The sequence below is a fragment of the Stenotrophomonas terrae genome (assembly GCF_039674165.1).
GTDB lineage: Bacteria > Pseudomonadota > Gammaproteobacteria > Xanthomonadales > Xanthomonadaceae > Stenotrophomonas > Stenotrophomonas terrae_A.
Genome location: NZ_JBDJMY010000001.1, coordinates 56817 through 114487, shown reverse-complemented (window position 1 = coordinate 114487; position 57671 = coordinate 56817). Strand labels below are relative to the sequence as shown.

45 protein-coding genes and 1 pseudogene (2 of these 46 cut by a window edge) are annotated in these 57671 nt (G+C 63.3%); 21 read left to right on the top strand and 25 right to left on the bottom strand.

Annotation, left to right across the window (positions count from 1 at the left end; genetic code table 11):
- A protein-coding gene (locus ABE493_RS00515) for a TonB-dependent receptor (protein WP_346496234.1) crosses the window boundary here: on the bottom strand, positions 1-1928 show its 5' portion. Its footprint begins 1207 nt before the window's first position; 1928 of the gene's 3135 nt are visible here — the first part of the coding sequence; its start codon is at positions 1926-1928; the stop codon falls past the left edge of the window.
- A 446-nt stretch (positions 1929-2374) separates the two neighbouring features.
- On the opposite strand from ABE493_RS00515, the gene ABE493_RS00510 reads away from it, so the two are divergent.
- Positions 2375-3448 (top strand): LacI family DNA-binding transcriptional regulator, encoded by a 1074-nt coding sequence (locus tag ABE493_RS00510; protein ID WP_346496232.1) that lies wholly within the window; start codon positions 2375-2377, stop codon positions 3446-3448.
- A 36-nt stretch (positions 3449-3484) separates the two neighbouring features.
- Here the strand turns inward: ABE493_RS00510 and ABE493_RS00505 are convergent, their stop codons facing one another.
- Both ABE493_RS00505 and ABE493_RS00500 read right to left on the bottom strand, forming a co-directional pair.
- The gene (locus tag ABE493_RS00505; protein WP_346496230.1) at positions 3485-4165 is read right to left on the bottom strand and encodes a ChrR family anti-sigma-E factor; all 681 of its coding nucleotides are present in this window, start codon (positions 4163-4165) and stop codon (positions 3485-3487) included.
- A complete protein-coding gene (locus ABE493_RS00500) occupies positions 4162-4785 on the bottom strand; it encodes a sigma-70 family RNA polymerase sigma factor (protein ID WP_346496228.1) in 624 nt (207 codons plus the stop codon). Before ABE493_RS00500 ends, ABE493_RS00505 begins: the two co-directional genes overlap by 4 nt.
- 131 nt (positions 4786-4916) lie before the next feature.
- Here ABE493_RS00500 and ABE493_RS00495 point away from each other — a divergent pair, with 131 nt between their 5' ends.
- From ABE493_RS00495 to ABE493_RS00450, 10 genes are all read left to right on the top strand, one after another.
- The gene (locus ABE493_RS00495) at positions 4917-5684 is read left to right on the top strand and encodes a hypothetical protein (RefSeq protein ID WP_346496226.1); all 768 of its coding nucleotides are present in this window, start codon (positions 4917-4919) and stop codon (positions 5682-5684) included.
- Positions 5685-5766: 82 nt separating this feature from the next.
- Positions 5767-6717, top strand: a complete 951-nt coding sequence (locus ABE493_RS00490) for an acyl-CoA desaturase (protein ID WP_346496224.1) — start codon at positions 5767-5769, stop codon at positions 6715-6717.
- Position 6718: 1 nt separating this feature from the next.
- Positions 6719-7996, top strand: coding sequence for an NAD(P)/FAD-dependent oxidoreductase (locus tag ABE493_RS00485; protein WP_346496222.1), 1278 nt, complete (start codon positions 6719-6721; stop codon positions 7994-7996).
- The gene (locus ABE493_RS00480; protein ID WP_346496220.1) at positions 7993-8760 is read left to right on the top strand and encodes a DUF1365 domain-containing protein; all 768 of its coding nucleotides are present in this window, start codon (positions 7993-7995) and stop codon (positions 8758-8760) included. The genes ABE493_RS00485 and ABE493_RS00480 overlap by 4 nt, the downstream gene beginning before the upstream one ends.
- Positions 8757-10013 (top strand): cyclopropane-fatty-acyl-phospholipid synthase family protein, encoded by a 1257-nt coding sequence (locus ABE493_RS00475; RefSeq protein WP_346496218.1) that lies wholly within the window; start codon positions 8757-8759, stop codon positions 10011-10013. Before ABE493_RS00480 ends, ABE493_RS00475 begins: the two co-directional genes overlap by 4 nt.
- Before the next feature lies 1 nt (position 10014).
- Positions 10015-10560, top strand: a complete 546-nt coding sequence (locus tag ABE493_RS00470) for a DUF2878 domain-containing protein (RefSeq protein WP_346496216.1) — start codon at positions 10015-10017, stop codon at positions 10558-10560.
- Positions 10557-11342, top strand: a complete 786-nt coding sequence (locus ABE493_RS00465; protein WP_346496214.1) for a DUF1295 domain-containing protein — start codon at positions 10557-10559, stop codon at positions 11340-11342. Before ABE493_RS00470 ends, ABE493_RS00465 begins: the two co-directional genes overlap by 4 nt.
- On the top strand, positions 11339-12412 hold the full coding sequence (locus ABE493_RS00460; protein WP_346496212.1) for an SAM-dependent methyltransferase: 1074 nt from the start codon (positions 11339-11341) through the stop codon (positions 12410-12412). The genes ABE493_RS00465 and ABE493_RS00460 overlap by 4 nt, the downstream gene beginning before the upstream one ends.
- Positions 12413-12420: 8 nt before the next feature.
- Complete coding sequence (locus ABE493_RS00455; protein ID WP_346496210.1) at positions 12421-12963, top strand: lipocalin family protein; 543 nt, start codon at positions 12421-12423, stop codon at positions 12961-12963.
- A gap of 522 nt (positions 12964-13485) precedes the next feature.
- Positions 13486-15060 carry an SDR family oxidoreductase gene (locus ABE493_RS00450; RefSeq protein ID WP_346496208.1) on the top strand — a complete coding sequence of 525 codons (1575 nt, stop codon included), beginning with the start codon at positions 13486-13488 and terminating at the stop codon, positions 15058-15060.
- A gap of 472 nt (positions 15061-15532) precedes the next feature.
- On the opposite strand, the gene ABE493_RS00445 is transcribed toward ABE493_RS00450, so the two are convergent.
- The 5 genes from ABE493_RS00445 to ABE493_RS00425 form a co-directional block, all read right to left on the bottom strand.
- The gene (locus tag ABE493_RS00445; protein ID WP_346496206.1) at positions 15533-16876 is read right to left on the bottom strand and encodes a DUF1254 domain-containing protein; all 1344 of its coding nucleotides are present in this window, start codon (positions 16874-16876) and stop codon (positions 15533-15535) included.
- A gap of 312 nt (positions 16877-17188) precedes the next feature.
- Positions 17189-19396 carry a DUF6923 family protein gene (locus ABE493_RS00440; RefSeq protein ID WP_346496204.1) on the bottom strand — a complete coding sequence of 736 codons (2208 nt, stop codon included), beginning with the start codon at positions 19394-19396 and terminating at the stop codon, positions 17189-17191.
- Between the two features lie 28 nt (positions 19397-19424).
- Entirely contained in the window at positions 19425-23117 is a 3693-nt protein-coding gene (locus ABE493_RS00435) for a hypothetical protein (RefSeq protein ID WP_346496202.1), read from the bottom strand.
- The gene (locus ABE493_RS00430; RefSeq protein ID WP_346496200.1) at positions 23114-27916 is read right to left on the bottom strand and encodes an OmpA family protein; all 4803 of its coding nucleotides are present in this window, start codon (positions 27914-27916) and stop codon (positions 23114-23116) included. The genes ABE493_RS00435 and ABE493_RS00430 overlap by 4 nt, the downstream gene beginning before the upstream one ends.
- A gap of 431 nt (positions 27917-28347) precedes the next feature.
- The gene (locus ABE493_RS00425; protein WP_346496198.1) at positions 28348-30666 is read right to left on the bottom strand and encodes an arylsulfatase; all 2319 of its coding nucleotides are present in this window, start codon (positions 30664-30666) and stop codon (positions 28348-28350) included.
- A gap of 297 nt (positions 30667-30963) precedes the next feature.
- Here ABE493_RS00425 and ABE493_RS00420 point away from each other — a divergent pair, with 297 nt between their 5' ends.
- Positions 30964-31929, top strand: coding sequence for a SphA family protein (locus ABE493_RS00420; protein WP_346496196.1), 966 nt, complete (start codon positions 30964-30966; stop codon positions 31927-31929).
- Positions 31930-31979: 50 nt separating this feature from the next.
- Here ABE493_RS00420 and ABE493_RS00415 read toward each other — a convergent pair whose 3' ends face one another.
- From ABE493_RS00415 to ABE493_RS00360, 13 genes and pseudogenes are all read right to left on the bottom strand, one after another.
- Complete coding sequence (locus tag ABE493_RS00415) at positions 31980-32369, bottom strand: hypothetical protein (protein ID WP_346496194.1); 390 nt, start codon at positions 32367-32369, stop codon at positions 31980-31982.
- Between the two features lie 21 nt (positions 32370-32390).
- On the bottom strand, positions 32391-33188 hold the full coding sequence (locus ABE493_RS00410; RefSeq protein ID WP_346496192.1) for a hypothetical protein: 798 nt from the start codon (positions 33186-33188) through the stop codon (positions 32391-32393).
- Between the two features lie 88 nt (positions 33189-33276).
- Positions 33277-34263, bottom strand: a complete 987-nt coding sequence (locus ABE493_RS00405; RefSeq protein WP_346496190.1) for an HAD family hydrolase — start codon at positions 34261-34263, stop codon at positions 33277-33279.
- Between the two features lie 16 nt (positions 34264-34279).
- On the bottom strand, positions 34280-34699 hold the full coding sequence (locus ABE493_RS00400) for a hypothetical protein (RefSeq protein ID WP_346496188.1): 420 nt from the start codon (positions 34697-34699) through the stop codon (positions 34280-34282).
- 31 nt (positions 34700-34730) lie between these two features.
- Positions 34731-34877: pseudogene (locus ABE493_RS19400) on the bottom strand (BamA/TamA family outer membrane protein); the annotation flags it as partial.
- A gap of 635 nt (positions 34878-35512) precedes the next feature.
- The gene (locus ABE493_RS00395; protein ID WP_346496186.1) at positions 35513-38065 is read right to left on the bottom strand and encodes a hypothetical protein; all 2553 of its coding nucleotides are present in this window, start codon (positions 38063-38065) and stop codon (positions 35513-35515) included.
- Between the two features lie 114 nt (positions 38066-38179).
- Complete coding sequence (locus tag ABE493_RS00390) at positions 38180-38725, bottom strand: DUF4136 domain-containing protein (protein WP_346496184.1); 546 nt, start codon at positions 38723-38725, stop codon at positions 38180-38182.
- 58 nt (positions 38726-38783) lie between these two features.
- Positions 38784-39329 carry a hypothetical protein gene (locus tag ABE493_RS00385; RefSeq protein ID WP_346496182.1) on the bottom strand — a complete coding sequence of 182 codons (546 nt, stop codon included), beginning with the start codon at positions 39327-39329 and terminating at the stop codon, positions 38784-38786.
- Positions 39330-39331: 2 nt separating this feature from the next.
- The gene (locus tag ABE493_RS00380; protein WP_346496180.1) at positions 39332-40135 is read right to left on the bottom strand and encodes a DUF2092 domain-containing protein; all 804 of its coding nucleotides are present in this window, start codon (positions 40133-40135) and stop codon (positions 39332-39334) included.
- 87 nt (positions 40136-40222) lie between these two features.
- Positions 40223-40588 (bottom strand): DUF1622 domain-containing protein, encoded by a 366-nt coding sequence (locus ABE493_RS00375; protein ID WP_346496178.1) that lies wholly within the window; start codon positions 40586-40588, stop codon positions 40223-40225.
- 50 nt (positions 40589-40638) lie between these two features.
- Entirely contained in the window at positions 40639-41565 is a 927-nt protein-coding gene (locus ABE493_RS00370; protein ID WP_346496176.1) for a formylglycine-generating enzyme family protein, read from the bottom strand.
- Positions 41566-41714: 149 nt separating this feature from the next.
- Positions 41715-42395: a YidH family protein gene (locus tag ABE493_RS00365; protein WP_346496174.1), complete on the bottom strand. Its 681-nt coding sequence runs from the start codon at positions 42393-42395 to the stop codon at positions 41715-41717.
- Positions 42356-42778 carry a hypothetical protein gene (locus ABE493_RS00360; RefSeq protein ID WP_346496172.1) on the bottom strand — a complete coding sequence of 141 codons (423 nt, stop codon included), beginning with the start codon at positions 42776-42778 and terminating at the stop codon, positions 42356-42358. The genes ABE493_RS00365 and ABE493_RS00360 overlap by 40 nt, the downstream gene beginning before the upstream one ends.
- 163 nt (positions 42779-42941) lie before the next feature.
- Here ABE493_RS00360 and ABE493_RS00355 point away from each other — a divergent pair, with 163 nt between their 5' ends.
- Positions 42942-44108 carry a hypothetical protein gene (locus ABE493_RS00355; protein ID WP_346496170.1) on the top strand — a complete coding sequence of 389 codons (1167 nt, stop codon included), beginning with the start codon at positions 42942-42944 and terminating at the stop codon, positions 44106-44108.
- Between the two features lie 18 nt (positions 44109-44126).
- On the opposite strand, the gene ABE493_RS00350 is transcribed toward ABE493_RS00355, so the two are convergent.
- The 3 genes from ABE493_RS00350 to ABE493_RS00340 form a co-directional block, all read right to left on the bottom strand.
- Complete coding sequence (locus ABE493_RS00350; RefSeq protein ID WP_346496169.1) at positions 44127-44555, bottom strand: response regulator; 429 nt, start codon at positions 44553-44555, stop codon at positions 44127-44129.
- Between the two features lie 104 nt (positions 44556-44659).
- Positions 44660-45337, bottom strand: coding sequence for a response regulator transcription factor (locus ABE493_RS00345; protein WP_346496168.1), 678 nt, complete (start codon positions 45335-45337; stop codon positions 44660-44662).
- Positions 45338-45440: 103 nt separating this feature from the next.
- Positions 45441-46445 carry a helix-turn-helix domain-containing protein gene (locus tag ABE493_RS00340; RefSeq protein WP_346496167.1) on the bottom strand — a complete coding sequence of 335 codons (1005 nt, stop codon included), beginning with the start codon at positions 46443-46445 and terminating at the stop codon, positions 45441-45443.
- A gap of 173 nt (positions 46446-46618) precedes the next feature.
- Between ABE493_RS00340 and ABE493_RS00335 the strand changes: the two genes are divergently transcribed.
- The 8 genes from ABE493_RS00335 to ABE493_RS00300 all read left to right on the top strand — a co-directional run bounded on the left by ABE493_RS00335 (position 46619) and on the right by ABE493_RS00300 (position 56999).
- Entirely contained in the window at positions 46619-48235 is a 1617-nt protein-coding gene (locus tag ABE493_RS00335; protein WP_346496166.1) for a sensor histidine kinase, read from the top strand.
- A gap of 98 nt (positions 48236-48333) precedes the next feature.
- Positions 48334-50655: a patatin-like phospholipase family protein gene (locus ABE493_RS00330; protein WP_346496165.1), complete on the top strand. Its 2322-nt coding sequence runs from the start codon at positions 48334-48336 to the stop codon at positions 50653-50655.
- Positions 50656-50783: 128 nt separating this feature from the next.
- On the top strand, positions 50784-52304 hold the full coding sequence (locus ABE493_RS00325; protein WP_346496163.1) for an arylsulfatase: 1521 nt from the start codon (positions 50784-50786) through the stop codon (positions 52302-52304).
- 127 nt (positions 52305-52431) lie between these two features.
- Entirely contained in the window at positions 52432-53940 is a 1509-nt protein-coding gene (locus tag ABE493_RS00320) for an arylsulfatase (protein ID WP_346496162.1), read from the top strand.
- A gap of 209 nt (positions 53941-54149) precedes the next feature.
- Entirely contained in the window at positions 54150-54326 is a 177-nt protein-coding gene (locus ABE493_RS00315; RefSeq protein ID WP_346496160.1) for a hypothetical protein, read from the top strand.
- Positions 54327-54476: 150 nt separating this feature from the next.
- Positions 54477-55514, top strand: a complete 1038-nt coding sequence (locus ABE493_RS00310; RefSeq protein WP_346496158.1) for an AraC family transcriptional regulator — start codon at positions 54477-54479, stop codon at positions 55512-55514.
- 70 nt (positions 55515-55584) lie between these two features.
- The gene (locus ABE493_RS00305) at positions 55585-56481 is read left to right on the top strand and encodes a type 1 glutamine amidotransferase domain-containing protein (RefSeq protein ID WP_346496156.1); all 897 of its coding nucleotides are present in this window, start codon (positions 55585-55587) and stop codon (positions 56479-56481) included.
- 131 nt (positions 56482-56612) lie between these two features.
- Positions 56613-56999, top strand: coding sequence for a nuclear transport factor 2 family protein (locus tag ABE493_RS00300; RefSeq protein WP_346496154.1), 387 nt, complete (start codon positions 56613-56615; stop codon positions 56997-56999).
- A gap of 167 nt (positions 57000-57166) precedes the next feature.
- On the opposite strand, the gene ABE493_RS00295 is transcribed toward ABE493_RS00300, so the two are convergent.
- On the bottom strand, positions 57167-57671 hold the 3' portion of the coding sequence (locus tag ABE493_RS00295; RefSeq protein ID WP_346496152.1) for a LysR substrate-binding domain-containing protein. The gene runs 395 nt beyond the window's last position; the window shows 505 of its 900 coding nt (coding positions 396-900); its start codon lies beyond the right edge, outside the window; its stop codon occupies positions 57167-57169.

The window sequence follows — 57671 nt, the reverse complement described above, 5'->3', positions numbered from 1 at the left end:
CGCACGCCCAGCCGGGTATTGGTGCGCATGCTACCCAGCTGACCATCCAGTTCAACCTGGAAGTACGCGGATCTGGTCTTTTCTTCCACGCGGTTATCGGCGGCACGCTGCGGGCTTACCCCAAGGCCTACGCCATATTGACTGGCAGCCCATTGCGCGAGAGTGCCGGCATTGCCGCGCCACGCCGACCAGCTGTTGGCGTTGTAGTCGTCGAACAAGCCGACGATGCTGACCGGCTGCAGCAGGTCCATCAGCCCGCCGGCGGTGTCGCCGTCGACATTGGCCACGCCCCAGTCACCCAGGGTGGAATAGGCCTCGGCGGCCTGGATGCGATGAGTCGATGACTTGTTGCTGTCCACGCCAAACTGGAAGCGACCCTGATCGAAACTCCACTCACCGTCCACCCGCGCCTGCTTGATCTCGCTGATCTGGGTCTGCGCGTTGACACGCAGCACCTGTGAGCCGATCTCGCCTGCTGCAAACCCCGGGTTTACCACGCCGTTGGTGCCGGCGACGGCATCGGCCGTGCTGGGGTACCAGGTCTGCGTACCCACCGGCAGGCCGTTGTTGAAATTCAGTTCCTGCACCCACGAACCACCGCAATGTGGACCGCTGGTGCAGTTGTTGGTGCCCGCGATGCTCATGAAGATGGAACCACCGCCGGTGAGCGGATCGTTGGGCCGGCTTTCGTTCTTCGAGTTGTGCGCATCGAAGCTGAGCTTGAACCGGTCGCTGACATCCCATACGCCATTGAAGCCCAACGAGCCCAACTTGTACTTCTGCATGCTGCGCTGCTGCTCAAGGCCGAAGTCCTTGGTGCCGGCGATCTCACGGATGTAGATCGGCGTGGCGACCGCGCCGCTGGTGTCGAACTCGACATTGGTGTAGTTGCTGTTCTGCAGCCACATGCCCTGCTCGCCACGATTCTCGGTGATTTCGTTGGTCGAATAGGTGTAATCCAGGGTCAGGGTCAGGCTATCCATCGGTGCGAACTGCAGCACCGCCTGGCCGTTGACGCGCTCGCGCTCGAACTCGGAGAACGCATAGCGCAGATCATTCGGGCGCCCGTACAACTGGCCGATCGCCGGCGCGTTCACCACGGTTGGATTGCCCGGCATCGTGCCGGTCCACGGCTGCACGTTCCAATAGTTGTCGGTGGCCTGCACCGAGCCACCCTTGCGCTTCTGCTGGCTCGCGCTGAGGCTGACGCCGAACGTCTTTTCCGGGTTGCTGTAGCTGAAGATGCCGGACAGTTCCGGAGTCAGGTCGTTGTCGAACGGCTGGCTCTGGTCCGAGACCACCTTGGCGCCGGCGTTGGCGACGAACCCTTCATGGTCGAACGGACGCGCGGTCAGGATGTTGATGGTGGCGCCGATGCCACCGCTGGGTACCTGCGCCTGGCTGGTCTTGTAGACCTCGATGCCGTTGATGGCCTCGGCCGCCAACTGGGCGAAGTTGAACGCGCGGGTGCCGCCATCGACGCCGCCGATGGCCACCTGGCCCGATGCACCGAACGCATCGGCACCCGGCATCTGGCGGCCGTTGAGCGTGACCATGTTGAACTGCGGGCCAAAGCCGCGTGCGGTTACCTGCGCACCCTCACCATCGCGGCGCTCAATCGAGATGCCAGTGATGCGCTGCAGTGATTCGGCCAGGTTGGTATCGGGAAACTTGCCGATATCCTCGGCACTGATCGCATCGACGACACCCGCCGAGTCGCGCTTGATGTCCATCGCCTGGCTGAGGCTGTTGCGGATGCCGGTTACCTGCACGGCGTCCAACTGCGTGGCTTTCTGCTGGGCCTGTTCCTGCGCTGCAACCGGTGCCGGCGTCGGCGCCTCCTGTCCGAACGCAGGATTGATGACCAGCACACCCCCGACGAAGGTGAACATGGCTCTGGATTTGAACTTCGTCAACTTCCGGCTCATGAACCGATCCTCGGGTCTGGAGTACTACGAAAAGTGCAAGCGCTCATGAATGTCCTCTCTCTGACATACGATCGAATGGATGTACCACCCCCTCCCAGGGGCACGCACGGGCGAGGCCCGTCTTCCAAACCGAACATCGCAATGCCCCCCAAGCGCACTGCGTCTGAAACGTGTTCCAAGCTTGCTGGTATGACCGCGAGTTGCAGAAGGCGAGCCGACAACCGGCCTCACCCGGTACAGTGGTAGCGCTACCATCGCGTCGGAGCGCAGACTAATCACCTGTGTTCTCACTTGTCACCGTGCAGCGCAGCAAAGCGAGTCCACTGGCTTATTCCCAAGCGATGAACAACGATAGGCAGGGGCATGGAATGCACTGCAGCGCTTGGTTTCCCGCAGGTAACGGGCGTTACAGATGGTCCGTAATTGAATCAAATGGAACCAATTGCATGAAGAAGAGCAGCAGATCGGTGCGCCGAAAAGGTGGCGCAATCACGATCGACGAAGTCGCCGCGCATGCGGGCGTATCGGCGATGACGGTATCGCGCGTGATCAACGGTCATGCGGGTGTACGCGATGGCAACCGCGAGCGCGTCATGCGCAGCGTGCGCGAGCTCGGCTACCGGCCGAACCTGGCCGCCAGTGCGCTGGCGGCGGCACAGCACACCTGCATCGCGTTGATCTATACCAACCCCAGCTCCAGCTACCTGCGCGAACTGCTGGTCGGCGCATTGCGCGGATCGACGCGAGCAGCGGCGCAGCTGGTGATCGCCACCTGGGACGAGCTGGACCCCAAGGCACGCAGGGGCGCCGCAAGACAGCTTTCCAACAGTGTGGCCGGGGTGATCCTGCCACCGCCGCTGTGTGAGTCAAAGGCCATCGTCGCCGAGTTCACACAGGCCGGCGTTGCCGTCGTATCCATCGCATCGGGGCATTTCAGCGACAGCATTTCCTGCGTGCGCATCGACGATCACCGCGCCAGCCATGACATGGTCACGCATCTGATCGAGCGCGGCCATACGCGCATCGGCTACATCAAGGGCGACCCGAACCAGACCGCCAGTGCGCATCGCTGGCAGGGTTATCGGGATGCACTGGCTGAAGCTGGCATCGCCTACGATGACAAGCTGGTGCAGCCGGGCTACTTCACCTATCGCTCGGGCCTGGAAGCGGCCGAACGCCTGCTCACCCTGCGCAGCCCACCCACTGCCATCTTCGCAAGCAACGACGACATGGCGTCGGCGGTGGTGTCGGTGGCACATCGACGCGGCCTGGATGTACCGCGCGACCTGTCGGTGGTGGGCTTCGATGATACGTCAGCGTCAACCATGGTATGGCCTGAACTGACCACCATTCACCAACCGGTAGCGGCAATGGCCGACGCTGCCATCGATATCCTGTTGCGCGAAATACGCCGAACGCAGGGCTCCGCGCGCGTCATCGTGAACCATGTTCTTCCGCACCAGCTGATATCCCGTTGGTCGGTTGCCGACAGGACGGACAGCAAGAAAAGCCGCAAGTAGAGCCTCAGATCGCCCTGCCACCAGCGCGACACTCTTTCAGAGTTTGACGAAGCGTTGCAGCTTGCGCGCCAGCCAGCCGCTGAATACCAGCGGCGCATCCAGCGCTGACACACAGATACAGGGAACCCCCGGCGCAGTGACCGGCTGGTGCTCGACATCCTCATCCAGGTCCGCCATGTCTCCTGGCGCAAACAGGCCCAGCGCATCGTTGTAGGAGCCGCGCAGAATCTGCGTCAACTCGCTGCGCCCATGGCTGTGCATCGGCAGGCATTTGCCGGGTGCGATCTTCAGCATGATCAGCGATGGCATCTGCTCGGCACGGATGCAATGCATGCCCGGGCCAATCCAGCGCCAGCGCAGGTTGCGCAGCGAACTGCCGAAATACGGGTGCAACGCAACCGGCAGGTGGTCCGGGTCGGCCTCGGGGCGCTCCCTCGGCAGCTGCCGGCCCACCGTTTCCACGCTGGGGCCGGCCTCGCCCGCCAACTGTGCGAGCATCGCCTCGCGCAGCTGTGCGCGACGCTGCTCTGCAGTGGCCGGGGCTGGCTGCGTCTGCTCCATCAGTACCGAGCCGATCGCTTCGGCCTGGCGCAGTTGCGCCCGGCAGTGCGGGCATTGCTCAAGATGGACACCGGCGACGATGCTCAATGGCGATGGCAGCGCGCCTGCGGCGTAGCTCATCAGGGTGGATTCGTGCAGATGGTGATGCGGATTCATCGTGCGCCCCCCACCTTGAGCTGCAGTTGCAGAAACGCACGCCGCAGATGGGATTTGACCGTGCCCAACGGCATGCCCAGCGCCTGCGCGATCTCGGCGTGGCTCTTGGCTTCGAAATACGACATGCGCACCAGCCTTGCCTGTACCGCCGGCAGGTCGTTGATGCGCTGGCGCAGCCGCGCCTGGTCGGCGTACTGCTCGGCACTGCTGCGCTCGAGCGGGTCGTCGGCAGCGGCTTCCTCCACCGCCGCCTGCACCTGCATCCAGCTGCGCTCGCGACGCACACGGTCGATATGCAGGTTGCGGCCAATCCGGTACAGCCAGGTGCTCAAGGCAGCTTGGGCCGGATTGAAGTCTGCCGCACGCAGCCAGAGCCGCAGCAGGCATTCCTGTGCCAGCTCTTCGGCAATCGATTCCGGGCACCCCAGCCCACGCAGGTAGACGCACAAGCGCGGCATGAAGTGATCGTAGATGCGCATGAAGCAATCGCGGTCACGCCGCAGCGCCACACCGTCCATGTCGCTGGCCCAGTTAGTCGGCTCGCTGCTCGGCTGCTGGGAACTGGACACGATGCGTGCGGTATGGAAGGTGGAAGTGAGGTGGGCAGCGTCAGGGTACATCAGCGTTCGCGGCAGGCGGTGAAGGTCTGTCATCCGTTACGGACGGAGGCGGCGATTGGATGCAGCAACGGCCTGCATCCGTCTGCCGCCACCACACGTACAGGGATTGCCGCCCTTCTGGAAGCAAGCCCATGCGTACGCTCTGGTTGCTGTTATGGCTCCCGCCCGTGGCCGCTGCCGCCCCCTTGCTGCGTAATGAGGGGGTTGCCACGACCGCACAGGGGACGGTGAGCTACCGCGAGGTGCATTGGCTGGGCAGCGGTGGCGAGGGCGCGCAGCGCTGGGTGCAATACCTGTGCCCGGACGGGCGCCCGTTCGCCAGAAAGCAGATGCCGGCCAGCGCACTGCCGGCGGCGCGCGGCTACCAATTGCAGGATCAGCGCAGCGGGCAGGCGGCGCTGGTGCGCATCGCCGATGGCCGGGCCTGGATCGACTGGCAGGAGGATGCCGCTGCGCCGCGCCGCAGCAGTTCGGTGGCGCTGCCAGCGGATGCTGTCGTCGATGCGGGGTTCGACGCGGCGGTGCGCCAGCACTGGCAGGCACTGATGCGCGGTGAGCCGCTCAGTCTTCCGTTCCTGGTCCCCGGCCGCCAGCGTTTCTATCCCATCAAAGTTCTGCACCGGGGGGCCGTGCGTTGGCAGGGCATCGCCGCCCACTCCATCGAGGTCAAGCTGGATGCCTGGTACGGCGGCATGGCACCACGCCTGGCGCTGATCTATGCGGACAGCGACCGCCGGCTGCTGCAGTTCCAGGGCACCAGCAACCTGCGCGATGCACGCGGCGACTATCCCCCGGTGACGGTGCGCTTCAGCGAGCCCGCCTCGCCACGCTCGCTCGAGCAATGGCAGCAGGCCTGGAGCCAGCCGCTGGTCGCCAGCTGTTCCGTTACGCGTGAGTGAAGTCGCAAATCGATCACGGCGGGCGCATCCAACGGGCGCCTTGCTACGTACAGATCAGCAAGCACCTCCAAGAGACACCGCCATGAACGCCGCCGCGCCCCTGCCCCGCCCTCGAGCGCGCCTGATCCGCACGCTGCAGCGTTGGTTCGATACCGGCGCGGGCGAGCCCGCAACGACCGACGCTGCAGTTGGGATCGACTGGCTGCGCGCGATCCCGTTCGTGCTGATGCACGTCGGTTGCCTGGGGGTGATCTGGGTCGGCGTATCCACCACGGCGGTACTCGTGGCTGCCGCGCTGTACGCCGTGCGTATGTTCGCGATAACCGCCTTCTACCACCGCTATTTCTCGCATCGCACTTTCGAGGCGCCACGCGCCGTGCAGTTCGTTTTTGCGGTGATCGGCGCCAGCAGCGTTCAGCGCGGCCCCTTGTGGTGGGCTGCACACCACCGCCACCACCATCGTCACGCCGACCAGCCGCAGGATCCGCATTCACCGCTGCAGGGCGGTTTCTGGCGCAGCCATCTGGGCTGGTTCCTGAGCAGCGGCGCCTTTGCCACCGACCTGAAGCGCGTCCCCGATCTGGCCCGGTTCGCGGAACTGCGCTGGCTGGACCGCTTCGACACCGTCGTTCCGCTGCTGCTGGCCGGCGGCCTGTATGGGCTGGGCGCCGTGCTGGAGCGCGTTGCTCCCGGCCTGCATACATCGGGAATGCAGCTTCTGGTATGGGGGTTCTTCATTTCCACCGTGCTGCTCTTCCACGCCACGGTCACCATCAACTCCCTCGCCCACCGGTTCGGCAGCCGCCGCTTCCAGACGCGCGACGACAGCCGCAACAATTTCTGGCTGGCGCTGCTGACCTTTGGCGAGGGATGGCACAACAACCATCATTTTTTCCCCGGCACAGTCCGCCAGGGTTTCCGCTGGTGGGAGCTGGACATGACCTGGTACGGGCTACGTGTGATGGCCGCACTGGGACTGGTGAAAGGCCTGAAACCCATTCCGGCCTGGGTGCTGGCAAAGGCGGAGCACTGACATGCGCATCGCGATAATCGGCTCGGGCATCGCCGGGCTGGCCAGTGCCTGGTGGCTGGACGGCGAGCATCAGGTAACGCTGTTCGAAGCCAATGACTATTTCGGCGGCCATACGCATACCCACGACGTCCAGGTGGGATCGGTCCGCATGGCCGTGGATACCGGTTTCATCGTCTTCAACGAGCTGCACTATCCCTTGCTGAGCGCATTGTTCGAAGAACTCGGGGTGGCGTCCAAGCCGACCACCATGAGCTTTTCAATGCACAGTGCGCGCAGTGGCGTGGAATACAACGCCACCTCGCTGGATGGCTTGTTCTGCCAGCGCCGCAACCTGGTGTCGCCACGGTTCTGGGGCATGCTTGCCGATCTGCGCAGGTTCTACCGCGAAGCTCCTTCGCTGTTGTCCGAGCCGGAGGGCCCTTCGCTGGGCCAGTACCTGCGGCAGCAACGCTATGGCGAAGCGTTCGTCGAGGAACACCTGCTGCCGATGGCCTCGGCTCTGTGGTCCTCGCCCACCGCGACAATCATGGACTTCCCGGCGCGCTACCTGGTCCAGTTCATGGCCAACCACCAGATGCTGCAGGCAACCGGCCGCGCCCCCTGGCGCGTGGTGGAAGGTGGCTCGGCACGCTATGTGGAGGCGCTGCGCCGGCGCTGGCAGGTCGAAGAACGCCTGCGCTGTGCGGTCAGCAAGGTCGAGCGGCTTGCCGACGGCGTGCGCGTGCACAGCGTCGCCGGCATCGAGGATTTCGACCAGGTGATCCTGGCCTGCCACAGTGATCAGGCGTTGGCCTTGCTTGCCGATGCCGATCGCACCGAACGCGACGTGCTTGGCACCATCCGCTACCAGCAGAACGAGGTGGTACTGCATACCGACGCCAAGCTGTTGCCGCGCAACCGCAAGGCATGGGCGGCCTGGAACGCGCACGTACCCGAAGACCGCACCGCGCCGTGCACCGTCAGCTATTGCATGAACCTGCTGCAGGGCCTGCCCGGCGACACACCGCTGATCGTCACCCTCAATCGCAGCGATGCCATCGACCCGGCCACGGTGCTGCGCCGGCTGCAGTACGCCCATCCGGTGCACGATGGCTCCGCCGTACGCGCGCAGCAACGCTGGGCTGAGCTGCAGGGGCGGCGCAACACCTGGTTTGCCGGCGCGTATTGGGGCTGGGGCTTCCATGAGGACGGCATCCGCAGCGCCAGGCGCGTGGTGGATGCCCTGCGCTGCCACACGCCGCTTCGCGCCCCGCAGCGCCACGCCGAGGTGCTCGCATGAGTGCCAGCGCGCTCTACTTCGGGCAGGTGATCCACCGCCGCCACCTGCCGCAGCCGCATGCCTTCCGCTACCCGGTGGCACAGCTTCTGCTCGATCTGGATGAGCTGGACGAGGTGTTCTCTCGGCGCTGGCTGTGGTCGGTGAACCGACGCAACCTGGCCCAGTTCCGCCGCAGCGACTACTTCGGTGACCCGGCGCAGCCGCTGGCCGACGCCGTGCGCGACCATGCTGCTCCGCAGCTCGGCCATCGCCCTGCGGGCCCCGTGCGGCTGCTGACGCACCTGCGTTTTGGTGGGCACGTCTTCAATCCGGTCAGCTTCTACTACTGCTACCAGGCCGATGGCACCACGCTGGACTGCATCGTGGCCGACATCACCAACACGCCGTGGAAGGAACGCCACGCCTACGTCCTGCCGGTCGCCACAGCCGCACACGAGGGCAATGCGCTGCGCTGGCAGTTCGACAAGTGCTTCCACGTCTCACCTTTCATGCCGATGAACTGCCGCTATGACTGGCGCTTCAGCGCGCCTGGGCAGTTCCTGCATGTGCATATGCAGGTCTGGCAGGACGGCATACGCCAGTTCGACGCCACCCAACACATGCAGCGCCGCCCGCTTGATGGTCGCGGCCTGGCCCGGGTACTGGCGCTGTATCCACTGATGACGATGCAGGTGGCTGCCGCCATCCATTGGCACGCCTTGCGACTGTGGTTGAAGGGCAACCCCGTCTACGACCATCCGTCCCCCGCCGAGAAAACCCGATGAACGAGATGACCCCTTCGATCACACTGCCCCGCCCAACCGCACTCGATCTGTTCCTGCGCCGACGGCTGCTTGCGCAGCTGACGCCGCTGCGCTCGGGCCAGCTGCGCGTGCGCGATGGCATGGGCGAAGTGCTGTTGGGCGAGCCCGGCGCGCTGCAGGCCACGGTCACCATCGACAACCCGGCGTTCTATCGCAAGGTTGCCGCACAAGGCAGCGTCGGCGCCGGCGAGAGCTACATCCACGGTGACTGGCACTGCGACGACCTGGTCGCGCTGGTGCGCCTGCTGGTGCGCAACCGCGACCTGCTGGACGCGATGGAACACGGGCCGGCACGCGTTGCTGGCTGGCTGCTGCGTGGCTGGAACCGTTTGCGCCGCAACAGCCGCGAAGGCAGCAGGCGCAACATCGCCGCCCATTACGATCTGGGCAACGACTTCTTCGCGTTGTTCCTGTCGCCGGACCTGATGTATTCCTCGGCGCTGTTCAGCAACGAAGAAGACACCCTGGAGTCTGCGTCCACCCGCAAATTGGACCGCATCTGCCAGCAGCTGAACCTGCAGCCGGGTGACCGCGTGGTGGAGATCGGCACCGGCTGGGGAGGCTTTGCACTGCACGCCGCCCAGCACTATGGCTGCCATGTCACCACCACCACCATCTCGGCAGAGCAGCATGCATTGGCATCCCAGCGCGTCGCTGCCGCCGGGCTGCAAGACCGCATCACCCTGCTGATGCAGGACTACCGCGACCTGCAGGGGCAGTTCGACAAGCTCGTCTCCATCGAGATGATCGAGGCCATCGGCGCCGAATACCTGGACGTCTACATGGCCACCTTGCAGCGCCTGCTGAAACCCACCGGTGTCGCGCTGCTGCAGGCCATCACCATCGAGGACCATCGCTATGAGCAGGCGCGGTCCAGCGTGGATTACATCAAGCGCTATGTATTCCCCGGCAGTTTCATTCCCTCCATCAACGCAATCATGGCCGCCAAGACCCGCGCCAGCGACCTGCAGCTGATTGCCCAGCAGGACTTCGGCCACTCCTATGCGCTGACCCTGCGCGCCTGGCGCAGGCGCTTCCTGGCCCAGCTGCCCGCAGTGCATGCGCAGGGATTCAGCGCCGGCTTCTGCCGTTCGTGGGAGTTCTACCTGGCGTACTGCGAAGGCGGCTTCCTGGAGCGCTCCATCGGCGTCTCGCACCTGCTGCTGGCGCGCCCTGGCCATCGGCCAGAACACACTGCAACGGACCGGCGCTGACATGCGCATGTGGGCCAACCTGCTCGGCAACCAACTTGTCTGGCTATGCGCCGTGGCCGGCGCCGGGCGCGGCTGGCAGTGGCCGGCACTGCTGGCGGCAACGCTTTATGTGGGCAGCCAGCTGGCCAGCTCGGCACAACCACGGGTGGATCTGCGCCTGCTGGCACTGGCCTTGGTCTGCGCATGGTGGGTGGACGGCCTTGCGGCAGCCACCGGCAGCGTACGCTACGCCGCCGCGCCGCTGGGCTGGGCACCTCCGCCCTGGATATTGTCGCTGTGGGCAGCGTTCGCGATGACGATCACCGGCTCGATGGCGTTCCTGCAGCGCCACGCTGTGCTGCCGGCGGTGTTTGGCCTGCTGCTGGCCCCGCTTGCCTACCTGTCCGCCGCGCGCGGTTTCGACGCGGTGCGGTTTTCGCTGCCGGCATGGCACGGCGTGCTGCTGCTCGGCGTGTGCTGGGGAATCGCCCTGTCGTTGTTGTGTGGCGCGGCGCGCCGTTGGTCGCGTACTGCAACCTACCGCCCTGCCAGTGGAGTTTCGCCATGAAAGATCTGATCTGGGTACTGGCCGGCGCCGTCGTGCTGATGGGATGGGGTTGGCTGTGGCAACGCCGGCACCGCAATATCGGCGTAGTCGATGTGCTGTGGGCCTTGGGCTTGGCCATGGCAGCAGTGTTGTTGGCGCTGCTGGGCAACGGTGCAGCGCTGCCGCGTACCGCGCTGGGCGTACTGGCTGGGCTGTGGGGCAGCCGCTTGGCGTTACATCTGTGGCGCAGGGTGCGCAGCGAGGAGGAAGACGGGCGCTACCGCTACCTGCGCGAACATTGGCAGGGGCATCAAGGCAAGATATTCGGGTTTTTCATGGCCCAGGCGATGCTGATCCTGCTGTTCGCGCTGCCCTTCATCGCGGTGGCAGTGAACCGGAAAACGTATATGTACGGCTGGCTTGCCGCAGCGGCAGCGGTGTGGCTGCTGAGCGTTGCCGGTGAGTCTCTGGCCGACAGGCAACTGGCGCGCTTCCGCGCCGATCCAGCCAACCGTGGCCGCACCTGCCGCGACGGACTGTGGCGCTACTCGCGCCATCCGAACTATTTCTTTGAATGGCTGCACTGGTTCACCTACCCGCTGCTGGCAGTGGGTTCGCCACTGTGGTGGCTGGCCTGGATCGGCCCCGTGCTGATGTATCTGTTCCTGCGCTATCTCAGCGGCATCCCCTTCACCGAGAAGCAGGCACTGCGCAGCCGTGGCGAGGACTACCGCGCCTACCAACGCAGTACGCCAATGTTTTTCCCCTGGTTTCCGCAGCCTTCCAAGGAGCACTCGCCATGACCGACAGCGCATCACTGCACCCCACCACGGATGCCGAGACCGGCATGGTGGTCTGGGCCGAACGTGGGCTTGTGCCCGATGCCGTACTGCGTGCAGGTATCCGCCGCTTGTGCACGCAGCGTTTGCAGGAGGAAACCGAAGGTGGTGTCGAGGCGCAGTCGGAACGTTTCAGCCGGCGCATCGCCGAGCTGTCCAGCAGCCCGCTGGCATTGCATGTGGATGCGGCCAACCGCCAGCACTACGAAGTGCCCGCCGGCTTCTTCCAGGCCTGCCTCGGCAAACAGCTCAAGTACAGCAGCTGCTACTTCCCCACCGGCGAGGAGAGCCTGGACCAGGCCGAAGAGGAAATGCTGACGCTCTATGCGCAACGCGCCGGCCTGAGCGATGGCCAGCATATTCTCGAGCTGGGCTGCGGCTGGGGCTCGTTGACCTTGTGGATGGCCGAGCACTACCGGCATTCACGTATCACCGCCGTGTCCAACTCCCACAGCCAGCGTGAGCACATCCTTGCCCAGTGCGAGTTCCGTGGCCTGCACAACGTGGAGGTGCTGACCTGCGATGTGAACCAGCTGGAGCTACCTGCGGCGCATTTCGACCGCTGCGTGTCGGTGGAGATGTTCGAACACGTGCGCAACTACGAGCGCCTGCTCTCGCGCATCGCACAATGGCTGAAGCCTGATGGCGCGTTGTTCGTGCACATCTTCGCCCACCGGACCCAGATGTATCCGTTCGAGACCGACGGTGGCGACAACTGGATGGGCCGGCACTTCTTCACCGGCGGGCTGATGCCGTCGGTGGATACCTTGCTGCATTTCCAGCGTGACCTGCACCTGGAAAAGCGCTGGCTGCTGGACGGCAGACATTACCAGCGCACTGCCAACCTCTGGCTGGCCAACCAGGATGCGGCACGGGTGGAAGTGATGGCCGTGCTGGAGGCCACCTATGGGCAGGCCGATGCAAAGATCTGGTGGCAACGCTGGCGGATGTTCTGGATGGCCTGCGCGGAACTGTTTGGCTATGCGGATGGCCAGGAATGGCTGGTGGCGCACTATCTTTTTCGGCCCAACTGAGGTGCAGCATGCGCATTGTCTCCCTGCTTTCGGTATTGGCCGTGGCCCTGTTCGGCAGCGGTTGCAGCGCCACGGAAACGCGGCCGCTACCCCGCCCCGATTCGGTCGACGTTCCCCGCTTCATGGGCGACTGGTATGTGATCGCGCACATCCCGTCACGGCCTGAGCGCAAGGCCTTCGATGCAGTGGAGCGTTATGCGCTGCGCCCGGATGGGCGCATCCAGACCACCTTCACCTACCGCAACGGCAGCTTCGATGCGGCGCAGAAGACAATGCATCCTATCGGCACGGTGGAGGCGCACGGCAACGGTGCCATCTGGGGCATGCAGTTCATCTGGCCGATCAAGGCGGAATATGTGATCGCCTGGCTGGACGACAGCTACGCGCAGACCATCGTTGCGCGCAGCAAGCGGGATTACGTCTGGTATATGGCGCGCACCCCGCAGGTCAGCGAAGCCGACTATCAAAGTGCCGTGCAGCGCATCCAGGCAATGGGCTATGAAGTAAGCAAACTACGCCGCGTACCCCAATCCGAGCGCGCCTCGAACTAGCGCGCCAACCGGCGCTTCCTGCCAAGCCATGGGCAGCATTGCCGGCGCTGCCAAGGCTGCGCTGCCGGGGCCAGCGTTTGGATTCCGCGCGCAGGCAGACAGGGAGCGCCTGGCCTGCGCTGAACCTCATCTGCGGCCAAGGGATGCCCTGCTCCAGCCCCCGCTCGTTCATCTACGTACGACGGTGGCCACTCCGCCGCGCTCACACGGCGCCAGCGCGGGCATTCGCTTTCAAATCGGGTTGGCCAGCGCGGGTCAGGGCCAAACGCCGATGGCAGCTGTGTCGCCCATCGTGGCTTCGCGGCTCCCGCTGCGCGCCCAGCCTGAACCGCTGCCGCGCACGAGAGCGAAAAACCAGCCTGCGCTGCCCCTGGCGGCCGCAGATTGGCGCCAACCCCCTGATATCTGGGACAATTGCCCCCGGCCACGCCCTCCCGGCCTGCTACAGCATGGACCCGCATCGAGGCGGTCACCGCTCTGCTGTCCATCCACGGCTTGCCGCCGCTCTTTCCGGATTGTCATTTGAACACCATCGCCACACCTGTTGACCCTGCCCTGCTCCTGTCAGACCGCCTGCGCGAAGCGCTGGATCTGCTGGAGGCGATCGAAGCTGATCGCAGCATGCTCGACACCTTGTCCGAAGCCGACCGCGTGCGCCTGCACCAGGTGGTTGCCAAGGTTTTCCACCCCGAGCCGAAGGCACGCCGGCAGATGCTGAAGAAGCAGGCCCGTGAGCGCCACCAGGAGAAGGTGCGCAAGTCCGAGGCGCTGCTTGAACAGACCGGCATCCGCGCCCTGCGCCGCAAGCCGGTGTTCAGCACCCCGAACTACTTTCCGCCGCATGCCGCTGGTCTGCACGACGCGCACAACGGTGAAGGTGCAGCCGTAGTTGAAGAGCCGGTGCACTCGCCCGAGCAGCGCCATTGCTATGTATGCAAGCAGAAGTTCACCCAGCTGCATCACTTCTATGACCAGATGTGCCCGGTCTGCGCCGATCTGAACTACATCAAGCGCACCGAGACTGCAGACCTGCAGGGCCGCGTCGCCTTGCTGACCGGCGGCCGGGTAAAGATCGGCTATCAGGCGGGCCTGAAGCTGCTGCGTGCCGGTGCCGAGCTGATCGTCACCACACGCTTCCCGCGCGACTCTGCGGCACGTTACGCCGAAGAACCCGACTTCGCAGTGTGGGGCCACCGCCTGCAGGTATACGGGCTGGACCTGCGCCATACGCCCAGCGTGGAAGCCTTCTGCAGTGAGCTGTTGGCCACCCGCACGCGCTTGGATTTCATCATCAACAACGCTTGCCAGACCGTACGCCGGCCGCCGCAGTTCTACGCGCACATGATGGCCGGCGAAACCGCTGCCGTGCAGAGCCTGCCGGATACGATCCGCAAGTTGATCGGCAACTACGAAGGCCTGCGCAGCGCCGATCTGCTGCCGGTGGCAGCCGCCGCTGCGTTGCCCTCGCCGCAGGGCAATGGCGCCGACGGGCTGACCCGCGCCGCCGAGTTGTCGCAGGTACCGCTGTTGGCCGATGAACTGCTGGGCCAGCGTCATCTGTTCCCCGATGGGCGCCTGGACCAGGATCTGCAGCAGGTCGATCTGCGCGACAGCAATTCCTGGCGCCTGCGCATGGCCGAAGTTCCGTCGGTGGAGCTGCTGGAGACACAGCTGGTCAATGCCATCGCACCGTTCATCATCAATGCGCGGCTGAAGCCGCTGATGCTGGCCACGCCCGAGCGCGACAAGCACATCGTCAACGTGTCGGCGATGGAGGGGCAGTTCTACCGCAACTTCAAGACCACCCGTCACCCGCATACCAACATGGCCAAGGCCGCGCTGAACATGATGACGCGCACCTCGGCAGCCGATTACCAGAACGACGGCATCCATATGAACAGCGTGGATACCGGCTGGGTAACCGACGAGGATCCGGCAGGCCTGGCCGCCCGCAAGGTGCAGGAAGAACGCTTCCACCCGCCGCTGGACATCATCGACGGCGCCGCACGCATCGTCGACCCGATCATCCACGGCTTCAATACCGGCGAGCATGTCTGGGGGCAGTTCCTGAAGGACTATGCGCCCACCGATTGGTGAGTCCGTAGATCACCGTTGCGCTAATCCAGCCCGATTGAGCGGGCTGGAGCAGTTTCTCGCCGAGCACCGCGCCCCTTTCTGGCTGTGGGTGATGGTCACCGACTAGGGCGTTGCCCAGCGCGACCGTCTGTTTGCCAATAGCCCACCGCAAGCATTGCGCACTGCAGGTCTTCACATGAGGGCCTGCCATCTCGACATGCTTCTCTAGTGTGCGAGCCCAGATATCCGTCGTCAGCGGCGGTGGCTCAGCCAGCGATGCGCCGACCACCGCTCGGCCTGCTCAGCCGCCCACCGCGAGGAATTACGGCAATGATCAGAGACCGCAAGGACCGCCAGAGCCGTTCGAAGTCCGCGGCGCGCCCGAGCCCACGCGTAAACAACGCAAGGAACATGAGCGCCAGGACCAGGGCGAAGCAATAGGTTTGCGACCAAAGTTTCGATTCTTCTGTGCAACCCGCTGCTGCTCGACAGCTCAGCCTATGCGGGTGACTGCTGGCGGTGCCCAGCGCCCATCCAGAACCTCCGGCTTGGGCCAATAAGCCCGCAGGAACAGCGAAAAATCGGCGTTCGCCGGCGCAGGCAGCCAATTGCTTTCAAGCGCCGCGCCCGGCGAGGTGGCCTGCACGTACAAGATCAGCGCACCATCGCTTGCCAGCTTCAAGGTTTTGTTCTTGGTCCCCAGCGAGTAGCGTTGGATCGGATTGGGAACAAAAAAATGGTTGGCGTCATACAACGTTAGCGACCAGAAGCCATCGACTGGCGGCGTCTGGCCCGGAGAAAACTTCACTTGGTAGCGATGGGTGCCGTTCAATCGCTGCCCTTCGCCGTCCAGGTCCTGGTAGATGTATTTGGTCTCCTCGGCGGTGTTCACCATGATGTTCGATTTGGCTACTGCCGTTCTGGCGAAGTAGTCGGTGCCGAACGCGGCGCCATTGTCTACCGTCGACCAGTGCTCGCTGCGCGGCACGCCCCAATTGCGGAACTGCAGCAAGGGATCAATCACATCGGCATCGGCCTGCGTAATTGCTTCGATAGCCGCGGCCTTGAGCGAAGCATCCTGCTGGATTGCCGCAACCAGCGCCAAGGCCTGCGCATACAGCGCCTGCTCACCGGCAAGTGGACGCGCGTCGGCCAGCACCGAAGGTAGTTGATCGAAGAAGGTTTGCGGCATCACCCACTGCGTCTCGCCGCCGGCATCATTGCTTCCGGCCGGTGCGAAGCTCGGAATCGATTTCCAGTCATGGCGTTTCATCGTCCCGTCGAACTGCGCAAGCGGGTAGAGATCGATCTGTGCGATGACGTCCTGAACTGCCTGCCGGTCCTCGTCGGTGTCATCCTGGAACACACGCGGAATCACCATTCCGGTATCGCTGCCGGCACGAAAGACCTCGTTCACGCCGGCCGGCGTCTCGCCCTGCCAGTCGGGCCCAACCAATAGATAGAACCCGGGCTTGCTGGCATACATCGCCCCAAGATGAGCGAAGCTGTCTGTGCGGATATCCACCATCTGATAGACCCAGAAGCGCTGGCCGAAGTCAGGCACCTGCACGATCACCGGCGACCTGTCCAGGGCGATGACACCGGCGCCGTACACCACGTCCTGATTGGGACAGGCCACCCAGCGCTGTTCGGGTTTTACGTAATCGTGCAGCATCGACAAGGTATTCAGCGGCGCCAACGGCAGTACGCCATTCATCAGGCCCGGCTGTGGCGCCTTGTCGAAGACCAGCCGGCGGTTATGAACATTCACCATCGGCCATGCCCAGAAATAGACATAGGGCGCAGCCATGCGCACATAGCTTTCGGTAATCCGCATCGCATCTGCTGCGCTACTCACAGTGCCACGCTCACCAACGCCGATTTTTTCCACGATAGGTCTCCAGCTGCGATAAGGCACTGACAGGTGCCGATTGCCACACTGCAGGCATTCTGGCCGGTCCCACGGCAACCTCTGGGCCAGCGCCCTGCCTGATTACGACTTGCCCAAGGATCAACGCGTCCGCAATTCCATAGGAAAAAAGCGGTAAAGCTACTGCCGGTGATCTTCTGCTGCCGAAGCTGACGTAACACCGCCACTGTCCTGCGCTTACCCATCTGCTCATCAACCACTAGCGATCCTCCGCCCTGCTCAGGGAATGACCAGGCAGCTGACGGTGACAACTACGGTGCCGTTGTTGGCCGGCAAGCTGGGAATGATCACGCCGGTACCAAACAGCGCGGTTCGGCTCAGCGCGGCCGGACAGGTCGCTGCACCTGTGGCACTGCATGACGGTGGCGTGCTGGGGCTGAGGCAGTCGAGCCGGCCATTGGGCGTATCGCTTAGCACGGCATTGCTGACGTCGGCCGGCCCCAGGTTGCTGGCGGTCAAGCTGTAGTTAATGGTGTCGCCAACACGCACGCTGGCGCTGGGGGTGGCCTTGACCACCGACAGGTCGGCCTGCGGCGCGGGATCGGTATCGGTCGCGGTGTTGTCGTTGGGCGTCGTGTCGCTGTAGTTGCTCGGCGGGGTGATTATCGCGGTGTTGGTCAGCATGGGCTGGCTTTGCGGATAGGCCAGTGGCACCGCCATGGTCAAGGTATAGGTGGCCTGGGAAACGATGCGGTTGGTTTCATCGAATTCGAGATCCAGCTGGTCATCGATTGCGCCGCTGCCACTGCTTTGTCCGCACTCACCAGCGCCCTGGGTTATCTGGCAAGTCCAGCTGGCGGTGGAGATTCCCGGCGGCAGTGCATCCTGCACACGCAGGTTCTGCACGCCGATCGGGCCACGGTTGCTGACCACGATGCTGTAAACGACGTTCGTCCCCGGCAGGTAAGTATCGTTGGGAAGATCGTTGGGGCCTTGTGCCGGGGTATTGGTCTTGGTGACGCCAACATCCACGCCGAGCACGATTTCAGCCGACGCGCAGTGGGCGCCGTCGTTGCTGCCCACCACCGGCGAGCCGGACAAGCGCGTGCCCGCGCCGGTGGCCAGGTCGAACTCGTAGAAGCCACCCGGATCATTGCGCGAACCATACAAGGCGGTAGGTGTGCCGAACAATGCGCCAACGTTTCCCAGCGTGCCATTGGCAACCGGAAGCGTGGTGACCTGGCCGGTGCTGGGATTGATCCAGGCCACCGTGCCGTTCTGGTTGACCGTGTACAGCCGACCATTGATCCACGCCATGTCCGCACCACTGACGGTGCCGCCAATCAGGTTGATGCGGGTTGCCGTGCCTGGCACCGTGGTCAGATCAATGCGATAGATTGCACTGACCACATTTTGTGTTTTGACATAAAGAAACCCATCCGTGCCGATTTCGCCTGCGTTGTAGCTGTTGTTTACCGGCGGGCTGGTCGGCGCCGGCAACCCACTGACTGCTCCAAGTACCTCGGTGGAGCCGTCCGAGTGGATGCGCACCAGACTGGTGGTGCCGATGCGTATGCCATACAGGAAATTGTCCGCTGGCCGGTAGCCAACCGCGTTGTACGGCACGCTGCCGGTACCCAACGGTACGAGGGTGAATGGCACGGAGCTGGTATCGACACGCGACAGAGTGGTGTTGTCCTGCCCGGTCGGAGCCTGGCTGATGAACATGTCCGGGCTGCATTGGGCAAAAGGGCCACCCAGTGCGAGCGCCCGAGGGGCACCCAGCCCTGAACGCAGGCCGCTGGGCGAAGATTGCAGGCCCGCACTAGCGCGCGGAGTGGCGCGATCAGCGGTTGTGCGTGCGCCCGCGCTATCGGTAGCTGACGTTGTTGGAGCGATGGGCGCAGGCAGGCCCGCATCGGCTTGCGCGCGGTCACTGTCACGCACGCTCAAACGCGGCCCGCTGCTGCCTTCGACTGGCTGCAGTGCGGCCTCCAGTTCCAGGGCTTGGTGACTGCCTGGGTAATCGGCTGGAGCCGTTATCGTCAACTGATAGGTCAGGCTGCTGCCTGCCGGAAGATGCGCAAGCGCATCAACGGCACCGCTGCCCTGCACGGCTGGGCAGCGCGCTCCAGCATCAGCTTGGCATGTCCAGCGCGCCTGGGTCATGCCCGCCGGCAGCTTGGTCTGCAAGTGGCCACGGAACGTAGCCGTACCTTTGTTTGCAGCGCGCAACTGATAGCTGACCTCGCCACCGGGAACATAGTAGTCATCGGGTAGATCGACGCCACCGAGCGCAGGGCTGTTGGTGAGGGTCAGCAGCAATCCTTCACTGCTTGCCTCGCCACCTGCGCTGCTCTGTGCGCCTGCAGGTACCGCTGCAACCAAGGCCAACAGCATCCACAACGCTGCCGCAAGCCAATGCTGCGTCGGCACGGCTGGACGACCATTGTGAATAGGAAGCTGCTGCATACGGGTCATGGTCATGGCATCTGTCCTGGAGTGCGCCGCGCCGTCAATACATGCCGGTCATGTTGAGAAACCAGCCGCGATGGTCGTAATCGAAGTCGGTCAGGTCATCGCTGAACTCGGTGAAGTTATAGCCCACGCCCAAACGGAAGTTGCGGCTGATATCGCGGTCCACGCCAACCAGGAAGCCTTGCCGGCTGCCACCATCGGCCACATCCAACCACCGGTACTCAGCCAACGCGTGCCATTGCGTGCGCAGCTCGTAACGCAGCTGCGCGGCGGCGAAGTTGGTGGCCGAATCGAACCAAGGCCCATAGCCGCGCTGCATGCGGACGTCACCATCACGACGCGCCAGCTTCAAGGCGTATTCCCAATGTTGGTCCTGCTTGTAGACACCTTCCAGCGACAAGACCTGGGTACGCTGATCGTACTCGGCACCCCCCACCTGCCCGAGCGTGGCCAGGTCATACAGATAGGTGTAGCGGCCGAACAACGCCCAGCGCGTGCTGTTCCATGGCCGCCAGGCAAAGCCCAGGTTGCTCTCCAGGAAGCGCGCATTGGCCAGCCGATCATAGTCATCATCGGTATCGGAGTAGTTGACGCGTGCAGCGATGCGCCAGCTCTCGTTGATTTTCCAGGTCAACCGGTTGGTGGTGACCCACTGGGTGCGGTTCTCGCCACCTTGATCACGTCGCCACTCCACTTTGCTCTGCCAATCGGCTGCAGGTGAGGTGTGGCCGCCGCTGACGCTGACCGCGCGCCGATCCACATTGGCCCCACCCAGCTTTTCCAGATCGCCCGTCTGCAGGGTGAAACCCATGTTCCAGCCCTGCGCAGGATAGAAATCCATGCCGTAGGTATGAGCTATACCGGACTGCTGCGGCTCCTTGATGAACTGGCTCTCGTTGAACATGTTGCTGCGTTCGGACAGGCGCCAGCGTTGGCCGATGGTCCAGCCGTTCTGGCGGTTGGGCTCAAACAGCGATTCATAGTCGGTACTGTCTGTCGAATACGTGTAGCCGGTATACAGCGAATGCTCGGGCGTGAGCCGGTACTCACCACTCACCATCGCTGAATTTCCGCGATCGCCAACACTACCTTCGGCGGAGACCGAGGACTGATCGCCAAACAGGTATTTGCCGCCTGCCACCAAGGCATTGTTGTCTTCGTACTGACCGCCATCGTCATCCAGCGTGGCCTGTGCCAAGCCATACAGGTTGAGGCTGGTGCCAAACTGATGTGCGTACTTGACTGCGCCCAACACGCCAGTGGCGCTGCTCAACAGTCGCTGCTCTTCAACCCGGCGGATCTCGCCGCTGAGGGTATCGTAGTCACCGATGCGCCATTCCATGCTGGCCTGCGCCTGGGTCAAGGCCTGCCGTCCGATCTCGGCGCGGCTGTACCGTGCATACAGGCTGAGATCGGTGGTCAGCTGTCCCAGCACTTCCGCACCATACTCGGTGACGTCGCGGTTGGTGTCGTAACGTGCCGTTGAATAGCCTGCATCGGTGTCGCGCCACCAGGCGCCAGCGCTCCAGTCCAGCGTGGTCCAGCCGAGCTCCTTGAGGTTGGCGCGCGCTTCAAGCGAACGCGCATCGCCCTTGCGCTGGCCCAGCAGACGGTTGCTCTGCACGAAACTCATGCCGCCGTTGTCCGAGTAGAACACCGGCGCACCAAATGATTCGGTGTGCGCGTACTCGGCCTTCAGGTAAGTGCCTTTGCCGGCCTGCAGGGTGAGGTCGGCGCCGCTGAGTGTGTAGTCTTCGCCGCTGCGGTTTTCCTTGACGTAGGTGACGCCAACGCCGACATGATCACCTAGCCACTGCTTGGCACGTACACCGGCGGTGATGTTGTCATCATCGAAGTCGCTCGGCACCCATTCGTAGTCCACCACCAGGCGCTGCTCGTAGCCGTCCAGCGGGCTGTCGCGGGTCAAAGTAGGCACGTTCTCACGGGTGATCTGGGCCAAAGGCCTGGTCAGCAGCAAGCGTCCCTGCAGCTCGTTGATCTGGTAGTCCACGCCGCGCATCAGTGGCACGCGTTGTTCGACGCGCCCGGTTGCGGGGTCACGGATCTCCAGCACCACGATATCCGAGCCGGGCAGGATGTCGGTGTTGCGCAGGTAGTACAGGCTGCCGCCGGTGCCTGCGAATTCATTGTGGCCCGGCGCGGTTTCGGCCTGCGAGCCGAAGCCGCGCAGTTCCGTACGTGGGTCACCCCAGGCATTGATCGCACGCGAGCGCCAGTTCACCGCTGCACCGTAAAGCGAGCGCACGTACTGCGCGTACTCGGTGCCGGTCAGGCCGGTGGCGTAATTTCCCCACAGCGCCTGGTTCTTGTCCCAGTCCACGCGCAGGTAGAAGCGGCCCATGGTGTCGACATCGCGGTAGGTGCTGGAGTCGTCGCCATAGGTCGGGTAGTACAGATCGGGATCCAGCCGGCGGAAAATGTCCTGCGGCGTTGCACTGGTGAAGCCATCAAACAGATGGCCCAGGTCCTGTTCGGTGGTATCCGCCTGCGCGGTGATCAGGTATTTGGCACGGGCCTTGGCCTTCAGATAGAAGGCCAGCCGCCCGTCACTGATGATGTCATCACGGTAGCGACCATCCACACTCAGTGCCGCGGTCGAGCGGCCGATGTCGTTCTGCGCGATGGTCACATCGGCCATGCCAATGCCAAAGAAGTAGCTGCCGGAGACATCCACCTCCAGCTGCTGATGCTGGGCAACCGCAGCTGCACTGCCCTGCCCCGGCGCCTGTACCGCGATATCAAAACCATGGCGGCCAACGGGCATCAGGAATTCAGCCACGAACTTGCCTTCCAGATCGACCGGGTAAGGCTCGCCATTGATGCTGAGGCTGCGGCCCTGTGGAAGGTTCCGGCCCTGTATGCGCACCCGCGAGCCATATACCGCGATGTTCTGCTGGCGCAGGCCATTGCGCGAAAACACGTCATCGACCAGCCGCTGCTGCTGCGCCTGCTCAACACTCAACGCGCTGCCCAAGGCTTTTTCGGTGGTGTCGCGCAACGACCGGTTGCCGCGTTCCGCTTCCTCCGGTGTCACCAGCTGCATGCGGCTTGGTGCGGTCTCGTCCCAGGCGCCATCGGCAGCATATGCGCGCAGCACGTACACCAGATCATCACCAGCGCGGTAGCGATAGCGGTCTGGCAGCACGCCATCCCATTCGGCCTGGGCCACGCCGGTAGGCGCAACCGCAACGGTGGCGAGCGGCTCGATCAAGTCCAGGTCGGCCGCCCGGTACAAACGTAGCTCCATCCGCTGGATGAACGCCGGGTAGTTGCTGCGTATAGCAAACCGTACCGGTGCAACGATGCGCTGGCCGTCGTAAGCCACGAACGACGGTGCCGACACCGCCAGTTCCGGCTGCCCGAGATTGGGATCTTCTGTTGCCCAGACCACGCCGCCATCGGCCAGCTGCACCGAGAAGCGGCCAACCGCGGTGGCCTGCCCGGGACGTTCGCGGGCAACGGTGACGCGCCGGTCCGGCTGCAACGCCTCTATCGAGGAGCGCGGGCCGGTGCCCGTGGTCACCGGCTGGTCATAGCTGCGCGTACGCAACTGGAACAGCAGTCCCTGATCATTGCTGCAGCCGTTGTCACTGCAATCCAACGCTTGCGCGTCGGCGGCGGGCGAGGCAACGGTGGGCGGCGCCTGCGCAGCGGCAGCGCCACTGGCCAGCAGACCGGCCAGGGTGCAATCGAGCAATCTGCGCTTCATGGCGTTCCCTCCTGCAGCGGCGCGGCCAGCGGTGCCTTGGGGTCCGACTCGGCCTGCACCCTGACCTTGTCACGCAGCGCTGGAGACAACTGCGCAGTGATCGCCTCCTGTACTGCGCGGGCTCTGCGCAGACCAAGCTTGACGTTGTAGTCGTAGCTGCCGTGCACGTCGGTATGGCCGACGATGCCCACCTGGCCACCGCCATCACGTTCGAGCGCAGCGGCCATCTGCGTGATCAATGTCCTGAATTCAGGGCGGATGGTGGATTTGTCGTTGTCGAACAGGATGGTTCCCAGCAGCGCCTCACCGCTGGACCAGCCCACTATCAGCGGCGCCTCCGCAGTCTGGTCGGTGCGTACGTTGATCTGTACCTGCTGCAGATCCTGCGGTTGCAGGCGCGAAGCCAGTGCATCGCGCAGCGCGGTGGCACGGGCGAACGCCAGCTCGGGCGGATCTCCATCCGCGCTCACCAGGACTTCGCCACGGCGGCCGCGGACCTGGTCAGCAATGCGCTCCACCACTGCGTCGAAGCGCGCTGGTATCTCAGCACTGCCTGGCGCGAACAACACCTTGCCCAGCACCAGTTCAACCCGCTCCTCGCCACCGGCAATACGGCCCGGCGGCAGTTTCACGCCCCAATCGAAGCGTACCGGCAACCCGGGGGTGATACGCCGCAGCAGCGGATTGTCGGTGGTGAACTCCGCGCCCGCCGGCAACGTCGCTGGATCGACCTTGAGAATGAAGTTGCGCCCGCGCTCCCACACGCCACCGTTGATACCCACCAAGTGATAGCGGCCGAACTGATCGGTTTCCATCAACAGACCCTCGACCGAGGCGATACGTACGCCGGGGATGCCGCGTTCGTCGACACCATCGTTGCTGACCACATACTCGACCGTCGTGCCGCCAGCGTCTTCGAACACCCGCCGTTGCACCTGCGGCCGGGCGCCGCTCAAGCCCTTGCGTGCGTCACCGGAAAGCTCCATCCGGGTCTGGCCGGCCTGGTCCATGCGCAGGCTGAAGCCTTCGGCGCTGGTCAGCACGAAATCGTCGCTGAAGTTGGCCGCGCGCAGGCGCTGACGGATGACCACCTGGTGGCGCTCTGCCGGGTCGGCATCGGATTGCCGTGCGGGTATCGCGCCAAGCGCCAGACCATGCAGCAGTGGCGCGCTGGCATCAGCCTGCGCAACCTCGGCACCGTCGCGCAGCAACACCGTCGAGCCGGCGACATAATCGCCCGCTGCAAAGCCGCCCTGCACCGTCACCTTGCTTAGATCAGCACGGTCCTGCCAACCATCGCCATCGCGGTCGTCGAATACCGTGCCGATGATCAGGCTTTCATCCAGTAACGGATCCGGGCTGAGCATTACCTCCGCGGTGGCGATATTGGAAATGGGCGTGTCTGCTGGCGACAGCGCCTGGGCTTGATTGACGTGGGTACCCTGGCGCACGCCGGCGCCGACGCGCATCAGGTAGGCCACGGTTATCACGCCACCGGCCGGCAGATTGAGCCCACCTAGCCGCACCGGGCCGGCGCCGCTGACAATCAACGGATCGCCACCGCTCTGCTGCAGTGAACCCGCGACGAAGCTGAAACCTGCCGGGCTGCTGTCGACCACGCTGCCGTTGACCAGATCAACACCGCTGACGTTCTCGATCCGCAGCGTGTACAGCACCAGATCACCAATCTTCACCTCGCGCACACCGGCAGTCTTGGTGATGCGCAGCAGCGGATCATCGACCGGGTGCTGCGTTGTGCAGTTGTCGCAACCCGGCGGCTCCGGCCCGCCGCCGCTGGGCACAACAGTGTTGTTGACCACGCTGCCAGCTTGCTCATTGACAGTGGCGTCATAGCTCAAGGTGTGCACGCCTACGGCGGTACCCACCGGCAATGTGCAGGTCACAGTGTTGCCGCTCTGGCTGCATTGCGCTGGCAGCGCGGACAGGGTCAGTCCGGCATCGGCGGTGTCCACCAGCACCAGGGGCTGGGTGGTCGGCGCGTTGCCGACCACGGCGGTCAGGGTGTAACGCAATACCTGGCCGCGTTCGACCTGGGTGCCGCTGCTGGGATCTGCCGATTTGCTGACATCCACCACCGGCGTCAACACCGGCGTATCGGTGCCGCAGTTGACAGTGCAGCTTGGATTGTCACCGCCGCTGGCAAGCACGGCATTGCGCACCGAACCACTTGCGTCGGTTGTCACCACCGCCGTGTAGGTCAAGGCGTAAGTGCCGATGGCGGTGCCCGCCGGCAGGCTGCAGATCAACGGGGTTCCGCCATTGCACGTGTAGCTGCCGGCGTCACCGATGGCTCTGAACTGCAAGCCTGGCCCCGGCGTATCGGTGAGTGTCACCACGTCGGTCGTCGGCGCAACGGTGATCGTCGTGGTCAGGGTGAACGTCAGGCTGTCACCCGCCCGCACTTCTGTCTGCCCGGCTGGCAGCAGCACGCTCTTGGCATAGGTGACTACCGGTTCGGACAAGGGATTGTCGATCTCGCACACACTGCAGCTGCCGTCACTGGGCACCACGCTGTTGTGCACCGCCGTGGTGGCAGCGGTGTTCACCACAGCGCTGTAGCTGACGCTGTAACTGCCAGCGGCAGTGCCGGCCGGCAGCGTGCACACGACCGGTGTCGCGGCGTTGCAGCTGAAGCTGCCGGCGGCGGTGATGGCGGAGAAATCCAATCCGGGGCCAAAGGTATCGGTCAGCACCAGCGCCTTGCTGAGCGCGCCGCCACTGATCACCGAGGTGACGGTGTAGACCAAGGCCTGGCCGCGCGCGACTGCGGTTCCGGCACCGACGTCGACCGTCTTGCTGGTGGCGATTTCCACCAGTGGATTGATCGTGGTGCACGTGGTGCAGGTTCCCTCGCTGGGCACCACGCTGTTGCCTACCGAGGTGGTGGCATCATCAGTCACCAGCGCCGTATAGCTGAGCGCATACGTGCCGGCCGCTGTACCCACCGGCAACGTGCAGATCACCGGATTGCTGGTATTGCACGAGAATGCAGCGGCGGAAGTGATCGCATTGAAGGCAAGCCCTGCGCCCAGGGTATCGGTCAGGGTGAACGGCTGGCTCAGATCACCGCTGCCGCTGATCACCGTGGTAACCGTATAGGTCAGCAGCTGCCCGCGCTGAACGGCGGTGCCGCTGCCAACATCCACGATCTTGCTGCTGCTGATCTGCAGCAAGGGATTGTCGGTTGAGCAGTCGACGCAGCCGCCCTGGTTGGGCACCACCGTGTTGTTGACAGACGTCGTTGCACCGGCCTGCACCACCGCGGTGTAACTGACCGGGTAGACGCCGGGCCCGGTTCCAGTGGGCAATGTGCAGATCACCGGGTTGCTGCCGGTGCAGCTGAAGCTGCCGGCGTTGGTGATGGCACCAAATGCCAGTCCCGCACTGAGCGTATCGGTCAACACCAGATCGCTGAGCAAGCTGCCGGCGCCGGTGATGTTCGTGGTCAGCGTATAGGTAATGGTGTCGCCAACCTGCACACCGGTGCCATCGCCTATGTCGGAGGCCTTGCGGGTGAGCACGTCGACCAACGGATCAAGTGTCGTGCAGGGGTCACAGGTGCCGGCGCTGGCAACCACCGCGTTTCGCACCGACACCGTCGCCGTGGGTGCAACTGTTGCCGAGTAGCTGACATCATAGGTGCCGGCCGGCGTACCCGCAGGCAGGGTGCAGACCACCGGATTGGCTGCGTTGCAGCTGAAAGCGCCGGCACGGGTGATCAGGTTGAAGGTCAAACCGGCGCCGATGGTGTCGGTCAGGGTCAAGGGCTGTACCAATGCGCCGCCGCTTACCGTCGTGGTCAAGGTGTACACCAAGGTATCGCCAATGGCGACCTGGGCCCCATCGCCGACATTGGAGCTTTTGCGCGTGGTGATCTCGACCAGTGGATTGACCGTGGTGCAATCGGTGCAGGTGCCGCCGCTGGGCACCACGGTATTGCTCACCTCGGTCACCGCGCTGGCGTTGACGACGGCGCTGTAGCTGACCGGATAACTGCCAGCCGCAGTGCCGGTCGGCAAGGTGCAACGGATCGGATTGCCTGCCACGCAGTTGAAGCTGCCTGCCGAGACGATGCTGCCAAAGCTCAACCCGCTGCTCAGCGTGTCGGTAAGCAGCAGCGGCGAGGTCAAGCTGCCATTGCCACTGACCACGGTGGTTACGGTGTAGGTGATGGTCTGGCCGCGCTCGACGGCGTTGCCAGCGCCCACATCGGAGCGCTTGGAGGTGGCCACCGTCACCAGCGGATTGGTGGTGCTGCAGTCGCTGCAGGTACCATCGCTGGGTACAACGGTATTGGTGACCTGGCTGACGGCGGCCTGCGTGACCACTGCGGTATAGGAGACGCTGTAGCTGCCCGCTGCAGTACCGGACGGCAGCGTACATGTCACCGGCGCGGCATTGTTGCAGCTGAAGCTGCCAGCATTGGTCACTGCACCGAAGGCCAGCCCCGCGCTGAAGGTATCAGTCAGCGTCAGCGTGCTGCCCAAAGGGCCGCCCACAACCGTGGTGGTCAGCGTGTAGGTAAGGGTCTGGCCGATGCTGACCGAGACGCCACTGCCTATGTCCGAGCGTTTGACGGTGTCCAACGTGCCAACCAGCGGCGTCACGACCGTCGAGGTGTTGTTGCTGGGATCGGTATCGGTGACGCCGGGCGGCGTTGCGATCCGCGCGGTATTGGACACCTGGGCCGCGGCCTGCAACGGAAACAGGGCGAGCAGCGCCGCAACAGCAACGACCCGCACAGCGTTGGGGAGCCGAAAGTAGGAGTGGTTGCACACGTGGACTATTCCCTGGCTGGCCCGGTGGCGCGGCCTCGCCCACCGCTGTCGGCAGCGAGCGAAGCACCCATACAGGCGAGTAGTTACCGACTAGCTTTCGAGTCAACGCACTCAATGCGCATGGACCAACCCACGACTGCAGGCCGTCGACACTGAATGTAAATCGCCACTGAAACACTGATCCAGCGTAGATACACCGCCATGCAACCAGTAAAAATACGAACCCAACTGCGCAGTGGAATTGCGTGTATGACTTCAGACAGTCGCTGCGAACAAGCTGTCAGCAAGACTCCGCCGTAAGTAGAGGTCTGCCGCCCAGCTGCACTCCGGTCATCAGCAAGACGGTGTCCCAACCCGACCGCACGCGGTTTGCGGCACGCGACGATAAGCCCACGTGCCGCAACTGCAATCAACGCGATCAACCTGGCGCCTCAGTCCCTGGCCAGCTTCGCGGCAAACCTCTGTTCGATGTCTTCGTAGGCGTCGTCGGCCAGATCGAACACCACTTTCAGCACCGAGCCGCCGCTGAACGGATACTGCGGTTTGTACTCCTTGCTTACAGCGTCGCCGCCGTCATAGCCCACGCACAATCCCTCACCGCACAGAATGTATCGCCCGGTCTGCGTGCGGAACCGCCCACTCGCCATTGCCGTGTCATCAAGATGCAGCGTCATCGTGCCGAAGGCCTCGCCTTGTTTGCTGACGCTCTGCTTGACGAACTCGACGCCAACCACATGCCGGCCTTGCCTGGGCGCATCACAGACCAGTTGCTGCTCCGGTGCAATGCCGAGGAAGTTGTAGACATAGAACAGCTTGCCGTCTTTGACGAACAGCGAGTAGCCGCCAAAACGTGAGCCTTGGGCGATGATCACGCCTTTGCTGCCGGGGGTGAAATCAACCTCGGCCAGCATCTTGAACGACACACCCAGAGTCCGTGCCGCGGCGGCCTCGGGAACCTCGGTGGTATTCGGGTAATAGACATAGCGGTCGCGCTGGGGCGCGTGGTATTCAGCGGCATGCATGGCGCGAACGCCCAGATCGATCAGTGGCAGCACGTTGTTGCGGCTTGCCTCACTGAGCCAAAGCTTCTGCAGCTGTTCCAGCCGGTCGGGGTGCTTGGCAGCCAGGTCATGGGCCTCGGCACGATCCGTGTCGGTGTGGAACAGCTGCCAGTTGTCCTTGTCGAAATGCCCTTGATCGGAGGGAATCGGCGCATGATCGGTCGCTGCTTTCCAGCCCTCGCTCCAGATGCTGCGGGTACCGGCCATCTCGTAGTATTGGGTTTTCTTGGTGGTAGCAGCCTGCGCATTGTCGAAGCTGTACAGCATGGATACGCCCGCCAATGGCGCCTGCTTCACGCCATCGACAAACTCCGGCATCGGCACGCCGCAGGCTTCAAGGATGGTTGGCACGATATCGGTGCAGTGATGGTATTGGTGGCGCACCTCACCCTTTGCGCGGATGCCTTTTGGCCAATGCACCACCAGCGGGTCGCAGGTGCCACCAGCATAGGAGGCATAGCGCTTGAACATGCGGTAAGGGGTGGAGAACGCCACCGCCCACCCGGTTGGATAATGGTTGTAGGTATCAGGCGAACCCAGTTTGTCGATCATCGCCAGATTCGATTCGACGTCGTCAGGATAGCCATTGAAGAAGCGGTTCTCGTTGACAGAACCACTGGGTGAGCCTTCACCGGAGGCGCCGTTGTCGGCGCAGTAGAAGATCAGCGTGTTGTCCAGCTGGCCGGATTCTTCCAGGTAGTCGATCATCCGGCCGATCTGCACATCGGTGTACTCGGACATGGCAGCAAACACCTCGGCCATGCGGCTGAAAAGCCGCTTCTCATCGGCGTTGAGCGTGTCCCAGGGGCGCACCCTGTCGTCGGCCGGGGTCCGATCTGCAGGCAACGGATTGATCGGGGTAAGTTCGGTATCTGCCGGCAGCACACCGCGCTCGATCATGCGCTTGAGCACCCACTCGCGGTAGGCCTCGTAGCCGTCATCGAACTGGCCACGGTATTTGTCGATGTAGTCCTGCGGTGCGTGATGCGGCGCATGATTGGCGCCGGGGCAGTACCACATGTACCAGGGCTTGTCCGGATCACACTGAACGCTGTCGCGGATGAACGATATCGCCTTGTCGGCGATGTCCTTGGAGAAGTGATAGCCCTCCTCCGGCTGCGCGGGCTGATCGACGAAATGGTTGTCTTCGATCAACTCCGGGTACCACTGGTTGGTTTCGCCACCAATGAAGCCATAGAAGCGGTCATAGCCAAGTCCCAACGGCCAGCGCTTCTTGGAGGCACTCATGCCGAAACCATCAACCGGCACGTTGTGGTTCTTGCCAACCCAGAACGTGCTCCATCCTGCGTCGCGAAGTATCGACGCCATGGTGCCGTTCTCCAGCGGAATGTGGCCCGCATAGCCCGGGAAGCCGGTGGCTGCCTCGGAGATGCAACCAAACCCATTGGCGTGGTGATTGCGGCCGGTGAGGAAGCACGAGCGGGTTGGCGAGCACACCGCCGTTGTGTGCCACTGCGAGTACATCAGGCCGTTCTTTGCCAGCTTGTCCAGCGTTGGCATCTGAATGCGGCCGCCGTAAGGCGACCATGCCGCCTGGCCGGTATCGTCATACAGGATCACCAGCACGTTTGGCGCTCCGGCCGGCGCGCGTTTATCCAGGAACGCGTCCCAATCCGCCTTGGAGTCACGGATATCGAGTTCAATACGACCGCTGAATTTGCCAGGCATGAGCGTGCTCCTCGGAAGGGATTCACCGTCAAGGCGTTGGCGGCGATCACCGAAGCATTCTGTGGAACGAGGTGAATTGCTTCCAGCCGGAAATCTGCTGGTGTGGGTTAGGTAAAAATACCGACCGCGGCCATCCTGTCGCAGCACATGCTGATCGCAGCGCCTGTCCAATGCCGCCGGCAACAACGTAGTTTTACCGGCGTCGCCTGCGAGTGTTTACGTATTGCTCTGCTCCGGTGCATGCCGAATGCTTGGGGTTAACGTTGCAGACACCTCCCTCCGCGCGGAACGGTGAAAATGAGCACACGAACCTCCCCCGTTGTTGCCGGTGTGCTGGCTGGCCTCGTTTCGCTGCTTGCATTCAGCCCCGATGCGGCTGCGGTGGAAGGCGGCCTGGGCCGCGCGATCACCGGCCTTCAGGTCACCGATTACGCCGGCGTTGTCCCACCCACGCCGGGTTTGAACCTGGCGTTGGGCTACGTCCACTATTCCGGCAAGTTCGATGCCGACCGCGAGCTGCCCATCAGTGGCGTTGCCGCGCTTGGCATGGACGCGACGTTTGACCTGTATTCGCTAAGCGGCTTGTACGTCTGGCCAGCAAAGACCGGGCGCTGGAATTTCGCATCGCTGGTGACGGTCCCTTTCGCCAGCGTCGACCTCAGTGCCGACGTGTCGGCAGGCCCGTTCAACCGCAGGGTCAGCGACAGCTTCAAAGGGGATCTGTACGACATCAGCTTCTCTCCGGTCATCGCCGGTTACCATTTCGATGAAACCCACCATCTTGCGCTCTCGGTCTCGATCTCCGCACCGGCCGGCAGCTACGACCCCGACAGATTGGCCAACCCCAGCCTCAACGCCTGGATCTACACGCCAACCGTTGCCTATACCCAGTTGGCCAGCCACGGTACCGTGGAATGGAGTACCGCCGCCGGTGTCGACTTCTCGACCCGCAACGACGCCACCGACTACCGCAGTGGTGCGGTTTTCCACATCGACTCACAGGTCATGAAACGCTGGGAAAATGGATGGGGACTGGGCGGCGTAGGCGGCTGGCTGCAGCAGGTCGGCGACGACAGCGGTGCACTGGCCGACCGTCTGGATGGCTTTCGTGGGCATGCTTTGGCGGCCGGCGCGATCATCTCCTACGAGCACAAGCATGAGGACATGAGCTTGTCGCTGTCCTTGCGTTGGCTGCATGAATTCGACGTACGGCGCCGGCTTGAGGGCGATCCGCTGATGCTCAGCGGCTCCCTCTCGTTCTAGCGGGCAGGCCAAGTCATTCGCTGCAGGTGCAAGACACCTGTGAGCGCGGCTTATTCGCGGCTCAGATGCAGCTTCAAACCTTCGGCGGTATTGCGCATCAGCACGAGATCGATGTCGGGGTTGCGTCCACGGACCTTGATCAATACATCCTCACCGTCATCCATCTCGGTCTTGTACAGCGAACGCCCATACTGGCGGCGGAGCGCATCGCGAATCAGAAGCGCTGCGTGATTCTCGTGCGTGCCAGCAGGAATCGGCACCACCAGACTCGTCGCTTCAGCGCCCTCGGGTGTCAGCGAGAGCTCGATTTCACCGGCAATATTGGCGGTGTGATCGACTGCGATCCGCCATTTGTTGGATGGCTCGGCACTGGCAACCTGGGCCGAGATCACCAATGGGCAGGCCAGGCCCAGAAGCCAACGACGGGGATTGGATAGCATGAAGGACCTCTCTTTGAGTAATTACTCGGGAAACACCAAGGTGATGGTCACCCGCGCGGTCCAGCGGCTGGCCAGCGCCGGCCGTTCCACGCTGCAGTAATAGCCGCCGCCGATGCTGACCGGCTGCTTGCCGAACCGCAGCACCTTGGCGACCGCACCGCCCAGCGGTACCGTCCAGTGCTCACCACTGCGTGCCTCCCAGTTATACGAAGACTCCGATGAAAGCGTGAACGACCAGCCGTTGCTGAGCGCACGCGATACGAAGGGTTGCATGGCTGTGTTGCTCACATCCTCCCGCGCTTCGTGTCCACCAATCGACCAGACGTGATTGAGCAGCCCGCCCATGGTCCATTTGCCACGTTTATGCACCAATACGAACGCGGGCCCCAGCGAATATTTGCCGGTACCAAGACTGTCATGGTTGGCGGTGTCCAGCATCGCGGCGAAGCCGAAACCCAACTCGGTCGGGCGGTGCTCGCCGGCTTTGGTGGGTATGTAATAGCCCTGCACGAACAGATCACCCAGGCCCTGCTGGTGCTGCGGAAATTCGTTCCACTGGTAAGGCAGGATCGGCCGCAGCAGGAACTTTCCATGCTCACCAACGAACGGAATGACCGGCTGGATCTTTAACTGCTGGTTGTGCTGGCCCGTGCCAACCTCACCGAGGTAGTTGTACTGGAACGGCACCGAGACCAGCGCTGCAGCCGGGTCGGCCAGTTTCTGTGCAACGTCGTCGGTGGAGTGTGTGGCCGGCGCCTGCGCCGAGGCCAGTGCGGGCATCAGCAGCGCCGGTATCAGTGCTGGAAAGCAGATCTTCATGGTCGGTCCTGGATCAGCAGCGTTGTGTTTATCGCAGGTTCCTGTGGTTCTGGGCCAGCGCGTTTCTACCCGGTGCCGGGCAGTAAATCTACCTGTCGGGATAAACCTGCTTCCACTCGCTTTTCATATCCACCACCACCCAGTTACCGGCCGCCGCCGCAGCAAGCGCCTTGTCCAGGGTGCCAATCTTCGACGCGCGGTCGTAGGCCCACTCGCGCTTGCCATCGGTGTGATGAACCAGGCCGACAAAACGCGGCCCCGGCCCTGCTGCGGTCCACTGCAGCATCTCCAGATCACCGTCGGAGTTGCCGAAGGCAAACACCGGCCGGCGACCGATGAAGCGCTGGATGGCGACAGGCTTGCCGGCGTGGTCATCCACCAGGCCCACTTCCGCAAGTTTGATCAATGTTGGTATGCCGTCACGCAAGCGGTATGCAAGCTCGCCGTAGCTGCCGATCACCTGCTGCGGGGGAATGCCATAGGTCTGTGCGGCCCATGGCCGCATGAACTCCTGGCCGCCGCCAGAGACAATGTACGTGGTGTAGCCATGCGCACGCAGGTAGTCCAGCAGCTCGCGCATCGGCTGGTAGGTCATGTCGGTGAAGCGACGCTGGGTGCCTGGATGGCGGGCGTGCTCGCTCCACTCAAGCACCTGGGCGTGGAATTCATCCACGCTCATGCCGCTATGGGTGGCGGCCATCAGTTCCAACAGGCCTTTCTCGCCCGATGCCAGCGCGCCCTGGATGTCACCGGCCATTATCGAGCGGGTCGGGTCGGTGTCCTTCAGCTGCGGACGCTGTGCAGCTGTCGCACGTACCCGATCCATCAGGAAGAACATCTGGAAGTACACCGGCTGCTCGGCCCATAGCGTGCCGTCATTGTCGAAGGTGGCAATGCGCTGCGGCTCGGGCACGAAGTCGGCTGAACCTGCACGTGTGGTGGACTCTACGAATGCAATGATCGCCTTGCGCGACGGACCATCCTGCCAGGATGGCAAGGGCTCTGCAGCCCAGGCGCTGGCCTGCAGCAGCATTGCCGCCAGCACGGCGACACATCGCATCAGAACTGCATTCATCACGCTCTCCTGTTCCTCAGCGCCAGGCGCTGCCCATCTGGATGTAGAAGGTTTCGTCTTCCGGCCCCCACGCATAGTCGAGGCCGGCATACATGCCCAGTTGGCGCACAAGCAGATAGCGGAAGCCGCCGCCTTTGCTCACCTGGCTTGCGCCATCCCTGAAGGTGTTGTGACGGCCCCAGGTACGGCCGGCACCCACAAAGCCGACCAAGGCCCAGCGCTGGCTCAGGTTCCAGCGCAGCTCGGTCTCCACGGTTGCCGCGCGGCGGTCCTGGTAGCGTGCCGAGCCAATGCCACGCATATCGATGTACGGCAGGCGGTAGAACGGTACATGGCCGTCCGCCCAACGCAGGTCCGCACGCAGGCCGAGCACCGTGCTGCTGCCCAGCGGCAGATAGCCATAAGTGGCCCCGATAACTCCGGAAGTCGGTGTCACTGCCCAGCGCCTGCGCATAGGCATTGCCTTCCACCGTCGCCAGCCAGCCGCGCGAAGGTGTGAAGGTGTTGTCGCGGCTATCGTATTCCAAGGACAGGCCAAGCCCTGAGGTCTTGCTGGCCAGTTCCTTGTCGCTGAAGAAATCCCGGTCACTGTCGGTCTTGAAGGACAGATCCATGTCCATGTAGATCCAGGCCAGGCCCAGGTACAGATCGCGTTGACCAAGGCGCCGGAACACTTGCTGGAACGAGGCGATGCCGTCGGTGTTGTAGCTGATCCGGGTTGGCGGCAGCAGCCGATTGCCTGGGCTGTGGAAGTCCAGATTGACCGATGTCTGGCCGATCCCGCCGCGATAGCGCCAGCGGTCCTCATCGAAATGCAGCTGTGCGCCAGCGGCAAACGCCTTGGTCCCGTTGGAGGTGCGCATCGCCATGACGCCATAGATATCCGGTGCCATCATTGCCGGCTTTTCGCCAGCACCCGGCGTAGCTGCTGCGTGTGCATGGGGGCGGAAGAAGACCAGCGCGACACCACCACCGTTGCCCACCGCCGGGTCGGTAATGATCACCGGCACCGGCAGAAAACCGCCCTTGCGCTCCAACAGCCAGCGCGAAGCATCTATCTGCCCGTCCTTCGGGTCATGCATCAACTCCCAGAAGCCGGGCTTCTCAGCACTCACGGCAGCCGCGTTGCCGGCTGTGTCTGCCGCTGCAGGCGTGGGCTGCAGATCCGCGGCTGCCGCCGACACTGCGCAACTACCTGCAAGCACCAGCGCAGCAAGCCGCAGGTGGCACGTTGGTCCGTTTGCGCGCATCAGTGACGGAATCCCCCACCCTGCAGACGGCCGCCGCCCAGCGCCGGGCGGAAGCCACCGACCGGGCGTGCGCCACCACCGCCGCTGCGCGGCATGTTGACCCGCGTGGGTTGGCGGGCGTTGATGCGCTCGTCGCCCCGCTCACGCGCAAAGCGATCACGTTCCAGCGATTGCCGGGTCTGTCCGCTCAGGTTCTTCGAGGTGTCAGGCCGGGTTACCTGGCTCCAATCACCGTCGTTGTAGTGATAGACATGACCGTCGCGACCGGCGTAGATGTTGTCGTTTACATCCACCACGCCGCCGTGATGCAGCGCACCGGTGTCGGCGTTGTAATGGAAACCGCCCGCACCCTTGGCCTCATCACCAGCCCGATCGTGGGTATCGAAGGCAGCACCACCTGCGGCCCCATGCGGCCCCGCCGCGATGCCGCCAGCCTCCTGCGTCACCCGCCCGCTGCGATCATTGATGACCGTACGCGCGCCGCCGGCCGCCGCGCGGTCGGTATAAGGATTCACTGCCGCCGCACCGCCACCTGCCACCACCCGCCCGGTCTGCGGGTTGTAGCGGATGCCTTGTGCAGCGGCGGTGGTGGTGCCGGTATAGGCATTGGTATTGATGCCGGCGCGGCCAACGCCACGGCCACCGGTCACCTCGTTGTAGAAGCCGCCGCGTGCCGCGCGGCCGACATTGCCGGTCCAGGGGTCAGCCCACGCCGCGGCGGTGCCGCGTACGGCGGCATTGCCCCAGTGCCCGTAGACATTCCACGCTGCAGCACCACCCTCCCACCAGCCCCATGGCGTGGCTGGCCCGTACCACGGCCCCCACCACGGGCTGTAGGGACCATACCAACCGTCATACCAGCCCCAACCCCAGCCGAAGGTCCAACCTACCCAGGCGTTCCAGCCGAAGTACACGCCCATGCCATAGGTGAGCGGGCAACCGTACCAATAGCTGCCCACCCACGGGCGGCACGGATAAGCGGTGCCGTACACCACCACGTTGTCAGCCACCACGGTGCCGTAGTAACCCGGCGTGTAGCCGACCTGGACCTCATCATTGTCATGCGCGTAGATACGCACGTAGGTGACGTAATGCAGCGGCGAGCGGGTGGGAATGCTGTAGATCACCGCCGGCACCGACGTCGCCACTGCCCACGGCCCGGTGGCGCTGCTGGCGGCGAACCAGATGCCTTTGTCCACTGCGTAGTACTGGCTGGCGTCCACGCGCAGGACTGGCGTGGCGGTATTGCGTGCGTACTGCAGCTTGGTGCCCTCGACTGGCGCAAAAATCGGCGCACCGTCGTAGGCAACGTCAAGACTGACGCCACCGCGCTGCACACTGGCCGTCTGCGGAATGCTGTTGGCAATGAGTGCTTCACGTGCCTCCGGGGTTCCGGCAATGGATGCCAGCACGCCGCTCTTGGGGTGGTCGGGCGGGATCTTCGCAAACCCGGCCGGCAACTGCCGCGAACCAACATAGGACCACGGCCCGTGACTGCTCTGCGCACTGAACCAACGCCCGGACACCAACACATACCAGCGGTGCCCGGCTGCCGCGTCAACGAATACATCGGCGCCGGTGTTGGTGACATAGCTCAGCTGGGTGCCTTCGATGGCGGCAAATTGGGGGTCGCCCTGTGTCGTAATCAGTTCGGCGGGACCCGTACGCACATGGACGTCCGGCCATTGGCCTGCGTCGAGCATGCTTTTCAACGCTGCCGGCGGCTCGGCCATTGCATCTACCTGACGGCTGTCCACTGCCGCCTTGCCGGCCTGCAACAGGCTGGGATCGGGCGCCGCTTCGGGGCTCCAGGGGCCGCCAAGCGCGGCATCACTGGCCCACTGCCCACCCAGGCCCAGGTAGTAGCGCCCTGCCCGCTGCAACAGCAGTGAACGGGTGTTGATCACCCGTTGCACGCCGCTTTCAGCGGTGGGTTTCAACACCGGCTTGCCGTCCACCAGCACCAGCACTGCAGGTTTGGTGCTGAATATGATGTCGGGTGGATCGTTGCGCACCGGTTGCGAGGGCGTCGGCGCGCTGGCGCCCACAATGGCAAGCGCTGACTCCAGCTGATCCAGCGACACCGTCAAGGTTGGCGTGGTCAGCAGTTGTTTGCGTGCTGCGGACAGATACGCCGCCTGGCGATCGGTCGCAGTCGGGAAGTTGGCATTGCTGATCTCGATGTTTGACAGCACGGTGGCGCGCGCTTGTTTGTCCACCTGGGTGTGTGCGCTGAAGTCAACGGTGCCGTAGTCAGTCGTTGGCTGTGGCTTGCCATCGCTGCCGGTGTGGTTGCCGCTGTCTACCGACATCACCATACGTCCGCGCAGGATATCGCCCTGCCAGGACAGCAGCTGCGGCTGGTGCAGTTTGAAGCTGATGCCCTCAGCCGAATAAGCACGCGGGAACGGGCGCGCATCCACATTGTCGGTGGTGATAGGCCGCGAAGTCGGCGACGCCTGCCCGCCGCTGTTGGCCAAACCACTGACCGCCAGCAGGGCCAGCAGCACGCAGCCTGCTGCGTTTTTTCCACCAAGCCATGCGCTGCGCATATGCCACCCCTTACGGACGTTCCGATGCTGAAAGGCAAAACGGCGCGGGCCCAGAACCGGCCAGGGGCCAGTGGGGAGAGGGCCAGGCCCGCGCCAACACAAACCTGCCGTGCTTCAGGGTGTTGCCGAACCCGGTGGGAACTCGGCAAACATCTTGTTCAAACCGGCTTCAACCGCTTCGTTGACCTTTTCCGGCGAACTGGGAACGGTGCCACTGGCCGTACCGCGCCAGACCGCCTGCTGCGTACGCGCATCGAACATGTCCAGCACCAGTGTGCCCACGTCATAGGTATGGACCGTGGTGGTTGCCGAGCCCATTCCCATTCCTCCACCCCAACCACCACGCCAGCCCCAGCCGCCCATGCCGGTGCCGGAGTAGAAGGTATCCAGGGTCTGCTTCTGCGAGGTGGCCACATGTGCTGCCAGCGCTACATCGCCGCTGCTTTGGCCTTGCTTCCAACCCTTCGCGCGCAGCCGCGCGTCGACGCCGTCGACAATCCGTTGCTGCACCAGCGGCGCGACACCGGACGGCTTCTGCGCCCAGTAATACGAGTGGTAGGACGAAAAGTCTGCATTGCTGGCCTGGTCGGTCTTGACCGTAGGCGTTGACGTGCAGGCTGCCAGCGTGAGTGTGGCCAATGCCATGGCGAGGATCTTCATTGCTGTTCTCCAGTCGGGGTTTTGCCGCTGCCTGCGCTGGCAGGCATGCGGAATGCGATCAGCGCGGAGGGTTGACGACGATGTACTGCACGCTGGTGCCGTAGTACTGCGGCTGGTACCAGGTACTGCCGCATTGCTGGTAGGCAACGCCATTGATGACAGTGGTCACGCAGTTGGGTTGCAGCGAATCGACAATCGAACCGATCACCGCAGAGGTAACCGCAACACCGGCCGTCACTGCAGCAGCAGTAGCGAACGGGTGGTCATCCCAGTCGTTCCAGTGGTCGTGGTGGTCGTCATGCACATTCACATCAACGTTCACGTTGCGGTTGATGTTGCGGTTGACGTCACGATTGCGATTGATGTTGGCATTGCCGTTATGGTTGATGTCGTGGCGTACTGCCGGGCCGTTGGCCTGCCGGTTGTGTACCGGGCTGGTGGCCGGACGGTTGATGCTGGTCCGCGCCGTGGCGCGGGCACCACCCTGATGCCCGCCCGGTCCGCCACCTCGTGCGGCCTGCGCATCCAGCGCCGTGCCCATCGCCATTGCAAGCAACAAAGCCGTCGCCGGCAGCAGGAAGCGCCGTTCAATGATTGCGTGCATGTTCATTTCTCCCCCGGCTGCATGGCCACTGCATCCACCACCAGAATGCCGATCCGGGCGGCGCCCTGCGGCGGTGTGAAGGTGAATGACGCTTGGTTGATGGGAGCACGGACATCCCACTTCAGCCGCGCGGTATACGCAGGCAGTGCTGCGTCATCCTGACTGATGATGACGATCCTGCGTGGCAGGTGATCGTCCTGTCCGATCCACAGCTGCCAGTCCACGTCGGGCTGACGGAAGGCGTATTGATCGACAGCGGCGCCATCGACGCTGGCGGTGCCAACATGCACTGCCGAAGTAAGCACATTGTGCGGTGGCGTGGCGCTGCCCCATTGGAAAAGATCGGCCAACGGCAGGTCGATGCCGTACTCCGTCCATAGCTTCCCGGCCAGTTCGCTCAGTGTCGCATCCACATCATCGACGCTGGCGTAATACTTCAGCCGCGGCGAATACAAGGTCATCGTTTTTCCGTCATAGAACAGCTGACGATGGGTTCGGGCACTGTCCATGTCCACGAACAGGTGCCTGGGTGGCTGCACCTGATAGTTGACCCGGCTGTCGAGCTCGATTTTCTGACCGCTGTCGAGCACAACTTCGGTGGTGGCGTCCGATACCAGTGTGAACTGCTTGAGCGCTCGCAATGCTGCGCCCATTCGCTCCAGCGCAGCGACCGCCCCGGCATCCACTGCGGCAGGTGCAGCCGCTGCAGCGCTCGCTGCCTGCTTGGCGGCCTGCGAGGTCAGCGGTAGCGCTGCAAGCAGCAGCGCACTGCCGGCGACGAAGCCATATCGCTTTATTGTGTTCATCTGTTCTGCTCCGATTGCATGGCTCGATGGAACACGCCGGCTGGCGGCGGCGCGCGTGTCACTTTGCAGGCCACACCCGCACTGGCCCTACTCCGTCTCCAATGCCGGGCCAGGGCGCTTCCGCGCCCTGATCTCGGCGATGTCGCGCTCCAGGAAGTAGTTGAGAAAGGTGCGGATCAGGGCTACCGCGCCCAGCTGCGCAATCGCCTCCCAGGTGGGGACGATTGATGACTCGATGACATCGGCGGCCAACTGGAAGGTGAGCCCCGCGACCAGCCAGCGCCCGTAGTCCAGCCACACCTGACGCGCCTTTTCATGCGTATCCGGCTTGAACACCTGCACGACAACCCGCACGAAGGCAACCACCGTGGCGAAGCAGATGATCAGCGTCGCCATCAGGTCGATGATGTCCACCGCCGGCTCGGACATCAGCATCAGCCATTGCCGGATCATGTCCGTACCCTGCACTGCAGCGCTTGCGATGGATGCATTCGCATGGCCGCTTATCCACGCACCACGCAGCGGAAACCGAGATGCGAGGTCGCTGTGTCGATGCACTGCGCCATTCGCGCTGCGGGCCGGTAGCGCCGGCAATAGCTGGGCGCGCACAGATGTGAGCCGCCCTTGGTAACCCGCCGTGGCACCACGATGGGGTTGTGCGGATCATGGCTGTGCTCGCGCTGCCCGCCGCGCGGGTTGTCGATGGCACAGCAGGGTTTGCCCTGCAGTTGGTGCTGGGCGGTGTACCAGTCGTCGGTCCACTCCCAGACATTGCCGATCATATCCAGCAGCCCGTAGCCGTTGGCAGGAAAGGCACCCACCGGCGAGGTCCACTCGTATCCATCGTTCTTGTCATTGCGCCACGGGAACTCGCCCTGGAAGGTATTGGCCATGTAGCGCCCTGCCGGCACCAGCTCATCGCCCCAGGCAAATTCACCCTCCGTCCGGCCCCCGCGCGCAGCGAACTCCCACTCCGCCTCGCTGGGCAGATGCTTTCCCGCCCAGGCGGCATAGGCGGCAGCGTCTTCGTGCGCGACGTGCACAACCGGATGCAGATCCATCCCATCGATCGAGCTGCCCGGGCCACGCGGGTGGCGCCAGTCCGCGCCTGCGATGTACTGCCACCATTGATAGTGATTGGAATGATCCACCGGCCCCGGTGGCGGCACGAACACCACCGATGAGGGCACCAGCATTGCCGGGTCCGCGCCGGGGTAGTCCTCGGCATTGGCTGGACGTTCGGCCAAGGTGACATGCCCGGTAGCCTCGACGAACTGCCGGAACTGGTAGTTGGTTACCGGGCTGGCATCGATGCGGAACGGCGCAACCCGCACTTTGTGTGCAGGCCGCTCCTCCGGATAGTGATCGTCCGAGCCCATGACGAACAGACCGCCTGGAATCGATACCGGCACCTCATTGGCTTGGCACATCCATATTCTCCCGGTAGGTCGTTGCCATGGTTCCGCTGATGGTGCGGAACCGTGCCTTTGCGTCTGTCAAATACATCCGGCGACTGCCTACCCAACCCGCGCAAAACGCTGCATGCACCGCGTGCCAAGCTGGCCAACGTACGCTTCGCTCAGGCGAACGGCGCCACGTTGAACACCATGCTGACGATGGCGAACATGCCCAGCAGCCACAGCAAACCGGCCGTAATCAACGTGGCGGAGATCGGGTAAGGGCTTTCGCCATGCAACAGCCCCTGCTGCACCATTGTCTTGCGCTCCCGCCGCAGCGCCTTCATGAAATTCAGCTGATAGATGATGCCCAGCGTCAGCGCCAGAATGCCCAGCCCAACCATCGCCACCCCGAAAGTGCGTGGCGCATCGGACGCGATACGCACATCCGGCGCATGTACCAGCTTGCTGAATACCTGGAAGATCGTGAAGCCAAAGCTGATCAGTGACAACGCCGTCCGCATGATGGACATCAGCGTGCGGTCGGCACTCATGCGCGTCCGCTGGAACGACATTCCGGTGCGGCGCATCGACATCTCGGTGCGGTCGTCGGACAGATCAGTTCGGTACTCGGACAGGTCGGTGCGGTGTTCAGACAGCCCGGTGCGGTGATTGGACAGCCCGGTGCGGTAGGCAGAATACGCAACCGAGGCCTGATCGCTGTTTTCGTGATCCACCTCCGGCACCGGTGGTATCGGCTGCGCCACATTGCGGTCCGGGCGCGCATGCTGTTCGGCGTGTGGCGTCGCTTTTTTCCGGTGTTTCATGGATTCCTTCCATCTTCTTTGCGGGCGTTCCACCATTTGGCTACGCGCGCAACCGGCCCGCGCAATACCAGGTACGGAATGAATGCCAGCAAGACCGCCAGCACGAAGGTCTCCAGCGGATACTTGAAAGCGCCGTAGACCTTGAACTGATAGATCACATCCATCACCACGCCCAACAGCAGCACCCGGGTGACGGCGGTCACGCCCTCGCGGAAGGACCTGTTGCGTTCATCGTGCGGTGCGGACAACAGCCCTGCCATATACGGCGAGCGGCCGAGTTTTGCGTCTTTGATGCCGTCATGCAGCGCCGCCAGAAACGCCATGGTCGGCTGCAGGAAGAAGCGGAATGTCATCGGCCCATCGGTTCTTCCGAACAGATCGCTGGCGAATCGATGCAGATACTCCAGAAAGCCATCCACGGCCCGCACTCCTTCGACTGAGTGGCCAGCATGGAGGCGACGGAAAGCGCGCACAATCGCGATTACTACTGATGCTGGCCCAGTATTTTTACTGCTGGCCCGGCAGTGGACGATCACTAAGCTTGTTCTCCCGCACCAGACGGTCGCGAAGAGCTCGCATACGATGACATCCGACGACCTGTCGCTGATGCGTGGCGGCCTGATCTACCGGACCATGCACTGGATCGGCCTGCTGCGCAGTCGCCTGGCGTTGCCGCCGCTGATAGCCGCCGTACTGGTCACCGTGGCGTGCCTGCCCTTGGTACTGGCCTGTGCATGGGAAGGCACCCTGCTACCGGGCAGAGTGACAATGCCGTTGATCGCCGACGCCTCGGTGTATGCCCGCTTTGCACTGGCCCTGCCCTTGCTGGTATTGGCCGCCGCGCCGGCCGACCGCCTGCTGCGCAGCGCGGTACGCCAACTCAACCGTGCCGGATTGGTGCCCGCCAACCAGCATGCTGCCTTCGATACGCTGGTGGCGCGCGCCCGCGCCCTGCGTGACTCGCATATCCCGGAGTGGCTGTGCCTGCTGGTGGCGCTGGCGCCGGCCGTGCTCAGCCCACCAGTGGTAACCGAGCTTACCCATATCAGCGGCTGGCACGCCCAAGCCGACGGCAGTGCGTCGCTGGCTGCGTGGTGGGCCTGGTGGGTATCACTGCCGCTGTTTCACCTGGTCGGCTTGATGTGGATCTGGCGCTTCCTGATCTGGACCGTGCTGCTGTGGAGATTGACCCGGCTCGACCTGGACCTGCGGCCGCCGCACCCGGACGGCGCAGGCGGCATCGGCTTTCTCGGCTTCGCGCAACAGCGATTCTCGGCGTTGTCGCTGGCCGGCGGCATCGTGCTCTCGGGCAGCTGCATCAATCATTTCATCTATGCCGGCCAGACCCTGGCCGACGTGCACTATCTGCTGGCGGCCTATATTGTTGGCTCGGCAACACTGCTGCTTGCCCCGCTCGTCCTGCTTGCCCCGGCATTGATACGTGCCAAGCGCCATGCCCTGCTCAAATACAGCGCACTTGGCCACCGCGCCATCCGCAGTTTCGATCTGTACTGGAAACGCGGACAGCCGGACGAGGATGCGTCCAGCCTGCTGGACAGCCCGCAACCATCTGCTCTGGCCGACTTCGGCAGCGTGTACGCCAGCCTGGCGAAGATGTCATTGGTGCCGATATGCCGCGGCAATATCCTGTGGATGCTGTTGTCGGCAGCGGCTCCGCTGTTGCCACTGGTGTTTTTGGCCATGTCGGTTGACAGCCTGGCAAGCAAGCTGGTCTCGATCCTGTTCTGAGCATTGCGGCACCGCGCCTCAGCCCAGGCCGTTACCATGCTCGGCATTCATCCGTTTGACGATCGAGGCCGACATGAACGATCTGCCGGCAAGCACCTCGCGCACACCCAGCAACAGTTCTTCGCCGGCGTCGGCCTTCAACACATAGCCGCAGTGCCGATGACCCATGGCCCGCTGCACCAGCGCCGGGGCATCGTGCACGGTGATGAACACTACGTGGGCGATCACCCCTTCGGTGAGCAATCGTTCGGCAGCTGCCAGTCCATCAAGGCCAGGCATGGTGATATCGGTCACCACCACCACTGGCTTCAGTTCACGCGCCATGGACAGCAGGGAATGCCCGTCCTGCACCCAGCCAACTACCTCGAACTCGCTGGCAAGCAGCAACTGCAGCGGCCGGGCTACCGCCATGCTGTCTTCTGCCAGCAGTACCCGAATCGACTTCATTGTGTTCACCGACGCAGCCGTCGTCGACGCGATGTTGGCCCTTGCCTGCCATGGCTGCCACAGGAAAAAGACCCGCCACCGGCAAGTAAAACTACTTGCCCGGCTCAGGCCAACTGGCGTTCATCGTCGCGGAAGGCCTTTATCAGGCCAAGCTGATGCGCCCGACGTACCAGCTCCAGGGTTCCATGCACACCCATCTGCTGCATGATCGCGTATTTGTGCGACTCCACGGTACGTACCGACACACCCAGCTCGTAGGCGATCTGCTTGGAACGCAGCCCCTGGGCAACCCAGTCAAGGATGCGCCGCTGCTTGTCGGTGAGCACGAAGCGCTCGCCACGCCCGGACGAGCTCAACGCCATCGCGGCCAGCCCCGCGGTCAGATATACCCGCCCGGCCATGACCTCGTTGATCGCGTGCAGCAACTCCTCGCCGGCGGCGGCTTTCAACACATAACCGCCGGCACCGGTACGCAATGCCTCGGTCACGATCGCGCAGCCGTGATGCATGGACAGGAATACAAAGGGCGTAGTGTTGCCCTCGGCGCGCAGCTGTCGCATAGCCTCGATGCCGGTCATTTCACCCATGCTGATGTCGGTAACGATGATGTCGACACCACCTGCGCGAACCGCGCACAGTAGTTCTTCGCCGGACAGGACCAAGCGCACATCATCGAAACGATCACGCAACAGACGTACCACTCCCTCGCCAACCATCGCGTGATCATCGGCAACCAGCACGCGCAGCGCGGAGTGGGCACCCTGCAGTGAGGATGTTTCCATACATGCACCTCGACCAGGTAGAGGAACGCAGAAAGCCGAAAGCACTGCCCAAGGCAGTGCAATCGCTTCCATGTAAGCCGCACTCTATTAGGACAGTGTGTAGTTAATGTGAAACCCTGCCTTTCCTGCCCACACCGAGGGTTTCGCTGGGGCTTTCACCGAACAGCTGCCGGTATTCACTGGCGAAGCGGCCAAGGTGCGAGAAGCCCGAGCGCAGGGCGATCTCGGTAACGCCAATGCGCGGATGGTCCAACAGCAGCTGCCGGGCCTGGTTCAACCGCGCAACCTGATGCCAGCGCTTGGGCGTCATTCCGTAGACGTCACGGAACACCCGCTCGAGTTGGCGCTCGCTCATCGATAACGCAGATTCCAGTGCACGGCTGCTGAACTGCTGGGCATCAGGGCTGCGCAGATAGGCTTCGGCACGCTGCAGGAAGCGCTCGCGCTGCTGCAGCCTGCCTATCTGCCGACTGCCCTCATCGGCGCCAGCGGCGCGCTCCAAGGCATGCACGAATGCATCCAGCAGCAACTCACCCAACATTCCGGCTTCGGCCACCGAGGTCGCCGGGCCCCACTGCGATGCCCGTTGCAGCGCCAGTTGCACCCGCAACCGCAGCTTCAGGTTCCGGTCCGCAGTAAGCGGGCAAAGCCGCCAGCCACGCTCAGGTAACGGCAGTTCGCGTTGCAGGCGCGAGTACACGGCGGCCTGCAAGGAACTGCGTGGGATTCTCAACACCACCCATTGCCACAGCGGCGAAACCGATCGCACCGCCAGCTCACGGTCTTCGGCAAAGACCATCAACTGCCCTTCCACAACCCGCCGGCCATTGAGCCACATCGGCTCGCCGCAACGGGTGGCAAGCGCCAGGCCCATCATGTCGGGGGCGAACATGCCTTTGGCCAGCACCGGCTGTGTATAGGTGCCGCGGTCCAGGCTGAAATCCGGGAACACCATGCGCTGCGCACGTGCCCGGAAATAACCTGGACCGAGCAGGCGCTGCTCGAACCGGCTGTCCTTGACCACTCCCATCAGCGCTTCCGGATCAAAACCGTCTACCTCCAAGCAGCCGTAGTGCATGCCGTGGACTGCGAGAATCGGGGTTTCCATCGCTCACCTGTCGGAAAGTGGATAGCGGTTTGGATTCATGCGCCTTACAACAACTGCTGAAACGGGGGCGGGATCCGGGCTCCCATCGCCGTTCGCAAAGCATGCCGCTTTTTCAACGGCGGCTTAGCTTGTGCGATGCAGCGGTGGCGCCATGTGAAGATGGAGCTGCTTGCATGGGCGTGCGTAGCGTTTTTGGGCAGTTGTCACAATTGGAGTCGCATCGCGCTACCACCCGTTTCGCGGGCATGGCGGCCATTGCTGCAGCCGCTCAGCTGGTGTCGGTGGAGCCATGGATTTCCTCCAGCGGCTGCCATGCGCTATGGCTGCCAGGTGCTGCCCTGATGTGCGCCCTGCTATGGCGCCCTTACAGCGAATGGCTGGCCTGCTTCGCCGGCACCCTGCTCGGCTGCGTCGGCATACTTGCCCTGCGCGGCGCAACGGCCGCTGAGACCACAACGCTGATGTTTGGGTTGTTGTTGCTGGTCACTACTGCCACCTTGTTGATACGCCAGTTCGGCCTGCTGGACGCGACCAGGGTGGACTTCCCGCAGGTGGCCACATTCTGGGTGATCGCGGTGCTGGCGCTGCCGCTGACCAGCACCGGCTGGACCTTGCTGGTGCTGCGCAGCACCCTGCTGCCCGATTTTTCCGGCACGTGGCAGAACCTGCTGCTCGCCAACGCCTTGCCCTACCTGCTTATCGTGCCGACTTTCATCGCCTTGGTACGCATGCACCGGCGCGGCCGCGCCAACCGCATGTTGTCGCCACCGCGCGCGTTCCTGGCGTTGACGATGTTGCTGTTGCTGTGGGTCGCCTGGATGTTGCCCTGGGCTTCACCGATGGCTGAGCCCTTGCTGATGCTGGCATCCACGCTGATGATGGCGTGGTTATTGCTGGTGCTGGGGCCGGCAGGGGCGTTCCTGGCATTGTCTTGCTCCACCGTGCTGTGCATGGCCATCAGCAACCACGGCTGGGGGCCGTTGGCGCTGGGCGACGGCGCGCGCACCACGCTGGCAGTCCAACTATGGGCGTTCGGTGACGGCATCACCTTGTTGCTGCTGAGCGTACTGGTGGAGCAGCGACAAAGCGCACGCAGCTCGCTGCAGACGGCCAGCACCCGGTTGGCCGACATGACCGCGCAGATGCTGCGGGTGCAGGAGGAGGAACGCACCCGCATCGCGCGTGATCTGCACGACGACATCAATCAATCCCTGGCCGCGATCTCCATCCAGCTCAGCTCGCTGAAACGCGCCGCACCGGCCGTGGCCCGTGAGCAGATGGAAAGGTTGCAGGAGCAGGTGCTCGAGGTGTCCGGTGATGTCCGCCGGCTCTCTCACGATCTGCATCCCAGCCTGCTGCGTTACACCACACTGTCCAGCGCACTGCGCAGCCTGTGCGGCAGTTCTTGTCGGCATGCCAATACCCGCGTCCATTGCGACATCAACGACGAAGACGTTCTGGATGAGCAACAGAAGCTCAATCTGTTCCGCATCACCCAGGAAGCAATCCACAACGTCAACCGTCACGCACATGCACGCAACGCCTGGGTTCGCCTGCAGTTCGCCGGTGGTCAGGGCCTGCTCGAGGTAGAAGACGACGGTGTGGGCATTGACGAGAATGGCCCTGGCCTACGTCGCGGCCTGGGCATGATCAGCATAGAAGAACGCGCGCGTCTGCTCGGCGGCAGTTCGCACCTGCAGCGCGCCGGCGAAAGCGGCACCTTGCTGTCCATTGTGTTCCCCATCCGGCGGCAGGCGCTGGTCGATTCCCCGGCCCACGGAACTACCTGACGCGGTCCAGTAGTTTTACCGCAGCCGGCGGTGTTCGCGCCCCGCACAATGACCGCCAGAGCGTTGCCCCAAGGCAACGACATGCGCGGGAATATCCCATGCCCTACCCCAGGCTCACGCATCGTGTGCTCCCGCCGGCTGGCAACCTGGCCGCTGTATGGGCGCGCGCCTGCCAGTGTGCAGTGCCCTTGCTGCTTGCCCTATGGCTTTGCGGCACCGCCAGGGCGCAGACAACCGCCACCGACAGCGACAACACCAACGCTGCCGCACAGACGCAGGCCGCCACGCCATGCGTTGGCCTGGTGCTGGGCGGCGGCGGCGCGCGCGGTGCGGCGCATATCGGCGTATTGCAGGTGTTGGAACGCGAGCGCATCCCGATCTGCCAGATTGCCGGCACCAGCATGGGCGCAATCGTGGGTGGGCTATACGCCAGTGGCTACACCACCGACGAGTTGCAGCGCCTGATAGAAACCCTGGACTGGGCCGATCTGTTCGTCGATGACGCACCCCGCGTAGATCAACCAATGCGGCGCAAGGACGCAGACTTCCGCTATCTGCTGAACCTGGAAGTAGGCCTGCGCGATGGCAAGGTGGTGATGCCCGGCGGGCTGGTGCAGGGCCAGAAGCTGCTGCTGTTGCTGCGGCGGCTTACCCTGTCCAGCTGGGACCAGGATGATTTCAGCAAGCTGCCCATTCCATTCCGCGCCATCGCCGCCGACATCGGCAATGGGCAGCGGGTTGTGATGCAGCAAGGCGACCTGGCATTGGCAATCCGCTCCAGCATGTCGGTACCCGGGGCTTTTGCGCCACTGCGGGTGGATGGTCACCTGCTGGTGGATGGCGGCATGGTCGACAACGTACCGATAGATGTAGTGCGCGACATGGGCGCACAGCAATTGATCGTGGTTGACGTCGGCTCGCCGCTGCACCCGGAAACGGCACTGACCAACCCGGTCGCGATCATGGACCAGATGATCGGTGCATTGATGATCGAGAAGACCCAGCGACAGCTCGCCACGCTTACGACAGACGACGTACTGATCCGCCCTGAACTCGGCGACCTGACTGCTGCCCAGTTCGATCGCGGCAAGGAAGCCATTGCCGCAGGTGTGGCAGCCGCCGAGGCGGCGCTACCGCAACTGCGGCGGCATGCCGTGGATGAAAGCCGCTACCTCGCCTACCGCGGGCAACAGCGTAGACGTGCATTCGACCCAGGCTTGATCAGCTTCTTGGAAGTAGCACCGAGCCAGTCCACCGCCGCCACCCAACGTGTTCAACGCGCGCTGCGCGAAGAGGTGGGGAAGCCACTGGATGTGGATCGCCTGCAGCACGATCTTGGCGTCGCCTACAGCGCCAACCGCTTCCAGCAACTGGATTACCGGCTGGTGCAACGCGATGGCGAACGGGGGCTGCAGATCGTGCCCACCGACCGCCCCTGGTCGGTGTTCGGAAAATTCGGCTTCCAGCTCAGTGACAATTTTGCCGGCCGCAACAGCTACATGATCTCCAGCGAACTGACCGTCGTCGATATCAACCGCTGGGGCGCCGAGTGGCTGACGGTGCTGCATGCCGGCCATATCAGCGGCCTGTACTCGGAGTTCCACCAGCCACTTGGCGGTGGCATGTTCTACCTGCAACCCAGCCTGCAGGCTGAAGCTGAAACCCTGCCGCTGTGGGCGGGCAGCCAGCAGATTGCCGAATACCGCATCAAGCGGCGCGGCTTGGGCCTGACCGTCGGCTACACGCCCAGCCCGACCTTCGCACTTGACGCCGGGCTTATTCGCGGCCGCGACAGCAGCGATCAACTCGTCGGCAACCCGCTGGACTTCCGCCGCGACAAGCAGGACTTCGCCGCGCTGACGTTGAATGCCACCTGGGACTCGCTGGACAGCATCAACTTCCCGACCCAGGGTTGGCGCTTCAATGCCGACTATGAAATGTACCGGCGACAGCTGGGTGCCGATGTGGAGGGCGACGTAGTGCGCCTGACCGCCGATTGGGCGCATGCATGGGGCCGCTACCACCTGTTGCTCGGTGCGCACCTGAGCAGCGCGGTGGACGATGATCATTTTTTTCGGGCGCAGAGTTTTCTTGGCGGCTTCCTGAACCTGTCCGGTTACGACGAACGCGCCTTGTTCGGCAACCAGAGTGCGCTGCTGCGGGCGGTGGTGTATCGACGCACCGGCGATACCACACGGTTGTTTTCGCTGCCGTTGTATCTGGGCGCGAGCTTGGAGACAGGCAATGTGTGGCTGACCCGCGCCGCGATTGATGCTGACAACCTGGTGCTGGCAGGCAGTCTGTTCGCTGGCGTCGATACCCCCTTGGGCCCGATGTTCCTGGCCTACGGCATCAATGACGATGGCCAGGCGTCGTGGTATCTGACCTTCGGCTCGCTGCTGCGGCCAATGGGTAGATGACACTTCCATGATGAGCGACCCTCGCGATCCGGTACTTTTACTTAGTCAGGCCCAGTAAGTTCTCTACTCCGGACCGGCGCTGCAACCCGGAAGATGGGGAACCCTTCCCATGCAGCCGAGGCAGTGCAATGACTACCAAGCGACCCAATATTCTGGTGATCTGGGGCGATGACATTGGTATCTGGAACCTGTCGGCCTACAGCCGCGGCGCTATGGGCTACCGCACCCCGAACATCGACAGCATCGCCAAAGAGGGCGCGATATTCACCGACCACTACGCCCAACCCAGCTGCACAGCCGGGCGAGCGGCCTTCATCACCGGCCAGTTGCCGATACGCACCGGCTTGACCACCATCGGTCTGCCCGGCGCGCCACTCGGCCTCAAGAAAGAAGACCCCACCTTGGCCGAGGTATTGAAGCCGCTGGGGTATGCCACCGGTCAATTCGGCAAGAACCACCTTGGCGATCGCAACGAACACCTGCCCACCGTGCATGGTTTCGATGAATTCTTCGGCAACCTGTACCACCTCAATGCCGAGGAAGAGACCTCCGACGAAGACTACCCGGACAACCCAGCGTTGAAGAAGGAGCTGGGCCCGCGCGGTGTATTGCACAGCCACGCCAGCACCGATGACGATGCCACAGTTGATCCGCGATTCGGCAAGATCGGCCGCCAACGCATCAAAGACACCGGCCCACTGACACGCAAGCGCATGGAGACGGTGGACCAGGAGTTCATCGACGCATCGTTTACGTTCATGGAGAAGGCGCAGGAAGAAGGCAAGCCATTCTTCATCTGGTTGAATACCACGCGCATGCATGTCTTCACCCATGTACCGGAAGAATACAAACAGCAGGCGAAAGCCTTCACCAGTTACAGCGACCTGCATTGCGCCGGCATGCTCCAGCACGACGAGCAGATCGGGCTGGTGCTGCGCAAGCTGGAGGAAATGGGTATCGCCGACGATACGGTGGTCATCTACTCCACCGACAACGGTCCGGAACATTCGACCTGGCCGCACGGCTCCACCACTCCCTACCGCAGCGAGAAGATGACGACCTGGGAAGGTGGCCTGCGCGTGCCGATGATGGTGCGCTGGCGCGGCCACATACCCGCAGGCCGCGAGCTCAATGGCATCCACTGCGGCGAAGATGTGTTCACCACCTTGGCACACATCGCTGGTGCACCGGATATCCCGGCCAAGCTGGCGGCCGGCGATAAACTCGGCGGCGAGATCAACCACCGCTGCTACATCGACGGCCTGGACCAGCTCGCCTATTGGACCGGGAAAACCGAGACTTCTGCCCGCCACAGCTTCTACTACTATTCCGAATCGCACCTGCAGGCGATGCGCTGGAACCAATGGAAGATCCACTTCACGGTGCGCGATGGCTACTACGGCAGCGCCAAGCAGCTGGAAATACCGTGGTTGTTCAACATCCGCCAGGATCCGTTCGAGTCCTACGAGCAGGCACCGGGCCCTCGTGCGGAGCAGTCGCAGCACAAGAGCGGCATCATGAACATCATGCTGCATGAAATGCATGAGCATCTGCGCACGTTCAAGGATTACCCGCCGCGCCAGGAAGCCAGCAGCCTGAACATCGATGAGATGATCAAGAAGATGGCAGAGAGCAAGCTGGGGCAGTAAGCCGGGGTTGCGATGCAGGCCTGCACAGACGCGGCAGGTAGTTTTACTGCCGCGTTTCTGGTTTTTTTTCGGATTTCCGGCGGCGACGCCGATTGTAGGCTTTGGCTTATTACCCCGGAGCTGTGCTATGGACGCGAACAAGCCCAACATCCTCTTCATCATGGCCGACGACATCGGCTGGTTCAACGCAAGCTGTTACAACGACGGAATAATGGGTTACCGCACGCCAAACATCGACCGCATTGCCAAGGAGGGCGCCAGATTCACCGACTTCTACGGCCAACAGAGCTGTACCGCAGGCCGCGCCGCATTCATCACGGGCCAGTCGCCGATCCGCACTGGCTTGACCAAGGTCGGCATGCCTGGCGCAACGCTTGGTCTGGGGGCTGAGGATCCCACTGTCGCCAATGTACTAAAAAGCTACGGCTACGCGACCGGGCAGTTCGGCAAGAACCACCTGGGCGACCGCAACGAGCACCTGCCTACCGTGCACGGGTTTGATGAATTCTTTGGCAACCTCTATCACCTCAATGCCGAAGAAGAACCCGAATACGAGAATTACCCCAAGGATCCTGCATTCCGCAAACGCTTTGGGCCACGTGGCGTGCTCAAGTGCAAAGCAACAGACAAGGACGATGCCACTGACGATGCGCAGTTCGGCAGGGTCGGCAAGCAGGTCATAGAGAACACCGGCCCGCTCACCCGCAAGCGCATGGAAACCGTGGACGAGGAATTCGTCGGCGCCGCGCTGGATTTCATCGATCGCAACAACAAGGACGGCAAGCCTTGGTTCTGCTACTTCAATCCGACCCGCATGCATGTATTCACCCATCTCAAGCCTGCCTCGCGCGGCAAGACGGGCCTGGGCCTGTACCCGGATGGCATGGTTGAACTCGACGGCTACGTGGGCGAACTGCTGAAGAAGCTCGATGATCTGGGCATCGCCGACAACACCATGGTGGTGTTCACCACCGACAACGGCGCCGAAGTGCTGTCGTGGCCGGACGGCGGTGCAACCCCGTTCCGTGGCGAGAAGGACACCAACTGGGAAGGTGGCTGGCGCATTCCCTGTGTGTGGAAGTGGCCGGGCGTGATTGAGCCAGGACGCGTCGTCAATGACATCGCCTCGCTGCAGGACTTCATACCCACTTTTGCCGCCGCCAACGATGATCCTGACCTGGTGCAGAACCTGAAGAAGGGGCATGCGCTCGGCGCACAGACATTCAAGGTCCACCTGGACGGCGAGAATCTGCTGCCGTTCCTGCATGGCAAAGACGCTGAATCGCCGCGAAAGGCCTTCATCTACTGGAGCGACGATGGCGAATGCATGGCCGTGCGCATGGGCCGCTACAAGGTGGTTTTTCTGGAGCAGACCGAGACGGGAATCGAAGTCTGGCGCACCCATCTGCGGCCAATGCGCATCCCGAAATTCTTCGACCTGCGTTCGGACCCGTTCGAACGCGGCGAGGAAAGCTTCAAGTACAACGATTGGCTGGTGGAACAGAATTTCCTGCTCTATTCCGCACCGCCCTTGCTGATGAAGTGGCTGGAAAGCTTCAAGGAATTCCCGCCAAGGGCCAAGGCCGCAAGTTTCACCATTGATCGTGTAGTGGAATCCTTGATGCCCAAGTCCTGATCGCAACGCCTGCGCTGCAAACCTGCGCAGGGCGACAGCCATCACAAGCCTACAACGCTGCGCAGGCAATGCATGTGCCTGCGCAGCACAGGTTTGAAGCGCGGCCGGTCAAATCAGCGGAGGGATCTGCCGCACGCCGATGGCGGGGCTCCTGCTCGACAACTGTCCAGGCTCGCTTCTCGGTTCCTCCCCCGCGCAAGAGAGCGCTCATGAAAGAACATCCATGGATCTGGGTCCTCAGCTTGTTTATCGTTCCGCTGGTGGCAGCACTGGTGGTCAGCCTGGTGGTGCGCCATCGCGGGCTGTCCGCCAACGCCGTACTGACCTGGTTCGTGCTGGTGTGCTGGTGCGCCGCGGTCGGGATCATCCTGTCCCAAGTCAGCTGAAGCCGTGGCAAGCGGCCGTCGGGTAACAGTTGATGTGCCGGTTCACAGGCTGCCCAGAGTCGAATTCCTGGCCCGCGCGGCTCGGGCTTGCCCCGTCCGGATGCTCGCGTCGCAACTTGACTGAATACGTTTTTCCCCAATACTCCGCTGATGCTGAGCCAACATTTCCTGTTCTTCTTCGCCATGCTCGGCGCCTTCAACGGCCTGGTCGTGGCCTCGGTGCTGTGGTGGCGCGCCAGAGGCGAGCCCAGCCAGCGGTGGTTGGCGTTGTTGATCCTGATGGTCGGGGTGCGCACCGGCAAATCGGTTGCCTTCCATTTCTGGCCGGACATCCCCAGGATCGTTCTGCAGCTGGGCCTGACCGCCTGCTTCCTGATCGGCCCCTGCCTGTTCTTCCTGCTGCGCTCCAGCCTGGCCAACAGCACAGGGCTCAGCCGCATCGACCGCTGGCACGTCGCCGGCGTGCTGGCGATCACCCTGCTGGTGAATATGTTGCTGCCCTACACCGGCCATGTCGAGCTATGGCGATGGACCATTACCCCGGCCATCCAGTACATCTGGCTTGGCTATCTGCTGCTTGCGAGCGCGCAGTTGCTGCGGCACCGCAGCGGGCTCATGGGCACGCCTTCAGGCCGGTTGCTGCTGGGCGCATTGATTGGTGTCTGGCTCATCTGGGCGGCCTATTTCACCTCCGGCTACACCTCCTACATCGTCGGAGCGCTGTCCTTCACCTTTGTGCTGGCTGCAAGTGTGCTTGTGTATCTGCGTCTGCGGGCGGGCCGGGCACCGATCGAGCCCTACCAGGACCGACGCATCTCCGACGCCGAGGCAACGCCGCAGCTGCAGGCACTGGAAGAGCTGATGGACCGTGAGCGGCTGCATCTGGACCCGGCGCTGACCCTGCCCCGCCTCGCCCGCCGCCTCGGCATTCCGCAGACGCGCTTGTCACAACTGCTCAACGACAACAAACGGACCTCGTTCAAAAGTTATTTGGCGCAGCTGCGGGTGGTGGAGGCCAAGGCCTTGCTGCGGCAGCTGCCAGCCAAGCCGCTGGAACGGGTTGCCGAGGAGGCCGGCTTCCAATCGATGTCCACCTTCCACAGCGCCTTCAAAAAGCTCGAAGGGATTACCCCTGCGGCCTTCCGCGCAGCCGGAAACAACTCCGGGAATCGATTTCAGCACTCCTGAATTACACCCCAAGACATTGATCTGAAAGGGATCACCTAGTCTGCTGGCTCCACCTCACGAGCCAGCATCGATGCCCATATCCCGCTTGATCCCCATCCTGTTGTTGCTGCTGCTGGCCTGGCCCAGCGGCTTCCGCAATGCCCATGCCAGCACGGCCCCGACGATGGAGCCAGGGCTGAGCAGCAGCGCAGCCACTGCAATCACCAGCTCAAACCCGGGTGACGCCAACCTGGTCCCGGCGGCCGACGGCCAGCCCGGCCGCATCCTGTTCGTCCTTGCCAGCAGCAAGGTCCACGGCGATTCCACGCTGCCGGCCAGTGTCAGCTTTGGCGAGGTGGTCAACGCCTGGGACACCTTCCAGGCAGCCGGCCATGAGGTGGACTTTGTCTCACCCGATGGTGGCGCGGTGCCGATCCTGGACAGCTATGTCAGCCAGGACATGGAATCGCGGCTGCAGGACAGCCGCATCATGACCGGGCTGGGTAACACCCTGACCCCCGACCAGGTCGACCCCGAGCGCTACCGGGCCGTGTACTACGTCGGTGGCAGCAATGCCATGTATGGCGTGGCCGAGGACCGCCGCCTGCAGGGCATCGCCATGCATGTCTACGAGCGCAACGGCGGGGTGATCTCGGCGGTCTGCCACGGCACCGCCGGCATCGTGAACCTCCGGCTATCCGATGGCCAAAGCCTGCTTGCCGGCAAGCGCATCACCGGTTTCCCGGAGGAGCATGAAGATCAGGCTGCGGCGTACTTCAAGCAGTTCCCGTTTCTCATCCGCAAAACAGTGGGCGAACGCGGCGGCATCTTCCGCGCCGTCGACAGTGAGGCGCCCTACATCGAAGTCGACGGGCGCGTGGTGACGGGCCAGAACTACGCCTCGGCCGCACCGTTGGCACAGGCCGTCGTCGAACTTCTACGTAGCCAGGCAGCCTCGACCACTACCGGCAACACCGCGACCGACTGAGTGGCGGCACAGCGCCGTTCACAGGTTTCCAGATACCCATCCATCCACCAATGACCACCAGGACTAAAATGAAATCCTCCTTACGCTCGCTTGTGCTCGCAGCAGCACTGATTCTCCTCCCCGCATCCGCAATGGCGCAGAACAGCAATCGCGCGGCCGTCGAACAAGTCATGCAACAGCTGATGCGAGGCTTTGAGGCCGGCGATTCCGCACTTATCTTTGAAGCCTTCAGAAAGGACGGCATCGTCGTCGGGCATTCAACGGCCACCGGCAAGATTGTCACGTTGACTGCCGAGGAATGGGCTGAAGGATTTCCGGGCAAACCTGCTGCCGATGAAGACCAGCGCCATCGAACCTACGAGATCCTGGACGTCACCGATGAAATAGCGATGGTCAAAGTGGTGCTGAACTACCCAGGCTGGGATGGCGTGGACTATCTGGCACTGCTGAACATTGACGGCAAGTGGATGATCGCCAGCAAGTCGTGGGGCGGCAAGCGCAAGCCCGCAACTTCATAACGGCTGCCTACGCCTTCAACCTCAGCATCGTAGACACAGCGCGCCCGGTTGCCAGCGGGCGCGCTGTCATGGCAATGAAAGCCTGGTTGCATGGTGGCCCGCGATGGCAGATGTATGCGATGGTAGCTGCCGGCCAATCCGCAAACGTGGCTCATCCTGCTGCTGCGCTAACGCAGCGCCTCCTCGGCCTGGGCTTCGCGCTGCAGCCATGCCAGAAACGCACTGATTGCGGGCTTCTCATCCGCGCCAGGCAAGGTCACAGCATAGTACGCAAACGCGGTTGGCCAAGGCTGATCCAAGGCAACGGCCAGCCGCCCGCTCGCCACTTCGGCCTGCACGTAGACATCACGCACCATGGCGATGCCCTGCCCGGCCTCAGCTGCCCGGATCAGCAACACATCGTCATCGAAAGCGGGCCCGCGCTCGATGCGTGGATCATCCGCCATCCCCAGCGCCTTGAACCACAACCGCCAATCGCTGCGGTCGGAATCCTGCAGCAACGGATATTTCAGGCAGTCCTTTGGCGAGCGTATGCGCGGTCCCTCGGCCAGCAGACCAGGGCAAGCGACCGGCAGGAACACCGGCGATGCCAGATGCCGCGAGACCAACCCAGGGTATTGCCCGAGGCCATGACGAACGGCGACATCGATGCGGTCACGGCGCAGATCAACC

What these genes read in the sequence shown, in the direction of transcription:
- ABE493_RS00405 (WP_346496190.1), bottom strand. Translation starts at nt 34,263, where the DNA reads ATGAATGCAGTTCTGATGCGATGTGTCGCCGTGCTGGCGGCAATGCTG.
- ABE493_RS00345 (WP_346496168.1), bottom strand. Translation starts at nt 45,337, where the DNA reads ATGGAAACATCCTCACTGCAGGGTGCCCACTCCGCGCTGCGCGTGCTG.
- ABE493_RS00505 (WP_346496230.1), bottom strand. Translation starts at nt 4,165, where the DNA reads ATGAATCCGCATCACCATCTGCACGAATCCACCCTGATGAGCTACGCC.
- ABE493_RS00355 (WP_346496170.1), top strand. Translation starts at nt 42,942, where the DNA reads ATGACATCCGACGACCTGTCGCTGATGCGTGGCGGCCTGATCTACCGG.
- ABE493_RS00435 (WP_346496202.1), bottom strand. Translation starts at nt 23,117, where the DNA reads ATGAAGCGCAGATTGCTCGATTGCACCCTGGCCGGTCTGCTGGCCAGT.
- ABE493_RS00395 (WP_346496186.1), bottom strand. Translation starts at nt 38,065, where the DNA reads ATGCGCAGCGCATGGCTTGGTGGAAAAAACGCAGCAGGCTGCGTGCTG.
- ABE493_RS00325 (WP_346496163.1), top strand. Translation starts at nt 50,784, where the DNA reads ATGACTACCAAGCGACCCAATATTCTGGTGATCTGGGGCGATGACATT.
- ABE493_RS00425 (WP_346496198.1), bottom strand. Translation starts at nt 30,666, where the DNA reads ATGCCTGGCAAATTCAGCGGTCGTATTGAACTCGATATCCGTGACTCC.
- ABE493_RS00380 (WP_346496180.1), bottom strand. Translation starts at nt 40,135, where the DNA reads ATGAACACAATAAAGCGATATGGCTTCGTCGCCGGCAGTGCGCTGCTG.
- ABE493_RS00315 (WP_346496160.1), top strand. Translation starts at nt 54,150, where the DNA reads ATGAAAGAACATCCATGGATCTGGGTCCTCAGCTTGTTTATCGTTCCG.
- ABE493_RS00365 (WP_346496174.1), bottom strand. Translation starts at nt 42,395, where the DNA reads ATGGTGGAACGCCCGCAAAGAAGATGGAAGGAATCCATGAAACACCGG.
- ABE493_RS00485 (WP_346496222.1), top strand. Translation starts at nt 6,719, where the DNA reads ATGCGCATCGCGATAATCGGCTCGGGCATCGCCGGGCTGGCCAGTGCC.
- ABE493_RS00495 (WP_346496226.1), top strand. Translation starts at nt 4,917, where the DNA reads ATGCGTACGCTCTGGTTGCTGTTATGGCTCCCGCCCGTGGCCGCTGCC.
- ABE493_RS00310 (WP_346496158.1), top strand. Translation starts at nt 54,477, where the DNA reads ATGCTGAGCCAACATTTCCTGTTCTTCTTCGCCATGCTCGGCGCCTTC.
- ABE493_RS00480 (WP_346496220.1), top strand. Translation starts at nt 7,993, where the DNA reads ATGAGTGCCAGCGCGCTCTACTTCGGGCAGGTGATCCACCGCCGCCAC.
- ABE493_RS00440 (WP_346496204.1), bottom strand. Translation starts at nt 19,396, where the DNA reads ATGACCATGACCCGTATGCAGCAGCTTCCTATTCACAATGGTCGTCCA.
- ABE493_RS00470 (WP_346496216.1), top strand. Translation starts at nt 10,015, where the DNA reads ATGCGCATGTGGGCCAACCTGCTCGGCAACCAACTTGTCTGGCTATGC.
- ABE493_RS00455 (WP_346496210.1), top strand. Translation starts at nt 12,421, where the DNA reads ATGCGCATTGTCTCCCTGCTTTCGGTATTGGCCGTGGCCCTGTTCGGC.
- ABE493_RS00375 (WP_346496178.1), bottom strand. Translation starts at nt 40,588, where the DNA reads ATGATCCGGCAATGGCTGATGCTGATGTCCGAGCCGGCGGTGGACATC.
- ABE493_RS00415 (WP_346496194.1), bottom strand. Translation starts at nt 32,369, where the DNA reads ATGCTATCCAATCCCCGTCGTTGGCTTCTGGGCCTGGCCTGCCCATTG.
- ABE493_RS00340 (WP_346496167.1), bottom strand. Translation starts at nt 46,445, where the DNA reads ATGGAAACCCCGATTCTCGCAGTCCACGGCATGCACTACGGCTGCTTG.
- ABE493_RS00300 (WP_346496154.1), top strand. Translation starts at nt 56,613, where the DNA reads ATGGCGCAGAACAGCAATCGCGCGGCCGTCGAACAAGTCATGCAACAG.
- ABE493_RS00385 (WP_346496182.1), bottom strand. Translation starts at nt 39,329, where the DNA reads ATGCACGCAATCATTGAACGGCGCTTCCTGCTGCCGGCGACGGCTTTG.
- ABE493_RS00465 (WP_346496214.1), top strand. Translation starts at nt 10,557, where the DNA reads ATGAAAGATCTGATCTGGGTACTGGCCGGCGCCGTCGTGCTGATGGGA.
- ABE493_RS00410 (WP_346496192.1), bottom strand. Translation starts at nt 33,188, where the DNA reads ATGAAGATCTGCTTTCCAGCACTGATACCGGCGCTGCTGATGCCCGCA.
- ABE493_RS00500 (WP_346496228.1), bottom strand. Translation starts at nt 4,785, where the DNA reads ATGTACCCTGACGCTGCCCACCTCACTTCCACCTTCCATACCGCACGC.
- ABE493_RS00460 (WP_346496212.1), top strand. Translation starts at nt 11,339, where the DNA reads ATGACCGACAGCGCATCACTGCACCCCACCACGGATGCCGAGACCGGC.
- ABE493_RS00335 (WP_346496166.1), top strand. Translation starts at nt 46,619, where the DNA reads ATGGGCGTGCGTAGCGTTTTTGGGCAGTTGTCACAATTGGAGTCGCAT.
- ABE493_RS00445 (WP_346496206.1), bottom strand. Translation starts at nt 16,876, where the DNA reads ATGCGGATTACCGAAAGCTATGTGCGCATGGCTGCGCCCTATGTCTAT.
- ABE493_RS00320 (WP_346496162.1), top strand. Translation starts at nt 52,432, where the DNA reads ATGGACGCGAACAAGCCCAACATCCTCTTCATCATGGCCGACGACATC.
- ABE493_RS00305 (WP_346496156.1), top strand. Translation starts at nt 55,585, where the DNA reads ATGCCCATATCCCGCTTGATCCCCATCCTGTTGTTGCTGCTGCTGGCC.
- ABE493_RS00490 (WP_346496224.1), top strand. Translation starts at nt 5,767, where the DNA reads ATGAACGCCGCCGCGCCCCTGCCCCGCCCTCGAGCGCGCCTGATCCGC.
- ABE493_RS00330 (WP_346496165.1), top strand. Translation starts at nt 48,334, where the DNA reads ATGCCCTACCCCAGGCTCACGCATCGTGTGCTCCCGCCGGCTGGCAAC.
- ABE493_RS00370 (WP_346496176.1), bottom strand. Translation starts at nt 41,565, where the DNA reads ATGTGCCAAGCCAATGAGGTGCCGGTATCGATTCCAGGCGGTCTGTTC.
- ABE493_RS00420 (WP_346496196.1), top strand. Translation starts at nt 30,964, where the DNA reads ATGAGCACACGAACCTCCCCCGTTGTTGCCGGTGTGCTGGCTGGCCTC.
- ABE493_RS00510 (WP_346496232.1), top strand. Translation starts at nt 2,375, where the DNA reads ATGAAGAAGAGCAGCAGATCGGTGCGCCGAAAAGGTGGCGCAATCACG.
- ABE493_RS00475 (WP_346496218.1), top strand. Translation starts at nt 8,757, where the DNA reads ATGAACGAGATGACCCCTTCGATCACACTGCCCCGCCCAACCGCACTC.
- ABE493_RS00350 (WP_346496169.1), bottom strand. Translation starts at nt 44,555, where the DNA reads ATGAAGTCGATTCGGGTACTGCTGGCAGAAGACAGCATGGCGGTAGCC.
- ABE493_RS00390 (WP_346496184.1), bottom strand. Translation starts at nt 38,725, where the DNA reads ATGAAGATCCTCGCCATGGCATTGGCCACACTCACGCTGGCAGCCTGC.